The organism is Paraniabella aurantiaca (genome assembly GCF_050309965.1).
Lineage (GTDB): Bacteria > Bacteroidota > Bacteroidia > Chitinophagales > Chitinophagaceae > Niabella.
This window is the reverse complement of the sequence record NZ_JBLOSY010000001.1, coordinates 2,018,102-2,074,950: the sequence shown is the minus strand read 5'-3', so window position 1 is coordinate 2,074,950 and position 56,849 is coordinate 2,018,102. Positions and strand designations below refer to the sequence as shown.

The 56,849-nt window shown below is 41.9% G+C and carries 63 protein-coding genes (1 of these 63 cut by a window edge); 31 read left to right on the top strand and 32 right to left on the bottom strand.

Going from position 1 to position 56,849, the window contains the following annotated elements; translation table 11 throughout:
- The first annotated feature begins 234 nt into the window (after positions 1–234).
- The 5 genes from ffh to ACLOAU_RS09015 all read left to right on the top strand — a co-directional run bounded on the left by ffh (position 235) and on the right by ACLOAU_RS09015 (position 5,214).
- A complete protein-coding gene (ffh, locus tag ACLOAU_RS09035) occupies positions 235–1,578 on the top strand; it encodes a signal recognition particle protein (RefSeq protein WP_427861538.1) in 1,344 nt (447 codons plus the stop codon).
- Between the two features lie 104 nt (positions 1,579–1,682).
- Positions 1,683–3,260, top strand: a complete 1,578-nt coding sequence (locus ACLOAU_RS09030) for an IS1182 family transposase (RefSeq protein ID WP_427861537.1) — start codon at positions 1,683–1,685, stop codon at positions 3,258–3,260.
- Between the two features lie 333 nt (positions 3,261–3,593).
- Positions 3,594–4,070, top strand: coding sequence for a 30S ribosomal protein S16 (rpsP, locus tag ACLOAU_RS09025; RefSeq protein ID WP_317235768.1), 477 nt, complete (start codon positions 3,594–3,596; stop codon positions 4,068–4,070).
- Positions 4,071–4,150: 80 nt separating this feature from the next.
- Positions 4,151–4,684, top strand: coding sequence for a ribosome maturation factor RimM (rimM, locus tag ACLOAU_RS09020; RefSeq protein WP_427861536.1), 534 nt, complete (start codon positions 4,151–4,153; stop codon positions 4,682–4,684).
- Between the two features lie 56 nt (positions 4,685–4,740).
- Positions 4,741–5,214 (top strand): DinB family protein, encoded by a 474-nt coding sequence (locus ACLOAU_RS09015; RefSeq protein ID WP_427861535.1) that lies wholly within the window; start codon positions 4,741–4,743, stop codon positions 5,212–5,214.
- On the opposite strand, the gene ACLOAU_RS09010 is transcribed toward ACLOAU_RS09015, so the two are convergent.
- A complete protein-coding gene (locus tag ACLOAU_RS09010; protein ID WP_427861534.1) occupies positions 5,211–5,534 on the bottom strand; it encodes a hypothetical protein in 324 nt (107 codons plus the stop codon). The two genes, ACLOAU_RS09015 and ACLOAU_RS09010, sit on opposite strands and share 4 nt — an antisense overlap.
- A 73-nt stretch (positions 5,535–5,607) precedes the next feature.
- Between ACLOAU_RS09010 and dinB the strand changes: the two genes are divergently transcribed.
- From dinB to kbl, 4 genes are all read left to right on the top strand, one after another.
- Positions 5,608–6,774 (top strand): DNA polymerase IV, encoded by a 1,167-nt coding sequence (gene dinB, locus ACLOAU_RS09005; RefSeq protein WP_427861533.1) that lies wholly within the window; start codon positions 5,608–5,610, stop codon positions 6,772–6,774.
- Positions 6,775–6,909: 135 nt separating this feature from the next.
- A complete protein-coding gene (locus ACLOAU_RS09000) occupies positions 6,910–7,101 on the top strand; it encodes an AAA family ATPase (RefSeq protein WP_427862684.1) in 192 nt (63 codons plus the stop codon).
- Positions 7,085–7,303 carry a DUF4143 domain-containing protein gene (locus ACLOAU_RS08995; protein WP_427862683.1) on the top strand — a complete coding sequence of 73 codons (219 nt, stop codon included), beginning with the start codon at positions 7,085–7,087 and terminating at the stop codon, positions 7,301–7,303. Before ACLOAU_RS09000 ends, ACLOAU_RS08995 begins: the two co-directional genes overlap by 17 nt.
- 103 nt (positions 7,304–7,406) lie before the next feature.
- Positions 7,407–8,594: a glycine C-acetyltransferase gene (kbl, locus tag ACLOAU_RS08990; protein WP_427861532.1), complete on the top strand. Its 1,188-nt coding sequence runs from the start codon at positions 7,407–7,409 to the stop codon at positions 8,592–8,594.
- A 93-nt stretch (positions 8,595–8,687) separates the two neighbouring features.
- Here the strand turns inward: kbl and ACLOAU_RS08985 are convergent, their stop codons facing one another.
- Positions 8,688–10,004, bottom strand: a complete 1,317-nt coding sequence (locus tag ACLOAU_RS08985; RefSeq protein ID WP_427861531.1) for an ABC1 kinase family protein — start codon at positions 10,002–10,004, stop codon at positions 8,688–8,690.
- A gap of 33 nt (positions 10,005–10,037) precedes the next feature.
- Complete coding sequence (locus tag ACLOAU_RS08980; protein ID WP_427861530.1) at positions 10,038–10,712, bottom strand: hypothetical protein; 675 nt, start codon at positions 10,710–10,712, stop codon at positions 10,038–10,040.
- 266 nt (positions 10,713–10,978) lie between these two features.
- On the opposite strand from ACLOAU_RS08980, the gene ACLOAU_RS08975 reads away from it, so the two are divergent.
- Together ACLOAU_RS08975 and ACLOAU_RS08970 are read left to right on the top strand one after the other, a co-directional pair.
- Positions 10,979–11,890 carry a hypothetical protein gene (locus ACLOAU_RS08975; RefSeq protein WP_427861529.1) on the top strand — a complete coding sequence of 304 codons (912 nt, stop codon included), beginning with the start codon at positions 10,979–10,981 and terminating at the stop codon, positions 11,888–11,890.
- An 84-nt stretch (positions 11,891–11,974) separates the two neighbouring features.
- Positions 11,975–13,513 carry a S10 family peptidase gene (locus tag ACLOAU_RS08970; protein ID WP_427861528.1) on the top strand — a complete coding sequence of 513 codons (1,539 nt, stop codon included), beginning with the start codon at positions 11,975–11,977 and terminating at the stop codon, positions 13,511–13,513.
- Here the strand turns inward: ACLOAU_RS08970 and ACLOAU_RS08965 are convergent.
- Complete coding sequence (locus ACLOAU_RS08965; RefSeq protein ID WP_427861527.1) at positions 13,510–15,237, bottom strand: M14 family metallopeptidase; 1,728 nt, start codon at positions 15,235–15,237, stop codon at positions 13,510–13,512. The genes ACLOAU_RS08970 and ACLOAU_RS08965 overlap by 4 nt on opposite strands.
- A gap of 14 nt (positions 15,238–15,251) precedes the next feature.
- Entirely contained in the window at positions 15,252–16,229 is a 978-nt protein-coding gene (locus tag ACLOAU_RS08960; protein WP_427861526.1) for an SDR family NAD(P)-dependent oxidoreductase, read from the bottom strand.
- Positions 16,230–16,266: 37 nt separating this feature from the next.
- On the opposite strand from ACLOAU_RS08960, the gene uppS reads away from it, so the two are divergent.
- The 13 genes from uppS (at position 16,267) to acpS (ending at position 26,290) form a co-directional block, all read left to right on the top strand.
- Positions 16,267–17,019 carry an undecaprenyl pyrophosphate synthase gene (gene uppS, locus ACLOAU_RS08955; protein ID WP_427861525.1) on the top strand — a complete coding sequence of 251 codons (753 nt, stop codon included), beginning with the start codon at positions 16,267–16,269 and terminating at the stop codon, positions 17,017–17,019.
- Positions 17,020–17,210: 191 nt separating this feature from the next.
- The gene (locus ACLOAU_RS08950) at positions 17,211–19,934 is read left to right on the top strand and encodes a BamA/OMP85 family outer membrane protein (protein ID WP_427861524.1); all 2,724 of its coding nucleotides are present in this window, start codon (positions 17,211–17,213) and stop codon (positions 19,932–19,934) included.
- Between the two features lie 157 nt (positions 19,935–20,091).
- Entirely contained in the window at positions 20,092–20,604 is a 513-nt protein-coding gene (locus tag ACLOAU_RS08945) for an OmpH/Skp family outer membrane protein (RefSeq protein WP_427861523.1), read from the top strand.
- Positions 20,605–20,696: 92 nt separating this feature from the next.
- Entirely contained in the window at positions 20,697–21,263 is a 567-nt protein-coding gene (locus ACLOAU_RS08940; RefSeq protein WP_427861522.1) for an OmpH/Skp family outer membrane protein, read from the top strand.
- Between the two features lie 80 nt (positions 21,264–21,343).
- Positions 21,344–22,168: a glutamate racemase gene (gene murI, locus ACLOAU_RS08935; RefSeq protein ID WP_427861521.1), complete on the top strand. Its 825-nt coding sequence runs from the start codon at positions 21,344–21,346 to the stop codon at positions 22,166–22,168.
- A gap of 29 nt (positions 22,169–22,197) precedes the next feature.
- On the top strand, positions 22,198–22,788 hold the full coding sequence (locus ACLOAU_RS08930; protein ID WP_427861520.1) for a Crp/Fnr family transcriptional regulator: 591 nt from the start codon (positions 22,198–22,200) through the stop codon (positions 22,786–22,788).
- A gap of 60 nt (positions 22,789–22,848) precedes the next feature.
- Complete coding sequence (locus ACLOAU_RS08925) at positions 22,849–23,205, top strand: hypothetical protein (RefSeq protein ID WP_427861519.1); 357 nt, start codon at positions 22,849–22,851, stop codon at positions 23,203–23,205.
- 214 nt (positions 23,206–23,419) lie between these two features.
- Positions 23,420–23,575, top strand: a complete 156-nt coding sequence (gene rpmH, locus ACLOAU_RS08920; RefSeq protein WP_114789870.1) for a 50S ribosomal protein L34 — start codon at positions 23,420–23,422, stop codon at positions 23,573–23,575.
- Positions 23,576–23,656: 81 nt separating this feature from the next.
- Positions 23,657–24,067 carry a helix-turn-helix domain-containing protein gene (locus tag ACLOAU_RS08915; RefSeq protein ID WP_427861518.1) on the top strand — a complete coding sequence of 137 codons (411 nt, stop codon included), beginning with the start codon at positions 23,657–23,659 and terminating at the stop codon, positions 24,065–24,067.
- 80 nt (positions 24,068–24,147) lie between these two features.
- Positions 24,148–24,906, top strand: a complete 759-nt coding sequence (locus tag ACLOAU_RS08910; protein ID WP_427861517.1) for an SDR family NAD(P)-dependent oxidoreductase — start codon at positions 24,148–24,150, stop codon at positions 24,904–24,906.
- Between the two features lie 304 nt (positions 24,907–25,210).
- On the top strand, positions 25,211–25,612 hold the full coding sequence (gene rnpA / locus ACLOAU_RS08905; RefSeq protein ID WP_427861516.1) for a ribonuclease P protein component: 402 nt from the start codon (positions 25,211–25,213) through the stop codon (positions 25,610–25,612).
- Positions 25,587–25,817: a membrane protein insertion efficiency factor YidD gene (yidD, locus tag ACLOAU_RS08900; protein ID WP_427861515.1), complete on the top strand. Its 231-nt coding sequence runs from the start codon at positions 25,587–25,589 to the stop codon at positions 25,815–25,817. The genes rnpA and yidD overlap by 26 nt, the downstream gene beginning before the upstream one ends.
- Positions 25,818–25,915: 98 nt before the next feature.
- Entirely contained in the window at positions 25,916–26,290 is a 375-nt protein-coding gene (gene acpS, locus ACLOAU_RS08895; RefSeq protein ID WP_427861514.1) for a holo-ACP synthase, read from the top strand.
- Between the two features lie 342 nt (positions 26,291–26,632).
- On the opposite strand, the gene ACLOAU_RS08890 is transcribed toward acpS, so the two are convergent.
- The 3 genes from ACLOAU_RS08890 to ACLOAU_RS08880 form a co-directional block, all read right to left on the bottom strand.
- A complete protein-coding gene (locus tag ACLOAU_RS08890) occupies positions 26,633–27,952 on the bottom strand; it encodes a PSP1 domain-containing protein (protein ID WP_427861513.1) in 1,320 nt (439 codons plus the stop codon).
- A 224-nt stretch (positions 27,953–28,176) separates the two neighbouring features.
- On the bottom strand, positions 28,177–29,421 hold the full coding sequence (locus ACLOAU_RS08885; RefSeq protein ID WP_427861512.1) for a DNA polymerase III subunit: 1,245 nt from the start codon (positions 29,419–29,421) through the stop codon (positions 28,177–28,179).
- Between the two features lie 3 nt (positions 29,422–29,424).
- Entirely contained in the window at positions 29,425–29,832 is a 408-nt protein-coding gene (locus ACLOAU_RS08880; protein WP_427861511.1) for a hypothetical protein, read from the bottom strand.
- Positions 29,833–29,994: 162 nt separating this feature from the next.
- Between ACLOAU_RS08880 and ACLOAU_RS08875 the strand changes: the two genes are divergently transcribed.
- Positions 29,995–31,407, top strand: coding sequence for an MBL fold metallo-hydrolase (locus ACLOAU_RS08875; protein ID WP_427861510.1), 1,413 nt, complete (start codon positions 29,995–29,997; stop codon positions 31,405–31,407).
- Here the strand turns inward: ACLOAU_RS08875 and ACLOAU_RS08870 are convergent.
- Genes ACLOAU_RS08870 through rsfS form a run of 4 tightly spaced genes read right to left on the bottom strand, consistent with a single transcriptional unit; the run spans position 31,404 to position 35,016 of the window.
- Complete coding sequence (locus ACLOAU_RS08870) at positions 31,404–31,832, bottom strand: gamma-glutamylcyclotransferase family protein (RefSeq protein WP_427861509.1); 429 nt, start codon at positions 31,830–31,832, stop codon at positions 31,404–31,406. The genes ACLOAU_RS08875 and ACLOAU_RS08870 overlap by 4 nt on opposite strands.
- A 33-nt stretch (positions 31,833–31,865) precedes the next feature.
- Positions 31,866–32,501 carry a LutC/YkgG family protein gene (locus ACLOAU_RS08865; RefSeq protein WP_427861508.1) on the bottom strand — a complete coding sequence of 212 codons (636 nt, stop codon included), beginning with the start codon at positions 32,499–32,501 and terminating at the stop codon, positions 31,866–31,868.
- A gap of 1 nt (position 32,502) precedes the next feature.
- Entirely contained in the window at positions 32,503–34,557 is a 2,055-nt protein-coding gene (ftsH, locus tag ACLOAU_RS08860; RefSeq protein ID WP_427861507.1) for an ATP-dependent zinc metalloprotease FtsH, read from the bottom strand.
- Positions 34,558–34,617: 60 nt separating this feature from the next.
- Positions 34,618–35,016 carry a ribosome silencing factor gene (rsfS, locus tag ACLOAU_RS08855; protein ID WP_427861506.1) on the bottom strand — a complete coding sequence of 133 codons (399 nt, stop codon included), beginning with the start codon at positions 35,014–35,016 and terminating at the stop codon, positions 34,618–34,620.
- Positions 35,017–35,156: 140 nt separating this feature from the next.
- On the opposite strand from rsfS, the gene ACLOAU_RS08850 reads away from it, so the two are divergent.
- Both ACLOAU_RS08850 and ACLOAU_RS08845 read left to right on the top strand, forming a co-directional pair.
- Positions 35,157–35,936 carry a biotin--[acetyl-CoA-carboxylase] ligase gene (locus ACLOAU_RS08850; RefSeq protein ID WP_427861505.1) on the top strand — a complete coding sequence of 260 codons (780 nt, stop codon included), beginning with the start codon at positions 35,157–35,159 and terminating at the stop codon, positions 35,934–35,936.
- Between the two features lie 33 nt (positions 35,937–35,969).
- On the top strand, positions 35,970–36,764 hold the full coding sequence (locus ACLOAU_RS08845; protein WP_427861504.1) for a hypothetical protein: 795 nt from the start codon (positions 35,970–35,972) through the stop codon (positions 36,762–36,764).
- Here ACLOAU_RS08845 and ACLOAU_RS08840 read toward each other — a convergent pair whose 3' ends face one another.
- From ACLOAU_RS08840 to ACLOAU_RS08790, 11 genes are all read right to left on the bottom strand, one after another.
- A complete protein-coding gene (locus tag ACLOAU_RS08840) occupies positions 36,765–37,136 on the bottom strand; it encodes an outer membrane protein assembly factor BamB family protein (protein ID WP_427861503.1) in 372 nt (123 codons plus the stop codon).
- Between the two features lie 35 nt (positions 37,137–37,171).
- A complete protein-coding gene (locus tag ACLOAU_RS08835) occupies positions 37,172–37,960 on the bottom strand; it encodes a glycerophosphodiester phosphodiesterase (RefSeq protein ID WP_427861502.1) in 789 nt (262 codons plus the stop codon).
- 86 nt (positions 37,961–38,046) lie between these two features.
- Positions 38,047–38,391: a DUF4157 domain-containing protein gene (locus ACLOAU_RS08830; RefSeq protein WP_427861501.1), complete on the bottom strand. Its 345-nt coding sequence runs from the start codon at positions 38,389–38,391 to the stop codon at positions 38,047–38,049.
- 104 nt (positions 38,392–38,495) lie between these two features.
- A complete protein-coding gene (locus tag ACLOAU_RS08825) occupies positions 38,496–39,020 on the bottom strand; it encodes a YceI family protein (RefSeq protein WP_427861500.1) in 525 nt (174 codons plus the stop codon).
- Between the two features lie 105 nt (positions 39,021–39,125).
- Positions 39,126–39,791 (bottom strand): DUF2461 domain-containing protein, encoded by a 666-nt coding sequence (locus ACLOAU_RS08820; RefSeq protein WP_427861499.1) that lies wholly within the window; start codon positions 39,789–39,791, stop codon positions 39,126–39,128.
- 55 nt (positions 39,792–39,846) lie between these two features.
- Positions 39,847–40,605, bottom strand: a complete 759-nt coding sequence (locus tag ACLOAU_RS08815) for an ABC transporter permease (protein WP_427861498.1) — start codon at positions 40,603–40,605, stop codon at positions 39,847–39,849.
- A 1-nt stretch (position 40,606) separates the two neighbouring features.
- Positions 40,607–41,512 carry an ABC transporter ATP-binding protein gene (locus ACLOAU_RS08810; protein WP_427861497.1) on the bottom strand — a complete coding sequence of 302 codons (906 nt, stop codon included), beginning with the start codon at positions 41,510–41,512 and terminating at the stop codon, positions 40,607–40,609.
- Positions 41,513–41,574: 62 nt separating this feature from the next.
- On the bottom strand, positions 41,575–42,378 hold the full coding sequence (locus ACLOAU_RS08805) for a hypothetical protein (RefSeq protein WP_427861496.1): 804 nt from the start codon (positions 42,376–42,378) through the stop codon (positions 41,575–41,577).
- A gap of 17 nt (positions 42,379–42,395) precedes the next feature.
- A complete protein-coding gene (locus tag ACLOAU_RS08800) occupies positions 42,396–42,767 on the bottom strand; it encodes a GntR family transcriptional regulator (RefSeq protein WP_427861495.1) in 372 nt (123 codons plus the stop codon).
- Between the two features lie 25 nt (positions 42,768–42,792).
- Complete coding sequence (locus tag ACLOAU_RS08795; protein ID WP_427861494.1) at positions 42,793–43,599, bottom strand: hypothetical protein; 807 nt, start codon at positions 43,597–43,599, stop codon at positions 42,793–42,795.
- A 14-nt stretch (positions 43,600–43,613) separates the two neighbouring features.
- Positions 43,614–44,453, bottom strand: a complete 840-nt coding sequence (locus tag ACLOAU_RS08790) for an ABC transporter ATP-binding protein (RefSeq protein ID WP_427861493.1) — start codon at positions 44,451–44,453, stop codon at positions 43,614–43,616.
- A 145-nt stretch (positions 44,454–44,598) separates the two neighbouring features.
- On the opposite strand from ACLOAU_RS08790, the gene ACLOAU_RS08785 reads away from it, so the two are divergent.
- Entirely contained in the window at positions 44,599–45,432 is an 834-nt protein-coding gene (locus ACLOAU_RS08785) for a serine O-acetyltransferase (protein ID WP_427861492.1), read from the top strand.
- An 80-nt stretch (positions 45,433–45,512) separates the two neighbouring features.
- Positions 45,513–46,424 carry a cysteine synthase A gene (gene cysK / locus ACLOAU_RS08780; protein WP_427861491.1) on the top strand — a complete coding sequence of 304 codons (912 nt, stop codon included), beginning with the start codon at positions 45,513–45,515 and terminating at the stop codon, positions 46,422–46,424.
- 94 nt (positions 46,425–46,518) lie between these two features.
- Here the strand turns inward: cysK and ACLOAU_RS08775 are convergent, their stop codons facing one another.
- The 5 genes from ACLOAU_RS08775 to ACLOAU_RS08755 all read right to left on the bottom strand — a co-directional run bounded on the left by ACLOAU_RS08775 (position 46,519) and on the right by ACLOAU_RS08755 (position 50,298).
- Complete coding sequence (locus ACLOAU_RS08775; protein ID WP_427861490.1) at positions 46,519–47,559, bottom strand: serine hydrolase domain-containing protein; 1,041 nt, start codon at positions 47,557–47,559, stop codon at positions 46,519–46,521.
- A 238-nt stretch (positions 47,560–47,797) separates the two neighbouring features.
- Positions 47,798–48,097, bottom strand: a complete 300-nt coding sequence (locus ACLOAU_RS08770) for a hypothetical protein (RefSeq protein WP_427861489.1) — start codon at positions 48,095–48,097, stop codon at positions 47,798–47,800.
- A gap of 97 nt (positions 48,098–48,194) precedes the next feature.
- Positions 48,195–48,644, bottom strand: a complete 450-nt coding sequence (locus ACLOAU_RS08765) for a GNAT family N-acetyltransferase (RefSeq protein WP_427861488.1) — start codon at positions 48,642–48,644, stop codon at positions 48,195–48,197.
- 108 nt (positions 48,645–48,752) lie between these two features.
- Positions 48,753–49,097: a hypothetical protein gene (locus ACLOAU_RS08760; protein ID WP_427861487.1), complete on the bottom strand. Its 345-nt coding sequence runs from the start codon at positions 49,095–49,097 to the stop codon at positions 48,753–48,755.
- 121 nt (positions 49,098–49,218) lie between these two features.
- On the bottom strand, positions 49,219–50,298 hold the full coding sequence (locus ACLOAU_RS08755) for a peptidoglycan DD-metalloendopeptidase family protein (RefSeq protein WP_427861486.1): 1,080 nt from the start codon (positions 50,296–50,298) through the stop codon (positions 49,219–49,221).
- Between the two features lie 85 nt (positions 50,299–50,383).
- Here ACLOAU_RS08755 and ACLOAU_RS08750 point away from each other — a divergent pair, with 85 nt between their 5' ends.
- On the top strand, positions 50,384–51,382 hold the full coding sequence (locus ACLOAU_RS08750) for a 2-hydroxyacid dehydrogenase (RefSeq protein WP_427861485.1): 999 nt from the start codon (positions 50,384–50,386) through the stop codon (positions 51,380–51,382).
- A 3-nt stretch (positions 51,383–51,385) separates the two neighbouring features.
- Here ACLOAU_RS08750 and ACLOAU_RS08745 read toward each other — a convergent pair whose 3' ends face one another.
- On the bottom strand, positions 51,386–54,202 hold the full coding sequence (locus ACLOAU_RS08745) for an outer membrane beta-barrel protein (protein WP_427861484.1): 2,817 nt from the start codon (positions 54,200–54,202) through the stop codon (positions 51,386–51,388).
- A gap of 113 nt (positions 54,203–54,315) precedes the next feature.
- Here ACLOAU_RS08745 and ACLOAU_RS08740 point away from each other — a divergent pair, with 113 nt between their 5' ends.
- Positions 54,316–54,708: a DUF1801 domain-containing protein gene (locus tag ACLOAU_RS08740; RefSeq protein WP_427861483.1), complete on the top strand. Its 393-nt coding sequence runs from the start codon at positions 54,316–54,318 to the stop codon at positions 54,706–54,708.
- 52 nt (positions 54,709–54,760) lie between these two features.
- Here ACLOAU_RS08740 and argH read toward each other — a convergent pair whose 3' ends face one another.
- The 3 genes in view from argH to ACLOAU_RS08725 are tightly spaced (at most 43 nt apart) and all read right to left on the bottom strand, a layout consistent with a single transcriptional unit that may run on beyond the window.
- Positions 54,761–56,098, bottom strand: a complete 1,338-nt coding sequence (gene argH, locus ACLOAU_RS08735) for an argininosuccinate lyase (RefSeq protein ID WP_427861482.1) — start codon at positions 56,096–56,098, stop codon at positions 54,761–54,763.
- 19 nt (positions 56,099–56,117) lie between these two features.
- Complete coding sequence (locus ACLOAU_RS08730) at positions 56,118–56,513, bottom strand: four helix bundle protein (protein ID WP_427861481.1); 396 nt, start codon at positions 56,511–56,513, stop codon at positions 56,118–56,120.
- A 43-nt stretch (positions 56,514–56,556) separates the two neighbouring features.
- A protein-coding gene (locus tag ACLOAU_RS08725) for a M20 family metallo-hydrolase (protein WP_427861480.1) crosses the window boundary here: on the bottom strand, positions 56,557–56,849 show its end. 772 nt of this gene lie beyond the right edge of the window; only the last 293 of its 1,065 coding nucleotides appear in the window; its start codon lies off the right edge, out of view — the gene reads right to left on this strand; its stop codon occupies positions 56,557–56,559.

Genomic DNA, 56,849 nt, shown 5'->3' with positions numbered 1-56,849 from the left:
TTATTAATCAATAAGTCGCAATTATATAAAATTTATCAAACAAACAAAATTTATTTTTATTTGGCCGTCTGCGGTGCTACTATGGTACACTCTTGCCTGCCCGGTCGGTACAGGCGGGCGCCGCACACTTCTGCAGGGGTGCTACTATCATCAAAAACGTCTAAAAGCAATATATTTGCATCCATTTTTCATTATTATAATCATTCTACAGGGTAGAATTATTTTTATATTCTTATGTTCAACAATCTACAGGATAAATTAGATACCGCCTTTAAAAACCTGAAAGGCCAGGGAAGGATAACCGAACTTAACGTAGCCTCTACCATAAAAGAAATTCGCCGTGCATTGGTAGATGCGGACGTAAACTATAAAATAGCAAAGGATTTTACCGATAAAATCAAGGATACGGCTGTTGGGGAAAAAGTGATCAACGCTGTTAGCCCCGGACAGCTAATGGTGAAAATTGTAAAGGACGAGCTAACCGAACTGATGGGTGGCGAAGAAGCCCCTTTTAATGCTAAAGGCAATCCTGCGGTAATATTGATCGCCGGGTTACAAGGTAGCGGTAAAACTACTTTTAGCGGTAAACTGGCTAATTTCCTGAAAACCAAGAAAGGATTAAACCCTTTACTGGTAGCAGCAGATATTTATCGCCCGGCGGCCATGGAACAGTTGCGTGTTTTGGGAGAACAGATTGGTGTAGAGGTTCACATTGAGTCGGAAAATAAAGATGCGGTAAGTATCGCGCAAACCGCTGTAGCAAGCGCCAAAAGCAAAAATAAGAATGTAGTTATTATAGATACTGCGGGACGTTTAGCCATAGATGAGCAAATGATGACCGAGGTAGCGAATATCAAAAACGCGGTTAATCCACAGGAAATTCTTTTTGTGGTAGATAGCATGACCGGTCAGGATGCGGTGAACACAGCCAAGGCATTTAATGAGCGCCTGGACTTTAGCGGAGTGGTATTGACCAAATTAGATGGCGATACCCGTGGTGGTGCAGCCATTTCCATTAAATACACCGTAAATAAGCCGATTAAATTTGTTAGTAACGGCGAAAAAATGGATGCGCTGGATGTGTTTTACCCGGAAAGGATGGCACAGCGTATATTGGGAATGGGTGATATTACGTCGCTGGTAGAACGCGCCCAGCAACAGTTTGATGAAGAGCAGGCAAAGAAAATTGAGAGTAAGATCCGCAAAAACAAGTTTGACTTCGCTGATTTCAAAGCCCAGCTGGAAATGATCAAAAAAATGGGGAACATGAAGGATCTGTTGGGTATGATTCCCGGTGTAGGAAAACAAATTAAAGATCTTGATATCAGCGATGACAGTTTTAAGGGCATCGAGGCTATTATCGACTCAATGACGCCGGAAGAGCGTAGTAATCCGGACCTGATCAACGGAAGTCGTCGTAAACGTATTGCCCTGGGCTGTGGTAAAGACATTGCAGAGGTAAATGCATTTATGAAACAGTTTGAGCAGATGCGCGATATGATGAAAAATATGAATAAAATGGGGGCATTCGGCAAAATGATGCCCGGAGGACTTGGAGGAATGAAAAGACCATTCTAATACTTTTAAACCCATTTTCACGATGGGGCTGACCAAAAAGGTCAGCCCTTTTCTTTGTGAGAAAGGGGCTGAGTTGTAATTTTAGTTACCACACAAAAATTACAATGGCTAAAGTAAAAACTTCTGTAGTATTTAAGCAATATAGTCCTCAACAAAATTTATTGTTACCACCTTCACTGGAAGAGTTAATAGGCAAGGATCACCTTGTAAGGGTGGTTAATGAGATAGTTGAGTTGATGGATATCAGCGACCTGATCAACTTATACAAAGGTGGCGGCACCAGTAGCTATCACCCCCGGATGTTACTAAAAGTGTTATTATATGCCTATTGTGTAAAGATCTATACTGGCCGCAAGATAGCCAAGGCACTGAGCCAGGACATTCATTTTATGTGGCTTTCAGCTATGAACCGTCCTGATTTTCGTACGATTAATAACTTCCGCAGCAGCAAAGCCAAACAGGTAATAGAAGCATTGTTTAAAGAGCTGTTGGAGTTTTTGGTAGCTCATCAGTATATCAAGCTGGAAAATTATTTTTGCGATGGAACAACATTGCGTGCAGATGCCAATCAGCATAAAATGGTATGGAAGAAAAATGCAGAGCGGTATGGTCTGAAGGCTGTAGAAAAATGCCAGGAGTTGTTTAAGCAAATAGATGAGCTGAACCGGCAGGAAGATAAAGCCTATGGGCAAGCTGATCTGGAAGAACATGGACAAGCTGCTACCGTGAGCCGGGAAGCAATAGCCCAAAAGGCAGCTACACTCAACGATGTCATACGCAATACTGTTGTAAAGAGCAAACGACGCAAGGCCACCACACTGAAAAAGAAGTTAAAAGATGCTGAAGGCAAGATAGAAAAGTATAACAATCAGATTCAAAAAGCCGGCAACCGTAGTGGTTACAATAAAACTGATACCGATGCCACAGCTATGATGATGAAAAATAAGGTAGAAGTACTGCCAGCCTACAATGTACTGGCAGGTAGCGAGGATCAGTTTATTACCGGGGTGAGCGTTCATCAATCGACCAACGATGGAGCCTGCTTTAATGATCACCTGCACGCCATAGCCAGCCAACAACCTTGCCAGCCCGACAGGATTATTGCTGACAGCATCTTTGGTACAGAGCAGAATTATGAACTGCTACAACAAAATGAAATAGCCAGTTATATGAAGTTCCCGCTATATCACAAAGAACAAACCAAAGCTTATCAGCAAAATTCTTTTCTAAAGGACAACTTTATCTATGATATACTCACAAATACTTATAGCTGCCCTAATAAGCAACTACTTATTTTTAAAGGCAAACACCAACAAACGCATAAACGTACCGGTTACAAATCAGAGGTAAAAGTTTATGAATGTAATAATTGCTCCGGCTGTCCTTTTTATCAACAGTGTTGTAAATCGACTAAAGGGGAGAACCGAAAGATAGAGATCAACGAAAAACTGGAAGCCTTTAAGCAGCAGGCAAGGCAAAACCTTCACACAGAACTGGGACAGTCCTTGAAAAAACAAAGAGGCACAGAGATCGAAAGCTGTTTTGGAGATATAAAACACAATATGGACTTCCGTCGCTTCCACCTGCGAGGTCTTCAAAAAGTAAAAACAGAGTTTATATTGGTAGCTATGGCACACAACCTGAGAAAAGTATCAATAAAAAAACTCAATAAAGCAGCCTGATAAACAAAAAAAGTACGTTTATCACTCATAATATCCCCTATTACTGCAGATATTATTGTGAAACCGAAAACTTAAATAAATAAAGTACAGCCCATATAAGTGAACTGTACTTTTTCAAATATTGAGACGTTTGACCTTTTTAGTCAGCCCCGCATATCCGGGCCATGTAAATCTTAACAAATCGTAAAAACTTAAAATTATTTTATTTTTTAAAAGGGTTTGTGTTCGGTTTACATAAAAGTTTATATACCTTTGATCCCCCAAATCAACTGATAAACCCATTTGGTTTGGGACTTAATAATTATTTTTTAACGCCTTAAATTTCTATTTAAAATGGCAGCTAAAATTAGATTGCAAAGACACGGCTCTAAAAAAAGGCCCTTTTACTTCATCGTTGTTGCTGACGCCAGAAGCCCTCGTGATGGTAAATTTATTCAAAAATTAGGTACTTACAACCCTTTGACTATCCCTGCTACAATTGAGCTGGATCGTCAAAAAGCATTGGAGTGGCTGAACAAAGGTGCAACACCTACAGATACTGTTCGCCGTATCCTGAGCTTTAAAGGAGTATTATACCTGAAGCACTTATTACGTGGTGTAAAATTGGGTCTGTTTGATGAAACTGCAGCAATGCAGAAGTTCACAACATGGAGTGCAGAGCATGAAGAGCACATTAAAAGGCGCCAGCAGAAAGCTATCGACGAAAGAAGAGCTAAACGCAGGGTAGCCAGTGCCGTTCCTCGTAAAGTAGCTGAACCTAAAGCAGAATCTCCTGCACCTGAGGCAAATGCTGAAGGCGGAGAAGCTTAATAAGCTTATGGAACAAAAAATTAAAAGCGATTGGGCGATAAACCCGATCGCTTTTTTATTTTCCCTTATTTTGCAGCATTATGGCACAATCGCCAAACAACAACTATATCAGCATTGGTAAAATTGCCGGCACACATGGCCTTAAAGGCGATGTGGTACTGAAACACGCGCTTGGTCAACGAACAGCGCTTAAGGATCTTAAGACCCTGTTCATCAAGGATAAAACAGGCAGCTACCTGCCATGGTTCCTGGAAAGCGCGAAAATTAAAAGTGAAACAGAAACCTTTGTAAAGCTCGAAGGTCTTGATAGTGTGGAAGCCGCCCGCCCCATTGTGCAAAAAGAGGTTTGGCTGGCTACCGCCGATTTTGATAAGCATGCTGCTAAAAATTCGGTGATCAGCTTTATCGGATACACCATTATTGACAATGGCAAAGAAATAGGACGCATTGAAGAAATTATTGAGCAACCGCACCAGGTTCTGTGCCGGCTTTTGGTTGATGGAAAAGAAGTATTGATTCCCCTGCATGAAGAAACGCTGCAGAAAGTAGATGCCAAAGCCAAGATAGTTTATGTATCCCTTCCCGATGGCCTGCTGGATATTTACTTATCTTAACTTAAAAATAAAATACCGGCAGGGTATATCAACAGAGCTCCCGTACATTTGTCAGTATGAACATCAAACAGCATATTGCTCACCACCTGGTAGAAGTACACAGAGGGGGCAACTGGACGGACGTTAGCATTACCGATACACTAAAAGATGTGAGCCGGCAGCAGGCATTGACCATTACCCCCTTCTCTCCCAATAGCATTGCCATGCTATTGCACCATATTACTTACTGGAACCGTATTGTAGCACTTCGCGGACAGAACATAGAACCGGAAATTAATGAACAGAATGGAATGAATGCTCCGGCATTAAACAGTGGCGAAGATTGGGAAGAGTTGAAACAAGACAATATCCATTCGGCAGAAGAACTGGCTACAATTATTGAAGGTTATGACATCGGCAGCCTGTACAATCCCATACTACCCGGCCATTCCAGCGCTTATAAAAATTTCCAGGGACAGGTGGAACATGTCCATTATCACTTGGGACAGATCGTAATGATCAAAAAATATATACTCGATACCCCATCTTAGAGATCGCGGCAGGTGGCTATAACCCTGGTATCTTTCACATCATTCCAGTTATTGATCTTTATCGAATCACCTGCGCAATTGACTCCATATTGGGGAGGTGTCACATCACAGGCTACACAACTGATACTGGTATAGTAAATAATTTTTGACTGGTACATGCCTTTACCCAGGTAATGTTTAAATTCAGGACTACAACTGGATACCATTTCCCATTGCTTCTTCATTTTATTGATCCACAGCGCATCACAGTCGGGGTTACTTTTTTTTGAGCAGGCTGCGAGCAATGCTATAGTCAACAAAAGTGGCAAGTACAGTTTCATCTGGTTGGTTTTAAAACTAAAAACGGGTAAATGTTTCTCTGCGCAACAAAACTATAAATTTTAATTTTGGCTATTGAACAATCCAAAACCCTATATCGCCCATTTCGACCTGGATTCTTTTTTCGTTTCGGTGGAGCTATTGCTTCAGCCCGAACTGAAAGGCAAGCCGGTGATTGTTGGCGGATCGGCTAACAGGGGGGTTGTATCCACCTGCAGTTACGAGGCCCGGAAATTTGGTGTGCATTCTGCAATGCCAATGGCTACTGCGATGAAATTATGTCCACAGGCCATTGTATTGAAAGGTACTTACCAGCAATATAGTTACTATTCCAAAATGGTAACAGATATTATCGCTTCCAAAGTGCCCCTATTTCAGAAAGCTTCTATCGATGAGTTTTACTGCGATCTTACAGGAATGGATCGTTTCTTTAACGTAAGCCAATACACCCAGCAACTCCGCACATTTATTATAAAAGAAACAGGATTACCCATTAGTTGCGGACTTTCTTCTGCCAAATTCATCAGTAAAATGGCCACGAATGAAGCGAAGCCCAATGGTTTCCTCGAAATTCCACACTGGAAAGAAAAAGAATTTCTATGGCCCATGGGCATTGAAAAAATTAATGGGGTGGGTAAGCAAACGGAGCAACGACTGAGAAATATCGGTCTGCATACCATCAAAGATATCGCGCAAACACCTGTTGCCATACTAGAGAAAAAGCTGGGCAAATGGGGCCAGGAGTTATGGCAAAAAGCACACGGACTGGGCAGCGCCGAGTTAACCACCGAATGGAACCAGAAAAGCATGAGTCATGAAACCACTTTTCATGAGAACCAAACCAATATAGCGTTTATCCATAGCCAACTGGTTAGACTTACTGAAAAAAATGCCTATGATCTCCGGCAGGATGAAAAACTAACAGGCTGCCTCACGGTTAAAATAAGGTATGACGACTTTGAAACAACTAATAAGCAGGAAAGCATTCCCTACACTTCTCTAGATGATGAACTGATAGAAAAAGCAAAAGATATTTTTGACAGGTTTTACCAGCGAGGTCGCGCTGTCAGGCTAATTGGTGTCAGGTTTAGCCAATTGGTCGATACCGGCATGCAAATGAACCTGTTTAACGATCAGCACAATAAATTAAACCTGTACAAAGCCGTGGATGATATTAAAAACCGATTCGGCGATAAGCTGGTTTCAAAAGCCGTGGTAAACAGGAAAAAGCCGGAACAATAATACCTATTCCCCGAATATTAGTATTTTCAGGGATCGTATTCCCCAAATATTAGTGTTTTTGGGGAATAACCCTGCTTTTATGTATATCAGAAGCATTCAGAAAGAGATCGAATCTAAGTTCGGAAAGAAAAAACTATTATAATTTTTGGTCCAAGACAGGTTGGTAAAACAACACTCATTGAGTATATACTAAAAAATGAGTCTTACCTATTTTTAAACTGTGACAACCCCACTACCAGCAGCCTTTTAACGAATATTAATACAGAACAGTTAAGAGCTCTTATAGGGAATTACAAAATTGTTTTCATTGATGAAGTTCAAATATGAACGACTGAATGCACATCCCTATTTCTGGAGAACGGTACAACAACAGGAAATCGATTATGTAGAAAACGGGAATGGCATCATTGCAGGATACGAGATAAAATGGAATCCCAACGCCAGATTAAAGGCTTTCTCATCTTTTAAAGAAACATACAATGCCGATGTTCGTTTGATCCATCACCAGAACTTCAGAGATTTCCTTTAGTTCCTGCGCAACCGTTTGTCTTTATACTGTAGCCAAAAAGCTTTTTATTTGCATTTCAAAAGCTTTGCAAATCCAATAAAATATTCATTTTTAACCAGGAAATATGAACGAAAAATTTACCCAGCGTATCGCTGGTGAAGTGGAAGAAATAAAAACCTCCGGATTATATAAAAACGAACGTGTGATTAATAGTCCGCAGGGCGCCGAAATTGAAGTAAATGGCAAAACGGTGCTTAACTTTTGCGCTAATAACTACCTAGGCCTCTCCTCCCATCCCGATGTGATTAAAGCGGCACATGAAGCCATCGACTCTCACGGATATGGTATGAGCAGTGTGCGTTTTATTTGCGGAACACAGGACATCCATAAAGAGCTGGAAAAAAAGATCTCTGAATTCTTAGGCACAGAGGATACGATTTTATACGCGGCAGCTTTTGATGCCAACGGGGGCGTATTTGAACCCCTGTTTAACGACCAGGATGCTATTATTTCTGATGCTTTGAATCACGCCAGTATTATTGACGGTGTACGCCTTTGTAAAGCCCAACGCTTCAGGTATGAGCATAATAATATGGAAGACCTGGAAGCTAAATTACAGGAAGCAGCCGGCTGCCGTAGCCGCATCATCGTAACTGATGGCTCATTTAGCATGGATGGCACTATTGCCCAGTTAGACAAAATTGTGGCACTGGCCGAAAAATATGATGCGGTAATTATGATAGATGAATGTCATTCATCGGGTTTCCTGGGTAAAACCGGTCGTGGTACCCACGAGTATCGTGGTGTAATGGGCAAAATAGACATCATCACGGGCACTTTAGGTAAAGCATTGGGCGGCGCATCAGGAGGTTTTACTTCGGGCCGTAAAGAGATCATTGATATGTTGCGCCAGAAATCGCGTCCTTACCTGTTTAGCAATACGGTAGCACCCTCTATTGTTGGTGCGTCTATTGCAGTACTCGATATGCTTTCAGCCTCAACCCACCTGCGCGACAAACTGGAGTTTAACACCAAATATTTCCGGGAAAAAATGACGGCGGCTGGCTTCGAAATCAAACCAGGCGACCACCCCATTGTGCCGATCATGCTGTACGACGCAGTACTGGCAGCCAATTTTGCAGCAAAGCTATTAGAAGAAGGGGTTTATGTTATTGGCTTCTTCTTCCCTGTTGTTCCCAAAGGCCAGGCTAGAATACGGGTACAATTGAGCGCCGGTCACGAACAGGAGCACCTGGATAAAGCCATCGCGGCTTTTACCAAAGTGGGTAAAGAACTGGGTGTATTGAAATAACTAAAAAGACGTAGTATTATATAAAGTCATGGACAAGCGTTCATGACTTTTTTTGTTAAAGACATTACCCTAACTGGAAACAACAGATTTCATCTACTTCTTGAATTTTTCGAAGTTGTTTATAGTGATATGGGTTGCCTTTAGTTCATGCATCATATTATACAAACCAAAAAAGGTTCGGTTCATATAAATAAAATGCCGGGACCCCCTGTTGGTATTAAAGTTTCGCATCTCACTGAGTTTGGCATATTGCTGCCCTAACGCAGCTATTTCTCCAAAAAATTGTTCGTCCGAAAAATCGAAACGCTCCACGTTAAATGGCCGGGTAAATAATTCTAACAGATCGTAAAACAACTGTTTAAAATATGCTTTTTCTTCGGGTGAGTCCTCAGCTGTCAGTATCTCCAGTTCGTATAATTTTTCTTCGAACAAGGAAGAATTTTTCAGATTTTTCTGGTCGGCTAACTCAAAATAGGGTTTGTAAAAGTCAGCGGGAATTTCTTTAATACAACCAAAATCAATCACCAACAATTCGTTGTTGGGGGATATTAGAAAGTTACCCGGATGCGGATCGGCATGCAATTTTCTGAGTACATGCAGTTGATACATGTAGAAATCCCAGAAGGTTTGTCCCAGCAAATTCCTATCTGCCTCTGTCTGCTCTTTTCGAACGTATTCTGAAAAGTGAATCCCATCCATCCAATCCATCGTGAGAATCTTCTCGCAGGAATACTCCGGATAATAATCTGGGAATTTTATATTTGGTAAATGAGCGCAATCTTTTGCAAACTGCCGGCTTCGCTTCAATTCCAGCACATAATCGGTTTCTTCAAAAAGTTTTTGCTCCACTTCCTCAAAGTATTTTTCAGAACCCTCTTTCCGGATGTTGAACATCTTCATCGCAATGGGTTTTACCATTTTAAGGTCAGACGAAATACTTTCCTTTACGCCGGGGTACTGAATTTTGACAGCAAGCTTTTTACCGCTTTTTGTAGCCTGGTGCACCTGCCCGATACTGGCCGCATTGATCGACTCCGGCGAGAAACTATCAAAAATATCTTCAGGATTTTTACCAAAATACTGCCTGAAGGTTTTACGCACCAAAGCAGCTGAAAGCGGCGGAACCGAAAATTGTGAAAGTGAAAATTTATCTACATAGGCCGCCGGCAATAAATTCTTTTCCATACTCAGCATTTGCGCAACCTTTAATGCAGACCCTTTCAGCTCTTTCAAACTATCGTAGATATCCGTAGCATTTTGCTCATGCAGGTTGGCGCGGGCTTCAGCTTCATCTTTGGTCAGCTTCTCCCCATAATATTTAATATAATTAATCCCCACTTTAGCGCCTGCCTTCAACAAATTACCCGCACGTCCTATTTTGCTGGTGGGTATTGAATTTAATGTTTTCATTCGCTCACATCATTTATTAAGAAAAGCCTCTGCTTATCCCATTTGAAATTTTTCTTTCCACAGAAATTTGCCTAAATCCAGCATCTTGGTCAGTACCGGGTTATTCACCACATCAAAACCTGTATCAATCGTTTTCTCAATGTAGAGATCTGTTTTCTCAAACCCAGGTGATTCGTCTTTTTTCCAGAACTCCAAAATACTTAGAAAGTGTAACCACAAAATACCCTCCTTCGATTTCCCGTTAAACTGTTTCACCAACTCAGGCGCCTTTTCAAAAATATTTTCATTATCAAATGAGAGCGTTTGTACGAATTGCCGATGGCCGGATTTCAAAGCATGAAGCAGTTGTTGCTGCTGCATCAGGTTTCCTTTTAGTAACAACAATACCAGTGACCGGTTGAGTTTGAAGTTCTCGAAAAGGATAAAGTATACATTGAGTAATTTTTCTTTTGCCGGCATCGTTTCAAAATGCTCTATCTGGCCGGCCAGCTCTAACGATTTGTCGAAGAAGTGAACCAGGTAGGCCTGTTCCAGGGTGTCGAACCCGGAGAAAAAATCATAGAAGCTTGCCTCTGTTAACTGGTGATTTTTCGCAAACAGGTATACGCTTTCAGGCCGCTTCCCATGCGTCAAAAGGTATTCGCTATACCACTCCATTAAAGTGGTTTTGTCGATGGGTTTTGCTTTTGCTTTATTTACATTTTTCATAATGGGTTGGATTGCTTTTGATATTGGGAACAACAGGCTTGTCAAAAGTACGCTGTATTGCTATAACTATTTTGCTTTTAAATACTCACAACTGCTATCCGGCACCTTTAAAACAGGCCTTACCAGCCACTTTATAAACAAAAGAAAAACAAATAAGGTTGAAACAACAGTCATGATTTAATTTCTTTAACGGAATGCTGTAAATTTAACTTCACCTTTAAACGTGTTCTCTCACGTTTGGTATTACAAAGATCCGGGACTTCTCAATGTTTATAAAGCAGCTTATATTTTTCTTTTTATTGATTGCCCTACAGCGGGTAACAGCTCAAACCAATACACAACTCGCGCAGTACCCCTCCCCTATGAAAGAAACAGTACGCAGGCACGAACGGGTTGCGTTTGAGATGGAGTTTTCAAAGACGATAGTACTTAACAACCTGTTACCTAAACCGGTAACTATATATCTTCCGGCCAATACCCATAAATTAAAACAGGCCGATTTGCTGATTCACTTTCATGGTTTAGCACCAGTGGTTGCTTATGCCGCTCATCAATATAAGCGGCCTATAATCGCCGTTTCTGTCAACCTGGGATCGGGTTCGTCGGCGTATGCGCAACCTTTCAACAATGATTCAACCTTTGAAAAACTTAGGAAAGCTGTTTTAGATACCGTGATAAAACATCTTGGATACCCGTTGACAGCTGGAAAGATTATTTTAAGCGGATTTAGCGCCGGCTATGGCGCTATCAGGAGCATTCTTTCCCAACCTGTTTATTTTACAGGTATTGATGCTGTTATTCTGCTAGACGGCCTACACACCAGTTATATCCCTGAAAGAAAAGTACTGGCAGAAGGAGGCCTGATCGACTCTGTATCTCTTGAGCCTATTATTCAATTTGCCAGGAAAGCCACTAATAAATTGTCGGGTAAGAAGTTCATGTTTACCCATTCAGAAATTTTCCCGGGTACATTTTCCAGTACCACAGAAACAGCCAATTACCTGCTGAACAAACTAGGCATCAAAATAAAGCCCGTTTTAAAATGGGGGCCTTTAGGTATGCAGCAGATCAGTGAAGCATCGAAGGGGAATTTTTATGTACTGGGGTTTGCCGGCAATACCGCCCCGGATCATATCGATCATTTTCATGGTCTGTTTCATTTTTTACATAAGCTATAAGCGTCCAGGCAAATCCATTAAATTACTGAATACGATCTGCAACGGTCATAGTCATTTCTTTACTGGAATACTGTAAATTGCCTTATGTTAAAAAATACCGTTCTACTCATCTGCATCATCGCGGCCTCAACAATGGGCTATTCTCAGGATACCAAATCCAAAACAGCAGAATCGGAAAAACCGCAAATAACCAAAAACAGCAGTCCTGATCTGAAATTTGATCCCGACGCTACAGTGGTTACTTATCACACGGTTAATATTAACGGTAAAGCCATTCCCTATAAAGCTACTACGGGGACATTACCGGTTTGGGATGCCGATGGGAAGGCTATTGCAGGTGTTTTCTTCGTATATTATGAAAGAACAGATATTAATGACAAAACTACGCGGCCTTTAACTATCTCTTTTAACGGCGGGCCGGGCTCAGCATCAGTATGGATGCATATTGGTTATACGGGGCCCATATTCTTAAATATTGATGAAGAAGGGTACCCGGTGCAACCTTATGGCTACACACACAACCAGTATTCTATTTTAGATGCCACCGACATTGTTTATGTAGACCCTGTTAATACCGGATTTTCGAAGATGGTGGGCAAAGACGTTGCCCGTGAAAAATTCTTTGGTGTTAACGCCGACATTAAATACCTGGGCGACTGGGTGAACAGTTTTGTAAACCGGTACGACCGCTGGGCATCGCCGAAATTTCTCATTGGAGAAAGCTATGGGACTACCCGCGTATCCGGTCTGGCGTTAGAGCTACAACAATCACATTGGATGTACCTGAACGGCGTGGTGCTGGTCTCTCCTACCGACCTGGGTATAGAACGCGGCACTGCTACCGACGCAGCTTTACTGCTTCCCTACTACGCAGCTACTGCCTGGTACCATAAAAAGCAACCTGCAGACCTTTTACAAAAAGACCTGACGGCTATGCTGCCGGAGGTGGAGAATTTCACGATGAATGAATTAATACCGGCGTTGAATAAGGGAAGCCTTTTAGAAGATGCCGCTAAGCAAGCACTGGCAGCCAAAATGGCCCGCTATTCAGGTATTCCCGAAAAAGTAATCCTTCAAAATAATTTATCAGTTAGCACCAACCTATTCTGGAAAGAGCTGTTGCGTAATGAAGGATTTACTATAGGCCGTTTAGATTCGAGATACAGGGGCATTGATAAACAGGATGCCGGTAACAGCCCCGATTTTAATGCTGAGTTAACTGCCTGGCTACATGCTTTTACACCGCCTATTAATATGTACCTGAAGAAAGATCTGGGTTATAAAACCGACTATCCCTATAATATGTTTGGGCCGGTTCATCCCTGGGACACTAAGGGCAATCAAACCGGTGAAAACCTGCGCCAGGCCATGGCTACCAATCCTTATTTACATGTACTCGTACAATCGGGGTACTACGATGGCGCCTGCGATTATTTCAATGCCAAATACAATATGTGGCAAATGGATCCATCGGGCAAGCTCAAAAACAGAATGAGCTGGGAAGGCTATCGAAGCGGCCATATGATGTACCTGCGAAAAGAAGATCTGAAAACCAGTACACAGCACCTGCGTGAGTTTATAAAGAAAGCTATTCCCGCTCCAGGTACACCAGCTAAATATTAAGGAACGCGATAAACGGGATACGTTAAATATGCTGGCTCTACCCAGGGAGAGTTTTGATAAATAAAGTTCAACTGGGCACCTGCACTTTGCGCAAAGGTGGTATCCTGCCTGCGCCTGGCTTCCAGTTTCTGCTGCAGCTCACTGTTTGATTTTAAATAGCCGGCGGCTACATCCTCAAAATGATAATCGGAGTAGCCTTCTTTTTGCTGAAGAATAGCATCGAAAAAATTCCATTTAAAATAGGAGTCTTCTGCAATAGGTTCTAATGTCTCTATTAAGAAACGGTTAGCTACCTGGTTCATGGGAACATACCAGTCTCCCTTGCGAAATGGGATGGGCTGGGAAAAAATACCCAGCCTAACTTCCGAATTAGGATGATGTCCTTCATACGGTCGCTGACTGGTTTTATAATCTTCAATGCGATATACCCGCACATTAATAATTGTATCATTATTAATTGGCTGCATGGCTACGTTATTAGCTCTCAATCGTTCAACCACCTTCCACCAACCCTGCGGAATGATATATGCTTTGGGTTTGTTAACAACAGTAACTGACTGGTACTGGTTGTAAAAAGGTACCTGCAGTGTATAGGGCTTTGTTCTGTCGTAGTACAATCTCGGCAACCCGGATATTTCGCTGGGCTTATAACCACTTTCATACCCTTTAAAGGTAATCATTGTTGAACTCGCTTTATCGAGCTGCCAGCCAATTGTAAAACTGTCTTTTTTGATCACTTCTTCTTTGGCACGGGCTCTCAGTTCCAGTATCTGGCGTTGCTCGGCACCGGCAAACTCAATAAAAGATCTCATTAACTCGTATGTAGATTGCACGCGTTGCGGATAGGGTTTCAACATATGTGTTTCGGGCACAAAAGCAAATGTGTTCCATAACGTCGCATAGCCACTACTGTAACGCGGCGCATCCCAGAAAGCATCCCACCCTTTTTCTACCTTATCCCTGTGATCAAAATTTACATAAGGAACCAGGTCATACCCCTTCTTTTTCATCGAGCTATATAAAGCAGGCTCCATCACTTCATTGAGGTATTTTCCCATAGCGCCGCCGAGCTTATCATGCTGCGATGTCAGCAAAGTCATCACATGCTGGTAATCGGCGCCGTTACTTACGTGGTTATCGATTAATATATCCGGATCAGTCAAATGAAAAATCTGAGCGAATGATAAAGCTTCTTTAGAATCGGCCTTAATAAAATCCCTGTTCAAATCAAGATTCTGCGCATTACCCCTGAAACCAAAGGCTTCGGGGCCATTCTGATCTACCCGATAATTGTTACTCCGGTTTAAACAGCCACCAATATTATAAACCGGGATAATTGCCAGTACTACCTGCTGAGGCAACTTCAGCTTTCCTTTCGCAATATCTGCGACCAGCAACATACTCGCATCGATTCCATCCGGTTCACCGGGATGTATACCATTGTTGACAAGAATGATCAGCCTTTTATCTTTTTTTATTTGCCTGTAATCGCTCACGCCATCGTTACTAACCGTCACCAAATGCAAGGGCAAGCCGGCATCCGTTGGCCCCATGGTTCTTATTGATATTTTACCAGATGCTTTATCTGCTTTTCTCCACCAATCAATAATCTCATCATAAACAGCAGTCTTTTTACCCTGAGATTGTTCAAATACGGTTACAGGCAGCTGTGCAAAAACAACACAGGAAACCAGCAGGCAATTTAATAAAATCAGTTTTTTCATTTCTGAGATTTGAATCAGTTTTCTTTTCCTAATGCATTATAAATGCTGGCAGCCCATCTCCGGGGCAGGGCGCGTATAATATTTGACGTAAACCTTGCGGGTTTACCCGGAACAATGATCATTTTACCTTTCAAGGTTTTTTTAATGGCAAACTCGCCCACCCTGGCTGGAGGTACTTCCATAAAATCGCCAAACCAACCCAGCTTCTCTTTAGTGTCCTTAACTATCTCCGGCTTGGTATACACAGGCCCCGGCGTCAGGCAACTTACGCTCACCCCTTTCTTTTTTAACTGGTACCTTAACGAATAACTGAAAAAGGTAAGTGCCGACTTAGATGCAGAATAAATATTTTTTACAGGGATAGGACTAAAACCCGCCATACTACTCACATTTAAAATATAAGAGGGCTTATTCTTTTCAAGCAATGGTAAAAAATATTGCACCATTATCACCGGTGATTCCAGGTTAAGTTGAATCATATACCTGACACTATCTGCCGGGAGCTTTAAAAAATCGTTAGTACCGCCCATTCCGGCTACATTGCACAACATTTTCAACGGCAGGTTATTTTGTTCGCTCCAGCGGGCCAGCCGGGGCGCCACACTATCATCCGTTAAGTCTGCAGATAAAATCTCTACCTGCACTGCATATTTTTCCTCAAGCAATTTTTTTGCATTCCTGAGCGGTTGCCCGGTGCGGGCTATCAGCACCAGATTGTACTTTCTTTTGGCTAATGCTTCAGCAATGGCATAGCCGATACCCTTACTGCCCCCGGCTACAATGGCAAAAGGCTGCTTATTTTTATAAACCAATGGGGAAGACAACTCCTGGGCATTTACTGTAAAAGCCCAAAAGCTTAAAACCTTAACCAGCAACAGGATCATTACCTTTTTGAATATAAAGGCGAACGATCGCACAGGCGCACCCGGTGATTGATTTAACGGGATCATAGAAAGGGGCTTTCTACAAATATTGCTTTTTATTTCAAACATTGGCGATATTAATTACTTTTGTCGCCGCTTTCATGGTATGGATACCTTAATTAATCAAATCGACAGAGAAAATCTCCCCCAACATATTGCCATAATAATGGATGGCAATGGACGTTGGGCGCAGGAACAGGGAGAAGACCGGCTTTTCGGCCATTATCATGGCGTTGAAAGCGTTAGGGATATCGTGGAAGGCTGCGCCGAAATAGGCGTCCGGTTTCTAACCCTCTACGCTTTTAGTACCGAAAACTGGGACCGCCCGGAATACGAAGTGGTAGGTTTGATGGAACTTTTAGTGTCTACCATCCGCAAAGAAGTAGAAACCCTGCACAAAAATAACATCCGCCTGCATGTAATAGGCGACATGAGCATGTTACCGGCCTATGCACAGCAGGAATTGAACGAAGCGCTGGAAATTACCGCAGGCAACAGCGGCCTTAATTTAATAATGGCATTAAGCTACAGTGGCCGATGGGAATTATTAAATGCTGTAAAAAGCATCGCTAATGAAGTCAAAAACAATCGTTTACAGGTAGAAGCCATCGACCAGGATGTACTGCAGAAATACCTTTGTACCAGCGAGTTTCCCGACCCCGAATTGATGATCAGAACAAGTGGCGAATACCGCATCAGTAACTTTTTATTGTACCAGCTGGCCTATGCAGAGCTTTATTTCACTAATGTACGATGGCCCGAATTCAGAAAAAACAACTTGTACGAGGCAATACTGGATTACCAGGGAAGAGAGCGCAGATTTGGTAAAACTTCCAAGCAAATTGAAGAATCTAAGTAATATGTGAAAGTTTTACCTAAATAACCTCAGCTTAGGCTGCCGCCGTTGTATCAGCCTTTTTTAACATGAGTTTTCCAATTTTTACCTTTAATTTGCCGCCGCAATGGGAATGATGTGTAACAGTGTGGTGATAAAATAATAACTTCCTGCTTTTGCAAAAACAAAATTGATTACCGATATTTAAATCCTTTATGCGTTTTTTTCTTTACAGGTTCTGCGTTACAATTATATCATTAACAACGGTAAACTATGTTTTTGCGCAAACAGACACCATTCCTGATGGAAATCTTTCTCTGGAAATGCAGGAATGGCAAAATCCAAGACAGCCCAAAGAGTATACTATTGCCGACCTCAAAGTAACGGGAGCCAATTACCTGGACTCTACCATTATACTTTCGGTAGCAGGCTTACAAAAAGGTCAAAAGTTTACCTACCCGGGTTCTGATATTTTTTCCCGCGCTATACAAAACCTATGGAGGCAAAAGCTGGTAGCCGACATTAAGATTTATGTAACGAATATTATTGGAGAAAATGTAAGCCTTGAAGTTGCTGTTAAGGAGATGCCTCGATTGGGAGACTATAAATTTGAAGGCGTTAAAAAAACAGAACAGGAAGAATTAGTGAAAAAAACGGCTATCGCTAAACAAACAACTATCCTTTCTGAAAATACCCGCCGAAACATTATTGATGTTACCAAAACCTTTTATGAAGAAAAAGGATTCTCCGGCGTGGAGGTAGAACTGGCAGAAAAACCAGATCCTGTATTTAAAAACTCTAACTCCCTAACCATCAAAGTAAATAAAGGCAAAAAGGTAAAAATAGACGGTATTAACTTTTTTGGCAATGAAAACGTAAGAAGCGTTAAGCTGAAAAAGCAAATGAAGGGCACCAAGGAAATGACCAAAATGACCTTATTCCCCTCGCCATATGTAAGCACTTACGGACCTATTAAAAGATATAGCTTTGGAGAATACATGAACGACTGGGGCTTTTTAACCGGCACCAAATCATTAGAAGTTTTAGACCCTTATTTTAGATTCAAGTTCGCTTCATCCAAGTTCAACCAGAAGAAATATATTGAAGACAAGGAAAAAGTACTAAACTATTTTAACGAGAAAGGCTACCGCGATGCCCAGATACTGGCAGATACCCAGGTGATACAGAACAATAAAATGTATGTAGACATTAAAGTGAGCGAAGGACGGAAATACTATTTTGGTAATACTGTTTGGAAAGGAAACTCGGTTTACAGCGATACTATTTTAAATGCTATCTTAAATATTAATAAAGGAGATACTTACGACGGGAGTATCCTGAATAAAGCTTTAGGTATTGAACCCAGCCAGGACGCACAGGATATTCAGACAGCCTACCGTGACAAGGGGTATCTCTTTATTCAGGTAGTTCCGGTAGAGACCCGGATATACAATGATACCATCGACCATGAGATAAGAGTGGCAGAAGGCCCGCAGGCCCGTATTAAAAATGTAAACATCCGTGGTAACGAACGTACCAAAGAGCACGTTATACGTCGTGAAATGCGTACCTATCCTGGTGCTCTTTACAGCCAAAGTGGACTGATGCGTACTATTCGTGAGCTGAATGCCTTAAACTATTTTGAGCAGGAATCGATTAACCCGCAACCGGTACCTAATCAGAACGACGGTACGGTGGATATTAACTGGAACCTGAAAGAAAAATCTTCAGATCAACTGGAGCTTTCTGCAGGTTGGGGCGGTGGAATTGGTTTGACCGGTACCCTCGGCGTTACCTTTAATAATTTCTCCATTAAAAACATCTGGAAAAAAGAAGCCTGGGATCCATTGCCAGTGGGTGATGGCCAGAAACTGAGCCTTCGCGTACAATCTAATGGTCGTGCCTTCCGCTCGTACAACGTTTCATTTACAGAGCCCTGGTTAGGTGGTAAAAAAAGGAATTCATTAATCCTGTCTTATAATAACAGCAAATATTATAACCTGGCAGGCTTTACATCTCGTGGAACCTACGAATACGATAAAAATAAATCACTTACCGTAAACGGGTTTTCAATTGGTTTAGGAAAGCAGCTCAACTGGCCTGATGACTATTTCTACATGACCACAACTGTAGGTTTAACCCGTTACAATGTAAAGGAAATGGGATATATTTATCAGCTTCCTTTCAATACAGGAGAGTCTAATAACCTTAGTTTAAAATTTGCGCTGCAGCGTAACTCGGTATCAGATCCTATTTTCCCCCGCAGTGGTAGTGACCTGATGTTTAGCGTACAAGCGACTCCTCCTTACTCTTTGTTTGGCTCCACTGACGACCAATTCAAATTTGTGGAATATCACAAATGGCGTTTTAATTCTACCTGGTATGTGCCTTTGGGCAGAGGTAAGGGTGAGAATAAAGACAGGCAGTTTGTACTGAAACTGGCTGCCAAATATGGTTTCATGGGCAGGTATAATAAAAACATCGCCTTCTCTCCGTTCGAACGTTTTCAATTGGGTGATGCCGGCTTAAATAATACTTTTTCCCTTACTGGTTTCGACATTATTGCACACAGAGGTTATCCTATTTACAATAATTCAGACCCTACTGTTAATCCTGATAATACCAGCCAGGGTAACTTCAATAACTTCTTTACCATCTTTAATAAGTACCAGGCAGAGCTTCGTTACCCACTGGTAACCAATCCAAGCAGTACCATTTTCGGTTTGGCATTTTTCGAAGCTGCCAATGGTTGGAAAGACTATAAAGAGTATAATCCATTCAAATTACGTCGAAGCGTAGGTTTAGGTATGCGTTTTTACCTGCCTATGTTTGGTTTACTTGGGTTTGATTATGGTATAGGTCTTGACAGGCTGACTCCTGGTGGCGGATTGAAAGGAGCTGGTAAATTTACCTTCATGTTAGGCTTTGAGCCAGAATAAGATAGCCTGGCCATGCTCTTGTAAAGATTTAACCTTTTTTGCACTTTCTTTGAAGCAACTATACATTTGTCCGGTACGTCACACTTCAGATACTAAATCTTACTATTAAAAACACGTCCTGCCGGGTTATTGCCGGGGACAATAAAAAAATAACAAGATGAAAAAAGTTTTTGTTTTGGGTATTGCGCTTTTATTCGCCTGTGCAGGCGCATTTGCACAGAAATATGCTGTTATTGATACCCGCTATATTTTTGAAAAAATGCCTGACTACAAACGGGTACAGCAACAGGTAGACGCGCAGGCTGCTGCGTGGCAAAAAGAAATTGACACGAAGCAGGCCGAGCTGGATAAATTATACAATGATTACGATGCTGAACAGGGCATGATGAGTGAAGATTTGAAAAAGAAAAAGGAAGACGAATTATTTAACAAAGAAAAAACACTTCGGGACCTGCAAAAGAAACGCTTTGGTTTTGAAGGAGAACTGTTCAAAAAAAGACAGGAATTAATGGAACCATTGCAAAAGAGGGTGGCTGAAGCGGTAAACAGGCTGGCTAAAGCAAATGGTTACGATTTGGTTTTCGACAAAAGTGAGGGCAAATCCATTATCTTTGCCGACCCTAAGTTGGATAGAAGTGACGACATCTTAAGGGAACTTAGATTGAAATAATTTAAAACTTAAAACAAACTCAACTGTGAACGGGCAGGCTTTGCTTACACAAACGCATTTGAGTTACCAAAAAAGAAAAGAAAAAACAAAAAATGAAACAAGTAAAATTTCTTGCGGTTGCGTTAGGTTTGGTATTAGTGAGCGTATTGTCGGCCAATGCACAAAAAATCGGCTATGTTAGCGTAGACGCTTTGGTAGCTAATTTACCTGAAGCACAACAAAAGCAACAAGAACTTGAAAAATGGCAGCAGGATTCTATCGGCGGTACTTATACCCGGTTATACCAGGAGTTTCAGGAAAAAGATAGCGTACTGAAAAAAACAACTACGGCTTCCGTTAAACAGGTTTTAGAAAAAGATTTAGCACAATTAAGTGAAACATTAGGCAACTGGCAGCAAATTGCGGGTCAGGCTTCTCAGGCTAAGCAGGCTCAGTTGTTCAATCCTTTATATAAAAAAGTATATGATGCTATTAATGCGTATGCGAAAGAAAAAGGATACACTTATGTATTAACCCAGGATGCTTTTGTAGTGGCTCCGGATAGTGATAACCTAAGTCTTCCCATTGCTACTAAATTGGGAATTAAGGTAAATCAGCAAGGCGGTACAACTCCTGCTGGTGGTGGCGCAGCTCCTGCATCTACTACGCCAAAGAAATAAGAATAAGCAATTACAAATAATATTTCTCAAACCGTCCGGATCCGGACGGTTTTTTTATTTTTGATCTATAACTACAAGTCATGCCACAAGAAGCCCCTATTGGCGTATTTGATTCAGGGTACGGAGGGTTAACAGTTTTAAAAGAACTGGTAAAACGACTACCCCAATACGACTATTTATATCTTGGCGATAATGCCCGTGCGCCTTACGGTACGCGGTCTTTTGATACCGTATATCATTACACGCTGGATGCTGTAAAATGGTTTTTTGACCAGGGTTGTCAGCTGGTAATACTGGCATGTAATACGGCTTCGGCAAAAGCATTGCGTACCATACAGCAAAACGACCTTCCTGTTATTGCTCCCGACAAAAGAGTTTTAGGCGTGATAAGACCTACTACTGAAATAATCGGCAAATACTCTGAAACCAGGGAAGTAGGCATACTGGCAACCAAAGGAACCGTTGCATCTGAATCTTACCCGATCGAAATTGCTAAATTTTACCCCGATATTCAAACCTACCAGGAGGCTTGCCCCATGTGGGTACCAATTATCGAAAACAATGAAATGGAGAATGCGGGAACCCATCACTTTATTAAAAAGAACCTGCACCATTTATTTCAAAAAGGCGATAATATTGATGTAATTCTGCTGGCGTGCACCCATTATCCGCTCATGCTGAAACAAATAAGAGAGTATGTACCTATACAGGTAAAGCTGCTCACCCAGGGAGAAATTGTGGCCGAAAGCCTGGAAGATTATTTGAAAAGACACCCGGAAATAGATGAGCAATGCAGTAAAAACGGGTTGGTGCAATTTTTCACAACTGATGCTGTCGAAGATTTTGATGAAAAAGGATCTGCATTCTTTGGTGCACCGGTTAAAAGTAGACATATAAGTATGTAAAATAGTGAGTCTATAAACCACGTTCGATAATGAACCACGATCTTTTACTTGCCAATATTGCCAAACATATTCAGCTGAACGATGAGGAAACAGCTCAGTTCACCTCTTTGCTCAGCCACAAGAAACTTTCTAAGAAGGATTTCTTTTTGGAGGAAGGTCAACCCTGCCATCATTTGGCATTCGTTCACTCAGGAGCATTAAGGGCCTATCATTTGGATCCGGCAGGTAAAGAATCTACTATTATGTTTGCGTTGGCAGACTGGTGGATAACCGATATGTATTGCTTTTTGAATCAAAAGCCGGCTATGGTATTTATAGAGGCCCTGGAAGACAGTGAAATATTCCTGCTAAGTAAAGAAAATCTCGACAAACTGTTTGATACAATGCCCAAATTTGAACGATTCTTTAGAATTCTGATGCAAAACGCCTACACCCGGGAGCAGCTAAGAATTATAGAGAACCTATCCTTGCCTGCCGCTAAAAGGTACGACAACTTCCTGGCTAAATATCCGCAGATCATCAGCCAGGTTACACAAAAGCAAATTGCCTCTTACCTGGGTATCACTCCGGAATTTTTAAGCACTATCCGGAAAAATAAAGCCCGGGGAATTATTTCTTAAAGTATATTAAGAGCGGTTGCCATTACAATCAGTTTCTTTGAGCCATCAAAAAATAATACAATGCTCATACTTATTGCAGGACCCTACCGAAGCGGCACCAACGACGATCCCCAGCTCATGCAGCAAAACTTAAATAACCTTGAAGCGGTAAGCCTCTCCCTGTTCAGAAAGGGTTATACTCCCATTATTGGCGAGTGGGTAGCACTGCCACTCATCAGGTTAGCCGGCTCAACAAAACCCGGAGATGATGCCTGGAATGAAATACAATATCCGGTTGCTCACCGGTTACTGGAAAAATGTGACGCCGTTTTTCGCATTGCCGGTGCATCGAAAGGTGCAGATGAAGATGTGAGAATTGCAACAGAAAGAGGCTTAAAAGTCTTTTACCAGTTGGACGACGTGCCTGTACTTCCATAAGTACCCCACAGTTCCGTTGGGTAAACTCATGCGAGCACCTTAGGCCCGGAGGGTGGTTGCTGTAAACTTTATACTTTTTAAACCTCGAACTTTAAAATTTTCCTTACCTTTGCCGTCCTTTCACAAACAGAAGATGTGGTGATCTTCTGTTCCGAAAATTAAACCGGCATGTTCTCCCATGCTATTAATTCAAAAGTGAAAAAATTAAAATAAAATGAAACGTACTTTCCAACCGCACCGTCGTCGTCGTAAAACTGTTCACGGTTTTCGTAAACGTATGCAAACTGCTAATGGCCGTAAGGTTTTAGCAAGCCGCCGTGCCAAAGGCCGTAAAAAGCTTACTGTGTCTGACGAAAGAAGACTGAAGTAATCTTTGATAAGCTTTCAAATTATTCGTAGCTCCGTTTTTCGGGGCTATTTTTGTTTTTTGAAGTAACTTCAACTATCTATTATGGAGCATAAAAAAGCCGGCAGCCGTGGCGCCGAAATAGTAGAGCAATATTTTGCTTTTCTCGACCATCACCTGGCAGATTTATTGGAAGACCGGGTGGATGACATGCTCACTATTACGCAGATTGCCCAATATTTATTCATTGCGCCGGGGCATTTAACCAATACCCTTACCAAAGAAACCGGCCGCCATCCCTGTTATTATTACGACCTGAAGATCATTGAGGTCGCTAATAAATTATTGCTTACAACGTCCTTATCTGGCTCCGAAATAGCCAGGCGCCTCACTTTCGACCCGTCTAATTTCGTCAAATTCTATAAAAGCATTACGGGCATCACACCTGCTATCTTCCGAGAGAAAAAAGCTTTGCCATCTGTATTGCCTATTGAGCAGAAAAAATATACCCGATAGCTCAGATTCTGTGACTGTCACCATACCTGTTTGCAAACCGTAAATGAATTTTGTGTCATCTTTTAACCCAAATACAAAAAATGGCAAACAGAATTGCATTAATAACGGGAGGCAGCAGGGGGCTCGGCAAAAACGCAGCCCTGGCATTAGCTCAAAAAAATATAGATGTTGTACTAACCTACAATAGTCAGCAGGCAGAGGCAGACCAGGTTGTAAAGGAAATTGAAGCATCGGGGGCCCGGGCGGTTGCTCTTCAACTGAATGTTGCAGACAGCGGTAGCTTCGATAGTTTCATAGAAAACCTGAAAAATAGCTTAGCATCAAAATGGCAAAGAGAAAACCTGGATATTTTAATCAACAATGCAGGTATCGGCATTCATAAACCCTTTGCTGAAACCACAGAGGAAGATTTTGACATTTTAGTAAATATCCAGTTTAAAGGGCCTTTTTTTCTAACCCAAAAAATGCTCCCACTGTTAAAAGATGGAGGAAGCATTATTAATATATCCAGCGGCCTGGCCAGGTTTGCTACTCCCGGCTATTCGGCCTACGCCGCAATGAAAGGCGCCATGGAAACGTTGACCCGCTACCAGGCGAAAGAACTGGGCGCCCGTGGCATCCGTGTAAACATAGTAGCGCCCGGTGCTATAGAAACAGATTTCGGAGGAGGCGTTGTAAGAGACAACCAGCAACTTAACTCTTTTATTGCTTCTCAAACGGCTTTAGGCAGGGTGGGCTTGCCCGATGATATTGGCGGCCTTATTGCATCACTTTGTATGCCAGAAATGAGCTGGGTAACTGCACAAAGAATTGAAGCATCCGGCGGTATGTTTTTATAGAACTGCGCGCCTGTGGTTTACTATATTTTGCAAGGCTCATTTACAAGCATCCATACCTATACTATTGGTAATAACGCGTGAGGACACGCGCTATTACTTAATATCCGGCGACGGTATATTTTATAGAACTATCCGGTTGAGTTTTATGTGTTTTTGTAAGGCCCATGGCAATCGGATGTATATAGACTTTATTTAGACAGTGGCGCGTGTCCCCACGCGCTGCCAGCTATATTTCCAATTCCATCCTTAGGAATGTTGCAGGTTTTATATCTTTACAGCCGCAATAAATGCTCGTACTCCAACAATGCCTACTCATATTTTTCCAAAATCGCAGCGACTCAAAAGCCGGAAAAGGCTGCAACAGGTTTTTGCTGAAGGAAAAAGTGTACGCACCAAAGATCTTCGATTGGTGTACCTGGCAGAAAAAAATGAGACAGCTGATGTTAAATGTGGCGTAGGTTTAACAACAAGAAATTTTAAGCACGCTGTTGATCGTAACCGCATCAAAAGATTACTGAGGGAAGCCTACCGGTTGCAACAGCACGATTTGAAGAACTATGTACAGGATCATCCCTTTGATCTATCATTGTTTTTGCTTTACACCGGAAGAGAATTACCCCTATACAAGGATATTTATGAAAATGTTGGGGTAGTTTTACAAAAATTACAGAAAGCCTTACATGCGGCAGTTCCTGAAAATACTTAGCTGGCCTTTTATCGGCCTTATCAAAATATACCAGTGGGTAATTTCGCCCTGGCTGGGACCCAAATGCAGGTACACACCTACTTGTTCGCATTATTCTTTACAGGCATTTAAAAAATATGGCCTTTTTAAAGGGTTCTGGCTGTCTGTAAAAAGAATTTCCCGCTGTCATCCCTGGGGAGGAAGTGGCTACGACCCAGTTCCTTAAATGTTCAAACTTTAGAAATTGAGGATTCAAAATAGTTGCGATCCTAAACTTTAAACTCTAAATCTCGAATTTTAAACATTGAACCTTAAACTTTAAAAATGATTACCGGTATTGGATTAGATGTGATTGAAGTGGAGCGTGTTCAACAAAAAATAGAAAAAGAACAGGGTTTTAGAGAACTGGTTTTTGGACAGGAAGAGATTGAATATTGTGAACCTAAAACGCATAAATATGAACACTATGCGGCGCGCTTTGCTGCTAAAGAAGCTTTATTTAAAGCACTAGGAACAGGCTGGACAAATGGTACTGCTTACAATGAAATTTTGATACTCGGCGACGAGGCAGGCAAGCCCGAAGTTCATCTAAGAGGCGAAACCGCCCGGACACTCGAACAAATCGATCTTTCCAAAGTTAAAATATCCATCAGCCATCTTAAAAACATAGCGGCTGCTGTGGTTATTATTGAATCTTAAGGACTTCGGCAAAAGTGAACATAGTACAATGATTATATGTCGATTATGAGCTGAATAACCGGAAGTGCTTTAAGTTTCGGGTAAATAAAATGCCAAGAACTCCAGCTTTCCTGACAGGATTGACCGCTGGTATAACTCAATACTACTTAACCCCGCCTGCTGCAGTCGGGCAGGCGCGAGGACGGGAAGACGCCAAGAATTTTAAAAGGATTAATGAATTGTTGTGCAGAATGTTTCAAATCTTTTCCTCGCGCCTTTGCCCTGGCGGTTTAAATAATATCCGGTTGTCGCAGTAAATAAGTCCCAGGATCAATGGAATACTTGTCAACTAAACAGCATGCCCTAGTTAGTCTGCTTATTACCGTTATTATTATTTTCCCTTCTTCTTTGAGGATTTTGTTGCTGGGGCTTATTGCCGGCATTACGTTGCGGCTGCTGGTTTTGGGGTCTGTTATTACCCCTGTTTTGACCTTGTTTTTGTTGTTGTCCAACTGCCTGGTTGGCCGCTACGGCCTGGTTACCTTGCGATGGACCAGTTCTGCGTTGCTGCTTACGTTTTTTATCCGCTCTTTCCAGGCTACGTAATGAAATTTGTCCAACCACATCTACGAATGCAGGTTCCACTTCTTTGGGTTTGGTGGATACTACTTCAACAGCCTCCAGCTCTTCAGGTACAATGTTCTGGCGGTTTAAAGATTTGATCTTTCTAACCCTTTCTATAGTTAACGGATATTGCTTATTGCTGTCGGGTAACGAATACCACATCAGGTTTTTAAAAATATCCTTTTTGATCAGGTAAGCTCTTCCTTTTGCTACTTCCAACTGGTCGCAGTCATTCGGAAAGCCTTGTAAAGCATCAAGGTAAGTATCCAGCTCATAGTTCAGGCAGCATTTTAAACGCCCGCACTGGCCGCTTAATTTTGTTTGATTAATGGAAAGATTCTGATAACGCGCTATTGATGTATTCACCGATTTGAATTCTGTAAGCCATGTTGCACAACACAATTCACGACCACAGCTTCCGATACCTCCTACCTTTCCTGCTTCCTGCCGGGCACCTATCTGCCGCATTTCTACTTTTACCTTAAACTCAGTAGCATACACTTTAATCAGTTCTCTAAAGTCTACACGCCCGTCTGCTATATAATAAAAGGTAGCTTTTCTGCCATCCGCCTGCATTTCTACCTGGCTTATTTTCATATCCAGTTTTAGCTGGCGCGCTATCGCCCGGCTCCTGATCACCGCTTCAGGCTCCCTCTGTTTATTAATACCTCTCTGTTCAAGGTCTCTCTCCGTAGCTGTTCTCAACACTTTTTTCATGTCGGGATTGCCTTCCTTCACCCCATATTTCTTCATTTGCAGGCGAACAATTTCACCCGTCAACGATATCTCACCTACATCTACTCCACTCACTCCTTCCACTGTAACCAGGTCGCCTTTTTCAAAAAAATGAACCGTCGTATTCCTGAAAAAATCCTTTCTGGTTCCTTTATTAAAACTCACCTCCACCACGTTGCAATGACTGTCCATATCTGCAATTGGCAGATTACGCAACCAGTCGTACGTATTCATACGATTGCAGCCACCTGTACTACAGCCCCCGTTGCTCTTGCAACCACCCGGCTTGCTGCCATTAGCAGTACCACAACTTGTACAACCCATTGTTTGTAAAATTATAATAAACGGAAAAGTGCAGGCAGAAATATGGCGTACAACAAAATACATCCAGGAAACAAGCCCTGTGTATTTAAAAATAAAAAACTGTAAATCAGTTTATTATAAAAATCTTACCTAAAAGTAAGATAAAATGCACCCACGTTTCTTCTCCCTCTACACCATTCGCTTTCCTCTAAAAAAAATTATTTAACTCCTCAAACCCTACTACCTCAATCATTCAAAAGTACAACATTGTCCTGAATGATATGATATATTTTAATGGTGAGCGCCATGAACAGCATCTTACCATTAGCATTTCTTTCAATATAATAAGCGGCATGATCCAGCTCCTCTATGATGGCCTGCTGCTGCTCGATACTCGTGATCCTGTTCAGCCGCAGTGCAAAATCGCGCTCTTTGTCCGGATACTGCTGAGCCAGGTCCGGCATCACCTGCAACCTTAAAGCCAGCTGCAACAGGTGATTAAAATACCGTAAAAATTGTTTCTGTCCTTCGCGGCCTACCTGCCCGATTTCATCTACCCATTTCGACTGTGCTACCGGTCCGGTTTTCATAATACTGTTGAGCCAGTCACGCAATAAATTCTGCCAATCTTCATCAGAGTGCTGCATAATTTGCAGGGCCTCCCTGTAATTGCCTTCACTGATCGCAGCTACACGTGCCGCTGTAATTTCATCTGCCTTATTACGACTCACCAGGGCTTCTTTTATTTCTGCATCTCCGGGCAAGGGTACTTTTATAAGCTGGCAACGACTTAGGATCGTTTGTAAAATCTGTCCTTCGTTTTCAGCTATCAGTAAAAACACAGTCTTTTCAGGAGGCTCTTCAATCAGTTTCAGCAGTTTATTACCCTCATTACCCAGGTACTCGGGTAGCCACATGACCAATACCTTGTAACCGCCCTCGAAACTTTTTAGGTTCAGCTTCCTGATAATATCATTGCACTCGTTGGCGGTGATATTTCCCTGCTTATTTTCGGCACCTATAAATTGCAGCCAGTCATATACATTTCCATAGGGATAGGTTTTAACGAACTCGCGCCATTCGGTAATATAGTCGGCACTTATGGGTGGGGTTCCGGCTTTTTTGGTCACAACCGGGTAGCTGAAATGAATATCAGGGTGTGCCAATTCCGAGGCCCTCTGGCAGGACGGACAAACACCGCAGGCATCAGTCAGTGCTTCCGGCTGAGCAGCAGGCAGGTCATCACCAAACAGCGACGGCCCCGGGTCTTTAGGCACGCCGTTAGCCTTTTCGCAAACAATATATTGTGCAAACGCCAGCGCCAAAGGCAAACCTCCCGCTCCTTCTTTTCCTAACAGCAGCATCGCATGAGCCAGGCGATTTTCCCTCATCAATTCGGGCAACTCATTCTTCAGGTGCTCCTGTCCGATAACATCTTTAAACTGCATGAGTGCAAATGTAAAGAATGAAAAGCCAGGTCTCTCTTTCAATTTTTATAGTGCCACAACAAAAGAGCCCCATTTATCTATTGGAGCGTCATGACCGAGCACCTTCATCTCCCCGGCCAATGGCCCACAATCTCCTTTAATAACCTCGGCCGAAAAATTAATCTCCTTCGTCCCTGCTTTCAGTTTGTAACCATTCGCTCCCAGATCAAAGCCTAATACACTAATCGTCCGCATAGTATCACCATTACTTACATAAACATAGAGTGATTTACCTGCACTATTTACTGCGCTTATTTCCGAAGCCAACAAAATGCCGGTAGCCAGCATGTCCTTATTGGTTTGGGCATCCATTAATCTGAACTTCATAGACGGTGGAGGCGGCGCACATAAGGGTTGGTTGGTTTTATTGCAGGACACAAGAATTAAAACGAGGAATAGGAGGGTATTTCGCATACTTATTAGTTTACATTATTGGACGCCTACTTGCTGAAATTCGCAACACCAAAACAGAAGCTACCCCTATCCGGCGGACAGGCCTCACAAATTTGTTAGGGCCTGTTCTGATGCCGGTAAACAAAAAAAGAGGTTATTTGTAATAAGAAAGCAAGTAGCATTATGAAGATCGAACAAATTTATACCGGCTGTTTGGCGCAGGGCGCTTATTATATTGTTTCCGGAAATGAGGCAGCTATTATTGACCCTTTACGGGAAGTAGCACCTTATATCAGTCGCGCTAAAAAGGATGGCGTAACCATCAAGTACATTTTTGAAACGCATTTTCATGCTGATTTTGTGAGCGGGCATGTAGACCTGGCCGCTAAAACCGGAGCTCAAATCGTTTTTGGTCCTACTGATGCTGCTATTGGCTATGATGCGTTGATTGCTGAAGACGGACAAATATTTGAGATTGGTACTATTAAAATAAAGCTGATACATACACCAGGACACACACTGGAAAGCAGCTGCTATTTATTACTGGATGAAAATGGTACAGAAAAAGCCCTTTTTACCGGCGATACCTTGTTTATTGGAGATGTAGGCAGGCCAGACCTTGCACAAAAAGTATCAGCTGATTTGACCAAGGAAAAGCTGGCGGGGATGCTTTTCGAATCGCTTCGCAATAAAATAGCACCTTTGCCAGACGATGTGATTGTTTATCCCGCCCACGGAGCCGGCAGTGCCTGCGGTAAAAATATGAGTAAAGAAACCAGCGATACCCTGGGACGCCAAAAGAAAACGAACTACGCCCTGAATATGGCCTTAAGCCAAAAAGATTTTGTGGAACAGGTTACCGATGGCCTGACACCCCCGCCTCAATATTTCCCGCAAAATGTGCAAATGAATATTGAGGGGTACGATAATATTACTGAAGTGATCGAGCGGGGCACCCAGGCGCTTGCTCCAGACGCTTTTGAAGAAGCAGCGAACCATACAGGTGCCGTGGTTTTAGACACCCGGAAAGCTGATGATTTTTCGAAAGCATTTGTACCCAATTCTATCAATATAGGCATTGACGGCAGTTTTGCGGTTTGGGTAGGCACATTAATACCCGATGTAAAGCAGGAATTGTTGATCGTTGCCGATGAAGGACGTGAGGAAGAGGTAGTAACCCGCCTGGCCCGTGTAGGCTATGACTACAGTATCGGTTATTTAAAGGGAGGGATTGAAGCATGGAAAGCAGCAGGTAAACAGCTGGACCATATAGAAAATATTTCAGCCGCAGCACTCTCGGCTATGAAGGACGCTAATATTATTGATGTAAGAAAAGAAACCGAATTTGAGCAGGAGCATATTCAAAACGCTCAGAACGTACCATTAGATTATATTAATGATCATCTTTCGGCAATCAACCGGGATAAAACCCAGTACATTCACTGTGCAGCAGGCTACCGCTCAATGGCTTTTGCCTCTATTTTAAAGGCGCGTGGCTTTGATAACGTGGTAAATGTAACCGGCGGCTTTAACTCAATAAAAGAAAGTGCTCAGTTTGACATAGTGAAAGGTGATATTAGTGAACCGGCGCATTAAGACTGCTTGCGCTCCAGGTAGTCCATCATGTGTTCCAACTCAATGATGGGCTTCCCGTCTACATCTTTATTATACCAGTAGATCCATGCAATCACTTCATCTCCGGCTTCGGTAGTAACAGCTACCAGTTCCCTTTTGTAGTAAATATCCTCACCATCATCCGGGTAGAGACCCTCATAGTCATCCAGTTGTGCCAGTATGAAAGACAACTCCTTAGGATTACGGATTTCGTATAACTCTCCTCTGATAATATGCCCCGTATCATTCGAGGTGCCTACCGGGAAAGTTCCCATGTCATAGATGGTTCCTTTTACAGAAGCGTTTCCCCTTAACTTAAAGTATTTAGAAATGTATTCGTATGCCGGACTTTTAAATCCGCTGAGGAGCGAGCCGTAAACAAAAAGAAAATGACTATGTGTTTGCATAAAGTTTCGTTTGAAATGAACTGCTGTACCGGATCAATTTTTATCATCTATCAAAAAAACATATACTTCTTTCGGCCCATGTACTCCAACAACCAGGGTTTTTTCAATATCAGCAGTACGACTCGGGCCCGTTGCAAAAGTAATCAGCGAGGGTAGTGATGCGCCGTACTTTTCCTTAACCCCTTCGAGGGCTTCTTTTACATCATACACCAATTGGCTCGTATAAGCAATACAAATATGTACCGGGGCATACACGCTGGTATTGCGGCCACTTTGTTCAGCAGCGCTCATTACAATACTGCCGGTTCTTGCTACCAGGTATTCGCAACCGGTAACAGCTACATCACAACCTGCCAGGCTGCTAAAATCATTTAAAAAGTTGAGTCCGCCCCTTAAAATACCAGTGATATTATTGTCAATACAATAAATAGCTTTCCATCCTTTTTCTGTAGCAAGCTGGTTAAATTGCTGCACCAGTTCTTTTTCGTCGAAACAGAAAGCAAATTTGCCTTGTAACGCTGTAAAGCGTTCTGCAAATTCCACTTCAATATCCTGCTCTAGTGGCGTAAATACAGACGACTGTCCTTCACTTTTTGGAAATGGGATAGGCGTTGGTTGTGCCAACGCCTCTCTTATTTTTTTTAAAATATTTCCCCTGGCAGACTGCACTTTATTCCTGGTTGGGTGAAGCCGTGTTTGTGTTATTGTAAGGAGGTAATGCGCTCACATCTGCGTCTCCACTGGTAGTGGGTAATACTACGTCTGCCAGTGCTTTTTTCTCTTCAAAAGGACGCTTTCCGATCAATCGCTCCAGGTCATCTTTAAATAACACTTCTTTTTCCAGCAATGCTTCTGCAATAATGCGCACTTCTTCTTTCTTTTCTTCAATCAGGGCTTTAGACCTTGCATAAGCAGTATCAGACAACTTTTTCACTTCCTGGTCGATCAGCTTACCCGTTTCCTCACTATATGGTTTCTGGAAACTGCCCTCGCTCTGAGGATCGTAGAACGAAATATTACCAATTTGCTCATTCATACCATAAATACTAACCATTGCATAGGCTGTACGCGTTACCTGCTGTAAATCGCTTAATGCTCCTGTTGAAATTTTCCCAAAGAACACCTGCTCAGCTGCACGGCCTCCTAAAGTCATACACATGTCGTCTTCCAGCTCTTCTGTAAGCGTCAGGTATTTCTCTTTAGGCAGGTATTGTGCGAAACCTAAAGCAGCAGTACCGCGCGGTACAATGGTTACTTTTAAAAGCGGATGTGCATGTTCTAAAAACCAGCCGGTTACCGCATGGCCAGCTTCGTGATAAGCAATTACCCGCTTTTCGTCTGGTAAAATAATTTTATTTTTCTTTTCCAAACCTCCAATGATACGATCGATGGCATCATTAAAGTCCTGCATCTCTACTTCAGTCTTCCCGTTTCTGGCGGCAATTAAGGCCGCTTCGTTACAAACATTCGCAATATCGGCACCCGCAAAGCCGGGTGTTTGAGCTGCTAATTTATGTATATCCAGATTTTGTGAAGTTTTGATCTCTTTCAAATGCACTTTAAATATCGCTTCACGTCCTGCCAAATCCGGCTTATCAATAGATATCTGCCTGTCGAACCTGCCCGGCCTTAATAAAGCGGAGTCCAGTACGTCTGGCCTGTTGGTAGCTGCTAACACAATAATACCCGAATCGGTGCCAAAGCCATCCATTTCTACCAGCATCTGGTTCAGGGTACTCTCGCGCTCATCGTTGCTCATCATGGCATTTTTGCCACGGGCACGACCGATAGCATCAATCTCATCTATAAAAATTACACAAGGCGCTTTTTCACGGGCCTGCTTAAACAGATCGCGTACACGGCTGGCACCCACACCCACAAACATCTCCACGAAATCGGAGCCACTGAGGCTGAAGAAAGGAACCTGCGCTTCACCCGCCATAGCCTTGGCCAGCAAGGTTTTACCGGTACCCGGAGGACCTACCAGTAAGGCACCCTTAGGAATTTTACCTCCAAGACTGGTGTATTTTTTGGGATTGCGGAGGAAATCCACAATTTCCATTACCTCTACTTTCGCCTCATCTAATCCTGCCACATCTGCAAACGTTATATTTACCTTGGTTCCTTTATCAAATAAAGTGGCTTTTGATTTACCAATGCTAAATATGCCACCCGGACCGCCAGCGCCGCCTGCACCGCCACTCATTTTGCGCATCAGCAATATCCAAACGCCCAGTAACAATACAAATGGTAGCAGATACCCTATTGCTTTACCTAAAAAGTCGTTGTCACTTTTAGTTTCTGATATAGGTTTTGCTACTCCCGGATGAGCTTTGAAGAAATCATCCATCTGGTCGATAAATTTATCACCGCTGGTAACCTCAAAATAAAACTGGGGATTTTCATCACCGGCCTTCACCATTGTTTTTTCGGCATTGGGATAAGTAGCCAAAGAATCTGGCTTGATCCATACGCGCACAATGTCTTTATTATTTACGATCGAATATCTGGCAACATGTCCTTTCAACACCATATTTTCGAATTGGGTGATGTTGATCTCCTGCCTCGATGATCCCAGGGGATTCAGGAACTGGAAGGCCAGCATAATCGCCAGTATAATGATGAAAGCCCAATAGCTACCGAATTTCGGTCCCTTTTTCGGCTCTCCCGGTGTGTTATTGTTATTATTATTTGAAAACGGGTTTCTCTTTTCCTGCTTCGCCATTTTTTCTGTTTGATGTATAAGGTAAAAACCTTGTAAATTGTTTATTAAGACTTTAAATAATTATTGATGCTCTTCCACCACAGCATCGCTCCACATTTCTTCGAGATTATAAAATTTACGGGTTTCGGGCTGCATAATATGTATCACCACATCCACGAAATCTACCAGTACCCATTGCATACTTTGAAACCCTTCTTTATGGAAGACGTTCTCGCCGCAATTTTCCTTTACGCGCTCCTCTATATTATCAGCAATAGCTTTTACCTGCGGTTGGCTGGTAGCCTCGCATACGATAAAAAAATCAGCTACAGCTTCCGGAATTTTCCTTAAATCCAGTGAAACGATATTCTCTCCCTTCTTTTCCTGTATGGCGGCAATGATGGATTTGAATAATTTAGAATTTTTTGTAAGCTTTCCAGATAAATTTCTGCGTTTTGTTAGCGAAGCCAATGGTTCCAATAGAAGATGCGATTTTAATTATAAGAAGACATTTAGTACCGAAAAGTGAAACATTAGATGTGACGGCTATTTCCGGCTCATCACTTTATTTTATCCGTGTTTCAGGATTCCTTATTTAATTTGCTCAAAAATAGCGAATATTGGCACAACAATCAGCAGATAATTGCCCTTTTCCGCCTGTAATCGAACTTTTATCCATCGATAGCACCAATAATTATGCCCTAAGCCTGTTAAAGCAGGCTGACCTGACGGAGCGTCAGGAAACCCTGCAGCATGGATCGGCGGTTTTTGCGCATGAGCAGTATGCAGGTAAAGGTCAGCGGGGCAAAACCTGGCAGTCGCACAAAGGCGAAAACGTTCATTTGAGCGTGGTACTAAATCCTGAAAAAATAGGTTTACATCAGCAATTTTCACTGGTTGCATGTGTGGCATTAGCCGTAAGAACTGTTTTTGAACGATATGCAAAAAGCGATATAGCTATTAAATGGCCCAATGATATTTATTTCAGTAACCGCAAAGCATGTGGTATTTTAATTGAAAATATAATCAGCGGCAGAGACTGGAAATGGGCAGTGGCAGGTATTGGAATGAATATTAACCAGGTTGATTTCTCTGAGGTGACAGATCGACAACCTGTATCGCTGAGGCAGATCACCGGAAAAAGCTTTGATTGCCTCCCGATAGCCTGCGAGTTGAGGGACGAAGTATTGCAGCGATACGATCAGGCAGATATGACCCAACTGATGACTGAATACAACCGTTTCCTGTATAAAAAAGACGAAACAGTATTTTTTGAAAAGGAAGGCAACAGATTTGCGGGTGTAGTAAAAGGAGTGTTACCTGATGGCAAGCTCCAGGTTCAGGTTGATACTGTGATGCTATCGTTTGACTTTGGAGAAGTACAGTGGCTGATACATTAAATACATTTAAATTTACATTCCAAACATGAGCTTATGAAAAGGCCGGCCATCGCTGCTTTATTACTTACTTCGGGTCTCACTTTAAACGCACAAAAATATAAAGTCAATATACAAGCGGGCGTTAACACAACGTTTATCTCCAAATTTGACAATACCAATGTGTACGCAGAGAACTTTTCAATACCAGGGTATTATCAACTTAATACAGCCGGCCAAATAAGAAGTATGTCTGCGCGCGAGACCCGTATTCAAAAACGGCCGGGATTTTTTGCAGATATTGCGGTAGAAAAAATGCTTCAAAACAATTGGAGCCTCAGCCTGTCGCTTGGGGTAAATCAGGTTTATTACACTTACAACGGATTTATTGGCATTCCTGAATATTCAGGCGCACCAGGTGCAGGAGACCAGGTTAGGCTTATTGATTTAAAAAGTATTGAACCTGATTATGGTGATACAAAAATGTTATATCTCACATCCCGCGCATTTAACGTTTCAAAAAAGTGGAGCAGGTTTACCGTAACAGCAGGCCCACAGCTTAATTATCTATTGAGTAAAAAATACACGAATACTATACTGCTCGATACAGACCCATCGAAAGAGGGATATGAAGATGGCATTTTTGAGGCCAGGGGTGACGCGAACAAATTACTGATCGGTGCAACGCTTTCAGCAAAATATCATATAACGCACCGCCTGTACCTAGTGGCAGGTGGACAAAAATGGTTCAGTTCACTTTACGAAAAACAAAACACATCAGACGATGTTCATCGGAAAAGCCGGCCGATCCAGGCAGAGCTGGGTATTGGCTATAATATCACCGGGTTTTAGTTAAGAAGACGCTGTAGTAGCAGCGGTTGTTGCTGCAATAGCCGCCGCCGACGCCGCTATAGCTGCAGCATTTGCCTGGTCCTGCGCTGCGGCACCGGTATTGGCATTTGCAATGCTGATAAAGCTATATCCCCAACCTTTCAATTCATTTTTCCAGCGGAAAGAGCCATCCTTTGCGCTCAGGCAAAGCAATATGCCTGATACACCGATATAAAGCTTATCGTCTTCTAGAAAGATTTGCCCAACTGCATAGCTCATTGAGGTTTTAATGTGCTCCTTCAACTTCACCTCCCATGCTATTTCACCTGTTTTCTTATCAATAGCAGCTACCCTGCCATTGCTCAAAATAAACAACTTGTTATCTGTTCTCATATTTTCTAAAGTTATGCAATTGGCAATTAAAGGCCTTATTTAGAGAGCTTTTTCAGTAGCAGCTCTGGTTCGTTTGTGGTAATAAAATCGATACCCTGTGCCAGGAAATCATCCATTATCTTTTCATCATTTACTGTCCATGCGTTTGTTTTTACCCCCAAAGTTTTGGCATTTTTGATCCAGTTTTTATCTTTCTGAAAAACGCTATAGTGATAGTCCGCATCAAGCTTATCTGCTTTCAACTTTTCGGCAGATGCATCCCCATTTAAATATTGAACGGGCGCGCGGGGCTCCAGCTCCCGTACTTTCTTACATACGTCGTAATCAAACGCAATGTAAACCGTTTGTGCCTGTCCTTTGAACCTCCGAACCAGTTCCACTACTTTGGTTGCCAGGCGTAGCGATCGATCCTTGCTAACTTTCGATGTTTTTATTTCAGCCACCATTATGGTTTTCTTTTGTCCGTACCCCTCCTTTAAATAAGCTTCAAGCGTAGGAATTTTTTCTCCGTTCGGTAAGGTTTTGGACAATAACTGCTGGTAGGTATTGGTTTCTATTTCCATGCCCAGAAACTTATCATCATGATTTACCACCAACACTTCGTCGCTGGTCATGTGTATATCGAACTCGGTACCACCACAACCCATAGCTATGGCCGCTTTCAGCGAGGCAATAGAATTCTCGGGAGCACCGGTATTCTTGAAAGCACCGCGGTGCGCAATAACTTTATTCATAAAGGGAATTGATGTGGTTACTGCGGCCTTCTGTGTAGAACAACCGCTAACAAAAACCGCCACCAGGAGGGACAGGAGTATATGCTTCATACAGCGAAATTATATTTTGAAAAGATCGAACCAGTCAGCAAGATAATTCTTTATAATTTGATAATGCACTTTTTGGTACTGATTGGCTAGTCATGGATACTGTTACTTGAAATGATGAATCGACCTTCAATAGTTTCATCATTTTCTGCGGCCCTTGCCTCGCATTCAAGCCCGCACTTATAGTACCCTACTTTCAAGGTTTGCCAGAGATAGACAGCAATAAAGCGAAGAAAGCCCAGACGCTTGTATTGTTCGATATGCTTTAATTCATGACGCAGCCATCTTTGGTTATTAAGGAAGGTCCCTTTTGTAACGCCATATAAATGAATACGGCTTCCCAAAACGATCGCCACGTTTTTGCTGCGCAACTTTCGGGCAGCCAGCTTTGCTATAAATGAGTTTTCTTTTATGGTGAATGATTGCACTGGCATAAAACTAAGAAAAATTTACGTCTGTATGGTCAGACCGGGACGGTAAGACATACAAAAACGGCCTCCGAATGGAGGCCGCTTCTTCTAATTTCCCTTCTTATCTATTAAGCTTCTTTTACTATTTCGATATTCGCGATCAGTTTAACATCTTCGCTTACTGCGATACCGCCTGCTTCTGTAACAGCGTTCCAGGTAAGACCAAACTCTTTACGATTGATTTTACCGGTAACTTCAAAACCACCTACGGTTTGTCCATACATACTCAGGCCAACGCCACCGTGCTCTACATTAAAAGTAACCGATTTGGTAACTCCTTTTAAAGTCAGATCACCCGTAAGCTTGTAATCATCGCCATCTTTTTCGATTGCTGTAGAAACGAATGTCAGTTTAGGGTAGGTTTCTGCTTCAAAAAAATCAGCACCTTTTAAGTGTGCATCTCTTTGTTCAACACCGGTATCAATACTGTCCACATCTGCGCTAAACGTAATTTTAGCATCAGAAAAATCATCTTTCTCTGCTACCACTGTTCCCTCAAAATTTTTGAATTTCCCCGAAACCGTTGAAATTACCAGGTGTTTTACTTTGAAACCTACTTCTGAGTGCATTGCATCTATTGTCCAAGTTGCCATAAAATTTATTTTTTGTGATTTAGAACACAAAGCTACATTTCATTGTTGCAACAGCAATTAATGTAGGTTAAGAAAATCCCGCAATCTGATAAAACAACGTTAAAGCTAGCCCAGGGCATTGTTTAAATAATTATTGAGTGGCAGCAGGATCTCAAAAGCTCCGGTAACTTTTGTCAGCAGGGCTTTGCTGGTCAGGTCCGCATCAGCAATATTTGTAAGTGCCACAAAACTTTTATGTTTCAGGTATTCGGCAGCGGGATTATCGGTCTCGTATCCTTTGGGTACACGCGATAGCACCTGCCCCTCTTCTACCGACAGGCTGCCATAGGTTGTTTTAAATTTCTTGGATAGAATGATCTTTTCAAAATCGGCAAGGTTATAATCTATTTCCTGTCTTACTTTGGCCAGCATATCCGCCGGTGGTTGCCACATACCGCCTCCGGTGAAACTGGCTCCTGGCTCCAGGTGAAAATAATAACCGGGAGTCATCGATTTTTTTCCTTCGCTGTTAATAAAGGCCCCGAAGTTGGTTTTATACGGCGTTTTATCTTTCGAAAAACGGATGTCCCTGTTAATGCGAAACATACAGTCTTTCGCGGCCAGGTGTGAAATTGATGGATCTGTTTTCGAAAACTTTTGAATTACCGTATCAATAAACGCAGCAAAGTCCTGGCGAGCCTTTTCATAATTTTTGCGGTTGTCATCGAACCAGGATTTATTATTATTAAGCTTTAAGTCTTTTAAAAACTGCAGGGTAGATGATTGTAACATAGTCGAATTGTTTCGGCTAAATTAATCAGAATAGCAGAAAACAGCTACCTCACTCCTACCCTTTTATTTTTTGAAACACATAGATACCGTATCCGGCTATGGTAAATAACAGGAAATAAAGGGTTGAATAAATGATAAGAGTATCTGTTGCAAGATCTCCATCCCTTGAATAAAGCATACTGTAGCTATAGGGACTGAAATAAATGTATCGCCATTTTAAAGCCGTAAGCGTCATTACAATGCCGGCCAGCCCTAGCCCCAGGGGTGCAATAAAGTTTTTTATGCGAAAGCTGATTATGTATTGAAGCGTGATAATAGGAATACAGGACAGTAAGTAATATCCGTTTACCTTTAAAAAATGGGACCATGGTATGGCCTGATCGGGGAATCGATGATCGTAAACCAGGCAGGGTATTACTGCAGAAAGAATGATACCTATATTGAAATACAGGAAGAACTTAAATGTCATCAGCAGCAGCACAGATAACTTAGCCGCGTAAATAGTACTATACTTTTGGGGTGTCACGTTGAGCTGCTTCCAGGTATTATTTCTAAACTCCACCTGTGCTATCAGGCTGGCGGCAAGCATTACACCCATCGGGAGCAGGAAGAAAGACATACTCATCCAAAGCTGTTTAAAGTACACCTGCCATATATCCGGATTCGTTTCTCCATTAATACTTTTGCCCGTTCTGAAAAAATTAATGCAATAAATCAGCGGGATCAGGAAACCGCCAATAATACATAACCAGGATGCGGCACTGTTTTTTGTTTTTAGCCACTCGCTTTGTATTGCATTTAAAAATGTTGCCATTTTAACCGGTTATAGTTTGCATAAATATGGTTTCCAAATCATCCGCCTCAATAGCAACTTCGTACACATCAATATTTTCCAAAACAAGATCGCGTGTTAGTTGTGCCGTTATTTCTTTTTGCTGAAAAGGAATTTTAACCGACTCCTTATTTTTTTCAAATGGGATACCTTTCCCGGAAAAGATACCGGCTACTTTTTCTGTATTATTAGTCCTGTAAATAACGGAAGAAGTCCTGGTCTTTTTTGCCCTGAGCTCGTTCATCGTTCCTTCAAACAGCATTGCACCCTGGTGTATCAGCCCTATATGAGTAGCCATTTTATCTATCTCAGAAAGTAAATGACTAGATACTAAAATAGTTGTTCCCTGATCCCGGTTCAATTGCTGCAACATTTCACGTACTTCAATAATACCGTTCGGGTCAAGACCATTAGTGGGTTCATCGAGTATGAGCAACGATGGATTATTAAGCAATGCTATAGCAATAGCCAGCCGTTGCTTCATCCCCAGTGAAAACTGTCCCGCCTTTTTATTACGGGTATCCCCAAGACCGGTAATATTCAACACTTCTGAAATTCTCGACCGGGAAACCTTGTATACATTTTGAAAGACCTTTAAGTTATCTGTTGCTGAAAGATGCGTATAAACAGAGGGAGACTCAATTAAACTACCTACTTTACGAAGAATACCAATCCGGTTTTGACTAAAATCCTCTCCCAGTATTTTTACGGTTCCTTGTTGCTTACGGATCAAACCAAGTATAAGTTTTAGCGTGGTAGTTTTTCCGGCACCATTAGGACCTAAAAAACCATAAATGGATCCTTCAGGCACTTGTAAAGTCACGTTATTGAGCACGGCTTGCCCGTTCCCGAACCGGTATACCAGGTTAGAAGCTTCGATAGAAAACATAGATTGTGATTACCTGGTTTTAGCAGATTAAGGATAGGTCATTAATTGTGTCGATCCCTTCTTTATTTTAAAAATTTACTGAACCTGTAGGGCGCATTAAAAAATGATGCTTCAGATATATGCCCGCTTAACGTATCAATAGCAACCGCTTCCGAAAAATTAACAGTAGACTTTCCGTTTAAGTTAAGCTTTAGGTTTTTTATATTTACCTGGTCTGCTATCTTGATAGATGCATTATTGGCGTTAATGGTTATATCTGAGAAAAGCGTCTGCAGTTTTATGAATTTCTTTAGCGACTGGTCGTCCATTCTTCCCCATTGATCTGCACTAAGCCTCTCCACATTTAATATTGCTCCGTTAGATAGTTGAAAGCTCATAGCACCCAGCGCTACGGCACTAGTATCGATGTTCACAATAACAGTAGCACCATTTGCTATAACAGGAACCGCATGGGGAATAGTTATATCTATTTCAACGCCATTAAAATAGTTTGAAGAATTAATTTTGTCGAATGCTTTAAGATCATAATTGACTACAATTGTATCGCCCGCCCAACTGATCCTGCAGCTATCAATCCTACCCTCTTCAGGATGATTCTCATTATAGTTATTGATTGAATACCCAAACTTTTCCCCATATATAATATTGGTTCTTAAACCAATATCATTGCTTGCAGGAACATTCCCGTTAAGCTTAATAGCAGTAAAGGCTTTCACCTCTTTAGGTTCAGATACTTCATAACCTGTATTGCTTCTCACAACATAGTGGTTGTTCTTTACAGCAGCTTTAAAACCCATCATTAGTATTAATGGGAGTGAAAAAAGCAGTAATACAAGGCCTATTAATAATTTATTACTCGTCTTCATCGTAATCATTTAATGTACTATGAGTACTGTTTTTTAAATTTTTCGTATTTCTGTTTCAGATCATCGGGATCAATCCCCAACAGGTACATATTCCTGAAGAGCGACGGCAATTCTTTTTCCAGAAATTCCTGCTTGCGATACGCTGCAGCTGTTTTAGCTCCCTCAGCCGTAATAAAGTATCCTATACCTCTTTTGTCCTGGATAATCTCTTGCTGTTTCAGGAAATCATAAGAACGCGCAACCGTATTGGGATTCACTTCCAGCTGCATTGCCAACTCCCTCACACTCGGGATCTTGGCATCCGGAGGCCATTCTTTCAACAGTATTTTTTCGCACACATAATCTGCTATTTGCAGGTAAATAGCCTGTGCATTATTATCAAATTGCATAAATATTTATTTCAATAGGGATGAATTAGATTTGTTTTTCTTTCAGCTTAACCCAGGTAATCAACCACATAAACGGTGCTATCAAAAATTGAAGGAAGAACTGGATACTTTCTTTGATAACCGGCGATAGGGTATATTCTTTATACGTCTCTTCACCCCGGACGTAAGGATCTCTTAATGAAAAAAGATTCCAGTTATAATTTGCTAACGCGCTGTTGGCGATCTTTGAAACATAGTAAATAAATAAAAACAGGAAAGTCGCAATAATCACAATGGTAATAATAAATGAGAATCGCTTAAAAGCAACAGAGCCTAATAAGAATGCTGCCTGCACTGCAAAAAAGGCGCTGATAAAGTAGGGCAAAACCGCGTTAATTCCATTCTTATTATTCCAGTTCAAACGCTTATAAGTATACTTCACATGATCCTTGTCAATCAATGCCTGGATATAGGACTCAACACCTGTTTTTAATAGTAAAAAACAAACCAGGTATACAACGGAGAATACCAAAAAATTAAAAAACCAGGTAGCCAGGAATTTTTCAAGGTGACTGGCTGGGAAACTGATCCAGTAGATGCCTTTATCCTTACTTCCTAACATGTTAAAAGCAGTACTCGCGAAAATTGCCCCCGTTATGAAAAGGCCAAATAGACCTATAATATATGCCGACTCTTCATTATAATTAGAGCCACCGTTCACAGCCCAAAAACCAAATACAATACCCAACAATCCCATCAAAGCCAACACAGACATAAGGTACATACGACGGTTTTCGCCCCACTGCTTTCCAATCAATTGAATGATTCTTTTAAAACTGAAATTTGCACTCATACAGATATTAAGGTTTAAGGTTGGTTTTTGAATACGGTATTAACATTTTTGCCGTTTGTAACAACTGCTTTGTACAGTAATTCAAGATCTATTTTGGAGTCTTCACGATAGGTATTAGCGGCTACAATTACATTGCCTTTTAAAGATTCTTCTTTATAAAAAGCATTCCGGGTATCTTCATCGTCAAATGAAATTCTAAACGAAAGTTTAGAGCTGATCTCATCCATAGTCTGATCAAATAAAATATTCCCCTCATCAATAATGGTGATCCGGTCTATCAGGTTTTCGAGGTCTTTTACCTGGTGCGTACTAATGATCACACATTTATTATCATCGATCGCACCGGCTATTACCTTTCTAAACTGGCTTTTACTCATAATATCCAGTCCGTTCGAAGGTTCATCCATTAACAGGATGGAAGTATTGCAGGCCAGTGCAAAGCTAATCAGTACCTTCTTTTTCTGGCCATAGCTCATTTGCTGTAAGCTGTTCTCCAGCGGAATATCGAACTCCTGCAAATACGTATTGAACTGCTGCCTGGAAAATTTTGGATAAAATGGCGCATTGCATGAAACAAACTTTTCTATAGCAACATCAGGTAAATAAAATTCTTCCGGAACAATAAAAGCGTCCTGTAAAAAAGCAGGCTGTCTTTTACCTGGCTCATAGCCCAATGCATTAATTTTTCCCTGTCTGGGAAATAAAGAGCCTATTATATTTTTCAACAAAGTAGATTTACCGGTACCGTTTTTACCAAGCAAACCATAAATATGCCCCGGCGAAAATGACAAAGAAAGACCATTAAAGATTTTCTTTTTTTTGTAAGAAAAGTGGAGGTTATTGATCGTTATCATAACTAGTGATTTGGTGTACTATTTATGTAGTACAGTACAAATATAGCGCTAGTTTTTAGCTTTCCAAATTTTCTTTTTAAAAAACCTTCATTTTCCAATTCCCTTTTTATCAGCTATTTTTGTCTACTGTGTTAATAGGATAAAAATGAGTGAAGATTTTATCAAGTTTCTATTCAATAGAAATTCCAGGTGCTTTTCCGGTTTCCCTGATAAAGGGGCAGTGGAGAGCTTTATAGATGAGTTGTATACCGTACTGTTTCTCCCGAATGATATTGATCATAAATGCGAGGCGCAGCTAAGAGACCAATTCACCTCTCTGAAGGATAAGTTTACCCATTTGTTGCAGGATGTAATTGAGGTTCCTGAGGTAATACAGGATATAAGAGATAGCTATTTTGAATCACTGCCGTCTCTCTTTAGCTTGCTGTTAAAAGATGCCGAAGCCCTTTTACAGTCTGACCCCGCGGCAAAATCGCTCGAAGAAGTAATGGCCGCCTATCCCGGGTTTTACGCTACAGCGGTTTATCGGCTATCGCACCAGTTACACGAGCTCGAAGTGCCTGTATTACCACGTCTTTTCAGCGAGTATGCCCATGGTAAAACAGGCATTGATATACATCCCGGCGCAACAATAGGTCATTCCTTTAGCATTGACCATGGCACCGGTGTTGTAATTGGAGAGACATCCCTTATAGGCAACCACGTAAAAGTTTACCAGGGCGTAACCCTTGGTGCATTGAGTGTGGCTAAAACCCTGGCTACCACCAAGCGCCATCCTACCATTGAAGACAATGTGGTCATTTACTCTGGTGCAACCATATTGGGTGGCGATACTACAATAGGAAAAGATAGTATCATTGGAGGTAACGTTTGGTTAACGAATAGTGTACCACGCAACTCGGTGGTGTACCATAAAAGCGAAATAAGCGTTAAAGATCTTTTACCACCTGATGATTCGGTATTAAATTTTGTAATATAAACAGAGAATCGTTGACAGGCAACTGCCGCGATAGCTACTCCTTCAGTCAACTAGAATCTGTAATCAGTCAACTTAAAAAAATGAAAGCGCAAAACATCCTGCAAACGATCGGCAACACGCCGCATGTTCAAATCAATCGCCTTTTTGGCAATACTCATAAGGTATGGATAAAACTGGAAAAAGCTAACCCCGGCGGCAGCATTAAAGACCGTATTGCCCTGGCAATGATAGAAGATGCTGAGCAAAAAGGCTTATTACATAAAGACTCTGTTATTATTGAACCTACCAGTGGGAATACAGGTATCGGATTAGCCCTGGTTGCTGCAGTAAAGGGATATAAATTAATACTGGTGATGCCTGAAAGCATGAGCGTGGAACGCAGGAAGCTGATGAGCGTGTATGGAGCCGAATTTGTATTAACGCCACGCGAGAGAGGTATGACAGGAGCTATTGAAAAAGCCAATGAGCTGGCAGCCACTACCCCCAACGCATGGGTTCCGCAGCAGTTCAATAACGAAGCTAATACAGCTATACACCGCAAAACAACAGCAGCTGAAATACTGCAGGATTTTCCGGAAGGGATAGACTACCTGATCACGGGCGTGGGTACCGGCGGTCATATAACCGGCGTTGCAGAGATATTAAAAGAGCAATTTCCCAATCTTAAAGTATTTGCTGTAGAACCCGAACTATCACCCGTTATCAGCGGCGGCGCACCGGGTCCGCACCCCTTGCAAGGTCTGGGAGCAGGTTTTATTCCGGGCATATTAAAAACCGAAGTTCTGGACGGCGCTATTACTGTAGGTAAGGATGAGTCTTTCGAATACGCTAAAAGATTGGCCAAAGAAGAAGGAATTTTTGTAGGTATATCTACGGGCGCGGCATTAGCTGCGGTTGCGAAAAAGCTTCCTGAAATTCCGGAAGGAGCTACAGTACTCACTTTTAACTATGATACGGGAGAAAGATATTTGAGCATTGAAGGACTTTATTAATTACTCTTGCTGGCACCGATTTTATATGTAGCATAAATGTTTTTTTTATATGATGCTGTTAATTCGGCTTACCCTAAAGTGACATATAAAATATTTACTTTCTGAAATAATAGTCAGCGAGCTTATTGGCTATAGTACGGGGATTGGCTTCATCGGTATTCGTGAGAATAATAATCGAAAGTCCATCGTTTGCGAAATAAGTAAATACCGATCTGAAACCTATATTAGCACCTCCATGCTGAATTAAATGATATCCTTTATATTCTTCCACAAACCAACCCAAACCATAGTATTCTTTTGACTCCGCTTTATCGGAGGCTTTGATATAAGGTTGCCATAATTTTTCCCAGTTGGCTTTTTTGAGAATGGTTTTTTTCTCCCGCATAGCTTTTTCCCATTTAATCATATCAGATGATGTGGAAAGAAAACCGCCGCTAGGCCGTATGGCATACATGGCTGTTGCATTAACGAGTGTGTCTTTACGGTGCATATACCCATTAGCCCGCCGGGGAATGATTTGATAAAAATCAGTAACGTAACTATTGTGCATTCCTGCGGGTATAAATAACGCTTGATGAATATAGTCCTGCCAGGGCATTCCACTCACCCTTGTTATAATTTCTGCCAGCATAAAGTAACCCAGGTTACAGTACTGGAACTTTTCACCAGCTTTAAATACAAGTGGAAGATCGTAGGCTGATCTTATAATATCAATATCCGGCTGAATTTTGTTATTGTCATAAGCAGGCCCTTCTCTTTGCAGACCAGATGTGTGGGACATTAGGTGTTTTACAGTGATGGGCCGCCAGCTTTCCGGGGCGTCAGGAAAAAACCGGTGTACAGAATCATCAATACTCAATTCTCCCTCTTCCATTAATTTTAGAATAGCGGTGGTGAAAAACTGTTTGCTTACAGAGCCCAGCCGGATTACCGTTTCTGAATTTACAGGCACCTCTAATTCTGCATTAGCCCAACCGTACCCTTTGTTAACAACAGCTTTACCGTTTTTGATAACCGCCAGCGAAAGCCCTACAATTTTTTGCTGCTCCATCATTTGCTTAACAATGATATCGGTACTGTCAACCTGTGCAAAAGACAAGGCGGGTAGTAGCAGACAAAGCAGTAATTTGTTCATTTTAGTATATGTTTAATGAAGGGGAATAGATTCCCGGCAAAAAACTAATTGATAACCTTAGTTGCAATTGGGCGATCTTGTTGCGCCAGCCCCCTTTGCTAATGTAATCATTTTTCCAGTATGGATTGTTTTGCATTAGCGGCAATCAGCGTTGCGTACCTATAGCACGCGCATCGTAGCGTTAAAATTCAGATACCAATAGGTAGTCCCTGATGGGACTTAGATCTACAGAGAGATGTCAGATGAGTTTTCTTCTGAGAATGTCTTCTACTTTAGCTTGTAGCATTTCAATTAATTCTGGTTGCATATAATCATAATCGTCTGGAATGTATAAGCAGACAATCTTTTTGTTTTGGTAAACATCCGGAAAGTGTTTTCTTATATGATTTCTGTGATGCCTTTCCATAACTATAATACTATCTGCCCAGCCTAATATTTCTTGTGACAGAACTGTATTGGCCGTTTTATCGGTTCCTGCTGATCTTACTTCGAATCTCTTATCTTCTCTAAAGATAGTATCAGCTGTAGCACTTCTCATTCTATTTATTGTACACACGAAGAGTAGTTTAAGTTTGGGCGACCGCGCTCCGGTTGAGTTATCAATAGTATCGGTAGTGATCATCAAATCTTTGTACTCATAAAACTTTTTCAAAACAAATACTGCTTGCCACATTTTCGTACGAACCATAATTGGGGATGGTTTGATAACCGGTTTTTTGATAAAGCCTGATGGCTTCGGTCATTTGCTTACCGGTTTCTAATACGCACTTTTTATACCCCAGATCTTTGGCCCACGCTTCCAGCTCTTGCAGCACGGCCATAGCAATGCCTTTGCCCCTCATGTCGGGCTGTACAAATATTCTCTTTATTTCCATGGCATAGTGGTCATAGGGCTTCATAGCACCACAGCCTGCAGGTGTATTGTCGCTGATAGCTACAACAACATTTTTAATCAGGTCTGTTTTATTGAACTGTGCAAAGAAATCGTTCGTATCACCGTTTCGTTTGGCCAGGTCCTTGTCCAGCTCGAATACTAAATTCAGGAAATCTTTATTTTCCGAGTTCGTTCTGCAAATCGTAATCATGTATTCTTTATTCTTATCTGAGTATTGCCAGGGTAAATTTATGTGTTTCGCTTTTTAATACCGTTATAGTAATCCTTTTAAGTAAGGGCGCGTCACGGTCCAGCCGGCTTATTCATAATACCAGTAGATAAATACACTGTCGGCGTTTCTACAGATGTCTTCTACCGGTTCGTTTTTAATGTTTTCATAGGCTTCAAATTCGTTTAATATTTTTCCGATTTCGGTTGCATATTTTTTATCCTTTGTAGCTGTATATTTTTCACATAAACATGTAGCAATGTCCATTTTTGCATTGTGATAATTATAGCCTTCGTGATCACGCCCGAATACCGACTTTTTATATTTGCTGTCACAGTCCTGAACTTTAATGTTTGTGGCTATATCCGGGTTTACAAATCTAAAAACCAGGAATAGACATAAGATAACTGCGGCTATTTTAAATCTTTTCTTCATTTTCATAAGCATACAATTGATGACATACGGTCTATAACGTGCCAACGGCTGGTATCATTCGTTCCAGGTCCAACTGTTTAATACCAGTTCATTAACACTTAGCACAAAACTATCATTCCCGCTATTTCGGCACAAACCCCGCAATACTATCTCTTACTGTTACATGCAGCCAGTTGCCCGATATTGCCTGCAATTTAAGTGGTTCATTTTTATTGAGCTGTATGATTATGGGATATTTAGTGCCGGGGCCTTTGCGAAGCGGCCCGCTGCGGGCTGGTTTAGCATGTGGATCGATGGTAAATACCTGATCGCCAGGAATAGGCAACTCCTTTACAAAAGCCAAAGGATCAACCGCACCGCCATCGCCATATATGCCGAAATGCAGATGTGGGGCACCTCCCGCAGCATTACCCGTACTACCTACGAAACCCAGTGTGTCGCCAAGTTTTACCGCATCACCACTGTTTACTATAAAGCTGTCGAGGTGGGCATAATATACATTAAAGCCGGCAAGGTTTTCACGCAACCATACCTGTTTGCCTCCCAGCCCTTTTTCACCCGCAAAACCAATGCGGCCATCGGCCACCGACACTATAGGTGTACCTCTTGGTGCAAAAATATCAATGCCCTCATGTGAGCGTACTCCTCCATCACGATTGGCTCCCCAAAAACTTTGAATAGCATTGTTGCTTTTACCGGCTACAGGAAATTGGTAGGCTGGTTGTTTATAGAACTTGATGTGATAAATACCTGAGTCATTTATACCCGGTTGCAAACTGATGCGTACACTGTCATCATAGCGAGCAATCCAACGCGTACTGCCGGCCTTTTCCGGCAATTCGGTCAGGAGCCTTTCACCTGCAGCAGCATTGCCGTTGAAAAACTCCAGTATAAAATAGCTGGTATCAGCCGGCTTTCTGATTTCAGCTATCAGCTGTTCTCCCTTTTTTACCGCCGCAGTATAAACCAGGGCTGAAGCGTCAACATGTTTTATTTGTATGCTTGCAATGTAGGGTAGCTCTACCTGCAGCGGGTTTGCCATGACACGCTTGTGTGATGCTTTCCATAATTTAAACAGAATGTCCTTTTTGCTAAAGCCGCTTTCATATTTCCCACGAACCGTAATATGCAGCAACGGGCGTATTTGCTTGCAGGCAGGGATGAGGAAGATCAGCAATAAATAAAAGGGCCAGCGTTTCATACGCTTTAAAAATACAAAACTGTGCCGGAGATGTAGATAGAAAGCAGATGACTAAATTTGCCTTTTTAACATATAACCTTCAACATTGAAAATTACATTCTTCTCTGCAAAACCTTACGATACAGAAAGCTTCCAGCATGCCAATGAAGTATACGGATTCGAACTTGAATTTTTTGATACAGAGTTAAGTGCACCTACGGTGGAAATGGTGCAGGATAGTGCAGTGATTTGCACTTTTGTAAACGACAAACTGAACAGGCAGGTATTGGAAGCCCTGGCTGCAAAAGGGGTAAAAATGATAGCGCTGAGATGTGCCGGTTTTAATAACCTGGATATAGAAGCTGCGCATGAACTCGGCATCAGGGTGTGTCGTGTACCGGCTTACTCACCTGAGGCAGTAGCTGAACATGCATTGGCGATGGTGATGACGCTAAACCGTAAAACGCATAAAGCGTATAACCGGGTACGCGAGCAGAACTTTTCCTTGCAGGGACTATTAGGTTTTAACCTTTATCAGAAAACCGTTGGAGTAGTCGGCACCGGTAATATAGGGAAAGCTTTTTGCCGGATGATGTTGGGGATGGGGTGTAAGGTGCTCGCTTTTGATTTGATTGCCGATAAAAACCTGGAAGCCGAAGGCGTAGTTTTTCTGCCGTTAATAGAACTATTACAGCAGAGCGATATCATCTCCCTGCACTGCCCGCTTACAGAGCAGACCAGCCACCTGATTGATAAGCAAACGATTCCGTATATGAAAAAAGGAGTAATGATCATTAATACGGGTCGCGGTAAATTGATCGACACCAAAGATGTGATAGATGCTTTAAAAACCGGGCATATTGGTTACCTGGGCATTGACGTATACGAGCAGGAAGAACAACTGTTTTTTAAAGACCTTTCTACCCATATTATCCAGGATGATATGATACAACGCCTGATGAGCTTTCCCAATGTGTTGGTAACTGCCCACCAGGCTTTTTTTACCAGAGAAGCCTTAGCGCAGATAGCGACGGTAACGCTGAGTAGTATAGCAACTCTTGATAAAGGTGAGCAGCCTGCTACAAAAGGAGCCCTTGTTGTGTAGGCCTTAAAATAACGACCACCCGCCGCCTACCTTTCCTTTAGCGCCCGAAGGACGCAGGTTATAAGTAAAGGTGGCCATAAAGTACTGACCTATAATATTGCTATAAATGGTACGCACGGTATTTTGATTGGGGATGATATCTGTATTACGGGCCTGATTGAGAATGTCGTTGGCAAATATTCTTAATACGGCCCTTTCATCTTTAAAGAAAGTAAAGTTGACGCCGGCATTCCACATAAACATACGGCGATACTCTGGGTTGGCAAATGCATTATTATTGAGATACCGTAACTCGCTATCGAATATCACATGCTTGATATAGCGCATGATGGTTTCAATACCTATAGTTTGATCAAAGCTGCTTTGCGTTGTAAATAATGGATTAGTGTTCTTCACCTGCATATAAGAAAAAGAGTAGGCCGGAATAACTTCCAGTTTATCATCCCAGTTAAATCCTATGTTGCTCCATATATTGCTCAGCAATCTTCTCTGCTTACTTTCCTGGTTATTATAGTAAAACGGGTTTTCCCTGTATTCTGTCCAGGTGCCTACATTCCAGGAGAAAGTAAAACTGTTTTTGTATTTGATATCCTGGTTCAGACCAAAATTGGCGGCGATGCGCTTGCTGCCATCAGCGTTGATCGGTTGGATAGTTTGTAACCCACTCGCATCCATAATAATACTCTGCACTACATCGTTGTTCGCTACCCAGGCCTCACCCCAGCTCCATACATTCAGATTGTTTTTGGGGTTAAAGGTGTTAAGATTCACATTAATCCTGTCCATTACGGCAGGCAACAGATCGGTATTGCCCAGGTTTACCAGGTAAGGATTGGTATTGTTTCTTACGGGTATCATGTAGGTATAATCTGGCAACACAATATCTCTGTTGTAATTTACCGTAAGCTTACGATAGGTGATCTCTAATTGGGGCAGCACATTATTTAATCTTTGTACTACCGGGTTTGCAACAAAAGAAAGTTTGTTATCAAACTGCTGATATTGATACCTTACGCCTGGTGTAATAGCCAGGTCTTTCAATTTTAATTCCAAACCGGTACTTAAGAAATAACGATTACTGTTCCTTGAGAAATCACTGCTCAGGTCATTATTGCGTGTATTGTAAACGGTGCCCTGTTTATCCAGGGTAGTAATATCATTCTTTAGGTTTTCATATTCATAACGGGCTCCGGCACGCAGGAAAAGCTTTTTGGCAAGCGGTTCCCGGTAGTTAACACCGGCATAGGCAAACCAGGCGGGTACCCGCTCCTGTCTTAACTGGTTAATAAGACTATCATATTGCCTGGGCTGGCGATAATTAATTTCAGCATCGGTGTAATTATCCACAGACCGGCTATTCCAGGTAAGGCCCTGGACTAATGAAATACGTCGCCCGGCTTTCTTCTTGGATAATCGGGTAATGGAAAAGCTCTGTCTTAATATATTGTTGCCTGTTTTGCCATTAATACCTACAGCGCCTTCATTCAACAAACCCAACAGGTTATTCTCACCGCTTTGGTTATTAATGCTGTTGGTTCTTTCGGTGGCCAGTATATAATTGGCAGTAGCATTAATGGTGGTAACGGTATCCGGCTTAAGGTTGATACCCGCGCCGAATGTATGGGTTAGTCCCTTCACTTTCGCATCGTACAAAGACTTGTTGGTTATGATCGTGTCTCCATTGGAAATTCTGGTGGTGGTGTTGCTTTCCACATCTGTTTTAACTCCTCCCAAATAATATTGCGCGAAAAAGGCTTTTTTATTATTAGGAGAATGATTGAGATTAAAACCCAGGCCATTACTGGTAGTTACGCCTCCCATGCGGGACATACCGCCGAAGTTAATGCCGTTAATGGAAATAGTAGATCCAAAATTAGAATTATTGGTATTGTTGTTACCGCCGCCGCTTACATCACGATTGCGTTGCAAGCCGCCGGTCTGCATCAGGTCAGCCCAGCCAAATCCCGGGCGGTTCAGGTTATTGGTATATCCCAAAAGACTTACCTGCAGGGTATCCCTGAATATATTAGCAATAGCGCCGCCCTCATAACGGCCGCCGTTAATACCTGATCCGCCACCGCCATAGGCCTTACCAAACATACCTTTTTTTACTCCTTTTTTAAAGGTGAGGTTGATCACTTTTCCTACGTTATTCAGGTTATCATCACCCCGCTCCAGTAATTCATCTTTATCATCGGTAACCTGTATTTTATCGATCACATTGGAAGGAAGATTGCGCGAAGCCATTTTGGGATCGCTGCCAAAGAAGTTCTTGCCATCCACTAATATCCGGTTCACACGTTTGCCATTTACCATAATATTACCCTGCTTATCTACCTGTACACCTGGCAATTTTTTAAGCAGGTCTTCCACCATTGCATTGGGTAAAGTTTTAAAGGCATTGGCGTTAAACTCTACCGTGTCTCTCCTGATCACCATGGGCGGCCTTTCAGCAATTACCAGTACTTCATCTAATTGGGTGGCAGCAGGCTGCATGGTTATGGCGCCCAGGTCTATATCTAACGAATCTGCCTTTAACTGAAATTGCTGGCGATGTACTGCATAACCGCTAAAAGAGACAATAATACGATAGGGTAAGTTTGCCGCAAGCCCCGGTAGTTTGAAACTTCCATCTTCACCACTCAGCCTGTAAGTAACCATCGAAGTGTCAGCAGCTTTAAAAACGGTAACGGTAGCCATATATAATGGTTTTTGGTTGGTACCATCTACCAGTTTGCCCTTAACAGAGCCCTGGGCAAAAGAAGCGCCGGAAAAGAAAAGGCACGCAACCGCAGTTAGCAAATACAAAAAATGTCTCATTAGTGGTTTGGATACGATAAACATAATTACTAGTAATCGTAAAGAGTTCCAGAATGTTACAGTTATTGCTCCAACTTTTTATAAATGGTGTAATTTTCCGTACAAAAGGTAGTATGCATAAAGATATTGAATCATATAACGCTGCACAGGCTGCCGACGATGCAGCGATCTGTGCTGAATTGGCGCAACAAATAGATAAAGGGTTGCCAGACGCAGAAAGTAAGATATGGCACGCGCACCCAGTTTGGTTTTTGGAGGGTAACCCGGTGGCAGGTTATAGCAAATTAAAAGCAGGACTTCGGTTAATGTTTTGGAGCGGGGCAGATTTTGAGGAACCGCTTTTGACGCCCGGAACAGGAAAGTTTAAGGATGCGTCTATTACTTATACGTCTAAAGACCAGATTAATATAAAAGATTTGAAACGTTGGTTGAAAAAAGCCAGGGAAATACAATGGGATTATAAAAACCTGGTGAAGAGAAAGGGAAAACTAGAGCGACTGAAATGATTGGGAGTATAATTAGAGCCAGGCAAACATCCCGGCTCTTTTTGTAAATGATTTACTGTAACAGGCTTTTTATAGCCTCATGCACCTTTTCAAAATTGAAATCGCTCACCGCCTTATCCATCAAACTCTTTATTTCTTTTGTACAAAGGTTTTGAATAGACCCTTCATGTGGATTGCTGACGGGAGTTTGTTCAGGTACTGTATAAGTACCATCTTCTACCGATCTGCCTACTTGTATATAGGCGTCGCGGAACGTAACGCCCTGTAACACCAGTTGATTTACCAGGTCTACCGTAAACAGGTATTTATACTTTTCATCTGCCAGTATATCTTTTTTGATATCGATATTGGAGAGCATCAGGCCCGCCATCTCAATGCAGTCTTTTAATGTTTTGAATGCGGGGAATAAATGTTCTTTCAGCAACTGCAGATCCCTGTGATAGCCCGATGGCAGGTTAGTGGTCATCATTGCTATTTCATTTGGCAATGCTTTAACGCGATTGCAATGAGAGCGGATGAGTTCAAATACATCAGGGTTTTTTTTATGCGGCATAATGCTGCTGCCCGTAGTTAACTCAGCAGGAAAGCTTACAAAAGCAAAATTCTGGTTCAGGTACAAGGTCATGTCCATGCTCAGTCTTGACAATGTGTCTGCAATATTGGCCAGCGCCTGCGCCACAATACGCTCCGCCTTACCTCTGCCCATCTGAGCATACACCACATTATAATTAAGACTGGAAAATCCCAGCAGGTTGGTAGTCATTTGCCGGTTGATAGGGAAAGAAGAGCCGTATCCCGCAGCCGAACCGAGGGGGTTTTTATTTACCACTTCAAAAGCTGCTTTCAGCGTCAGCATATCATCTACCAGTCCTTCCGCATAGGCGCCAAACCAAAGACCAAATGATGAAGGCATAGCTAATTGTAAATGCGTATAGCCCGGGTATAAATGTTCTTTAAATTTTTCACTCTGTGTTTGCAACAGGTCAAAAAGAGGGAGAATCGCATTAACAATCGTTTCAATTTCACTACGTAAAAACAACTTGATATCTACCAAAACCTGGTCATTACGGCTTCTGGCGCTATGTATTTTTTTACCGGCATCGCCCAGTTTTTGGGTAAGCATCAATTCTACCTGTGAGTGAATATCCTCTACGTTATCCTGTAAGGTAAATTCCCCTTTTTCTATTTGCTGATAAATTTCTTTGAGGGCTGCCTGCAGATCGGTGAGGTCTTTTTGATCTAACAAGCCTACAGATTCCAGCATACGGGTATGGGCCAATGATCCCAGCACATCAAACGGTGCCAGGTATAAATCCATTTCCCTATCCTTACCTACAGTAAAAGTTTCTACTTCTTTAAGCGCTGCTTTATCTTTTTGCCAGAGTTTCATTTGAGTTACAAGTTTCAGGTTATTGGTTTATCTCATCGGAAGGAAAATTATTCCAGTTTTTATTTACCCATTCGATGAACTTATTAATTTGTTTGCTTAAGCCAATATATTTTTCTTTCAATTTATCATAAAGATCTTTATCAGTAAAGGACCTTGTTTCATACAACAAATCCAGGTGCTCCATCGTTTCATCACATTCCGATTGAGAGAAGGTGAGATAACGTATAAATTTCCCTTTATGTTTTCTTCTTCCATACCCCTCTACAATAGCTTTGGAAACTGCTTTTGATGAGTGTCTTATCTGACTTCCCTCTTCGTATAATTCAAATTTAGGTAAAAGCAAACTTAGGCGATGTACTTCGTTTGCCAGCCCATGTGCTTCTTTATAAATGTTTAAGCCTTTACAGCTTTTCATAAGGCATGTTTAAAGTCTGTAACCTGCAACCAACAACCTGTAATTAGAATATTAACCTCATTATTTCAATATAATCTTTTATTCCTTTTTCTATTTCCTCAAGATAAATGAATTCATCGGCAGAATGACTGCGGGCGCTGTCGCCGGGACCCATTTTTAAGGCAGGAAAGGGCATCAGGGCCTTGTCTGAAGTAGTGGGAGAGCCATACATTGTTTTACCCATGGACAGGCCTGCTTTAATGATAGGGTGGTCTGTAGCAATAGAAGTAGATTTTAAACGTGTAGACCTGGGTTTGATCTCGCTTTGTACATGCTGCCCAATTACTGCAATTACTG

Bases quoted from the DNA above. Each gene is read 5' to 3' on its own strand.
- kbl (WP_427861532.1), top strand. From the start codon at position 7,407: ATGAACGAAAAATTTACCCAGCGTATCGCTGGTGAAGTGGAAGAAATA.
- ACLOAU_RS08965 (WP_427861527.1), bottom strand. From the start codon at position 15,237: ATGAAAAAACTGATTTTATTAAATTGCCTGCTGGTTTCCTGTGTTGTT.
- ACLOAU_RS08970 (WP_427861528.1), top strand. From the start codon at position 11,975: ATGTTAAAAAATACCGTTCTACTCATCTGCATCATCGCGGCCTCAACA.
- ACLOAU_RS08825 (WP_427861500.1), bottom strand. From the start codon at position 39,020: ATGGCAACTTGGACAATAGATGCAATGCACTCAGAAGTAGGTTTCAAA.
- ACLOAU_RS08975 (WP_427861529.1), top strand. From the start codon at position 10,979: ATGTTTATAAAGCAGCTTATATTTTTCTTTTTATTGATTGCCCTACAG.
- ACLOAU_RS08915 (WP_427861518.1), top strand. From the start codon at position 23,657: ATGGAGCATAAAAAAGCCGGCAGCCGTGGCGCCGAAATAGTAGAGCAA.
- ACLOAU_RS08960 (WP_427861526.1), bottom strand. From the start codon at position 16,229: ATGTTTGAAATAAAAAGCAATATTTGTAGAAAGCCCCTTTCTATGATC.
- ACLOAU_RS08760 (WP_427861487.1), bottom strand. From the start codon at position 49,097: ATGAAGAAAAGATTTAAAATAGCCGCAGTTATCTTATGTCTATTCCTG.
- ftsH (WP_427861507.1), bottom strand. From the start codon at position 34,557: ATGGCGAAGCAGGAAAAGAGAAACCCGTTTTCAAATAATAATAACAAT.
- ACLOAU_RS08840 (WP_427861503.1), bottom strand. From the start codon at position 37,136: ATGAGAACAGATAACAAGTTGTTTATTTTGAGCAATGGCAGGGTAGCT.
- uppS (WP_427861525.1), top strand. From the start codon at position 16,267: ATGGATACCTTAATTAATCAAATCGACAGAGAAAATCTCCCCCAACAT.
- ACLOAU_RS08765 (WP_427861488.1), bottom strand. From the start codon at position 48,644: ATGATTACGATTTGCAGAACGAACTCGGAAAATAAAGATTTCCTGAAT.
- ACLOAU_RS08940 (WP_427861522.1), top strand. From the start codon at position 20,697: ATGAAACAAGTAAAATTTCTTGCGGTTGCGTTAGGTTTGGTATTAGTG.
- ACLOAU_RS08880 (WP_427861511.1), bottom strand. From the start codon at position 29,832: ATGCGAAATACCCTCCTATTCCTCGTTTTAATTCTTGTGTCCTGCAAT.
- murI (WP_427861521.1), top strand. From the start codon at position 21,344: ATGCCACAAGAAGCCCCTATTGGCGTATTTGATTCAGGGTACGGAGGG.
- ACLOAU_RS08745 (WP_427861484.1), bottom strand. From the start codon at position 54,202: ATGAGACATTTTTTGTATTTGCTAACTGCGGTTGCGTGCCTTTTCTTT.
- argH (WP_427861482.1), bottom strand. From the start codon at position 56,098: ATGAAACTCTGGCAAAAAGATAAAGCAGCGCTTAAAGAAGTAGAAACT.
- ACLOAU_RS08815 (WP_427861498.1), bottom strand. From the start codon at position 40,605: ATGGCAACATTTTTAAATGCAATACAAAGCGAGTGGCTAAAAACAAAA.
- ACLOAU_RS08835 (WP_427861502.1), bottom strand. From the start codon at position 37,960: ATGAAGCATATACTCCTGTCCCTCCTGGTGGCGGTTTTTGTTAGCGGT.
- rnpA (WP_427861516.1), top strand. From the start codon at position 25,211: ATGCCTACTCATATTTTTCCAAAATCGCAGCGACTCAAAAGCCGGAAA.
- ACLOAU_RS08890 (WP_427861513.1), bottom strand. From the start codon at position 27,952: ATGGGTTGTACAAGTTGTGGTACTGCTAATGGCAGCAAGCCGGGTGGT.
- rimM (WP_427861536.1), top strand. From the start codon at position 4,151: ATGGCACAATCGCCAAACAACAACTATATCAGCATTGGTAAAATTGCC.
- ACLOAU_RS08830 (WP_427861501.1), bottom strand. From the start codon at position 38,391: ATGCCAGTGCAATCATTCACCATAAAAGAAAACTCATTTATAGCAAAG.
- ACLOAU_RS08995 (WP_427862683.1), top strand. From the start codon at position 7,085: ATGAAGTTCAAATATGAACGACTGAATGCACATCCCTATTTCTGGAGA.
- cysK (WP_427861491.1), top strand. From the start codon at position 45,513: ATGAAAGCGCAAAACATCCTGCAAACGATCGGCAACACGCCGCATGTT.
- ACLOAU_RS08795 (WP_427861494.1), bottom strand. From the start codon at position 43,599: ATGAGTGCAAATTTCAGTTTTAAAAGAATCATTCAATTGATTGGAAAG.
- ACLOAU_RS08925 (WP_427861519.1), top strand. From the start codon at position 22,849: ATGCTCATACTTATTGCAGGACCCTACCGAAGCGGCACCAACGACGAT.
- ACLOAU_RS08810 (WP_427861497.1), bottom strand. From the start codon at position 41,512: ATGTTTTCTATCGAAGCTTCTAACCTGGTATACCGGTTCGGGAACGGG.
- ACLOAU_RS08755 (WP_427861486.1), bottom strand. From the start codon at position 50,298: ATGAAACGCTGGCCCTTTTATTTATTGCTGATCTTCCTCATCCCTGCC.
- ACLOAU_RS08985 (WP_427861531.1), bottom strand. From the start codon at position 10,004: ATGAAAACATTAAATTCAATACCCACCAGCAAAATAGGACGTGCGGGT.
- ACLOAU_RS08820 (WP_427861499.1), bottom strand. From the start codon at position 39,791: ATGTTACAATCATCTACCCTGCAGTTTTTAAAAGACTTAAAGCTTAAT.
- ACLOAU_RS08870 (WP_427861509.1), bottom strand. From the start codon at position 31,832: ATGCAAACACATAGTCATTTTCTTTTTGTTTACGGCTCGCTCCTCAGC.
- ACLOAU_RS08775 (WP_427861490.1), bottom strand. From the start codon at position 47,559: ATGAACAAATTACTGCTTTGTCTGCTACTACCCGCCTTGTCTTTTGCA.
- ACLOAU_RS08930 (WP_427861520.1), top strand. From the start codon at position 22,198: ATGAACCACGATCTTTTACTTGCCAATATTGCCAAACATATTCAGCTG.
- ffh (WP_427861538.1), top strand. From the start codon at position 235: ATGTTCAACAATCTACAGGATAAATTAGATACCGCCTTTAAAAACCTG.
- ACLOAU_RS08875 (WP_427861510.1), top strand. From the start codon at position 29,995: ATGAAGATCGAACAAATTTATACCGGCTGTTTGGCGCAGGGCGCTTAT.
- ACLOAU_RS08740 (WP_427861483.1), top strand. From the start codon at position 54,316: ATGCATAAAGATATTGAATCATATAACGCTGCACAGGCTGCCGACGAT.
- ACLOAU_RS08805 (WP_427861496.1), bottom strand. From the start codon at position 42,378: ATGAAGACGAGTAATAAATTATTAATAGGCCTTGTATTACTGCTTTTT.
- ACLOAU_RS08785 (WP_427861492.1), top strand. From the start codon at position 44,599: ATGAGTGAAGATTTTATCAAGTTTCTATTCAATAGAAATTCCAGGTGC.
- ACLOAU_RS08845 (WP_427861504.1), top strand. From the start codon at position 35,970: ATGAAAAGGCCGGCCATCGCTGCTTTATTACTTACTTCGGGTCTCACT.
- ACLOAU_RS08945 (WP_427861523.1), top strand. From the start codon at position 20,092: ATGAAAAAAGTTTTTGTTTTGGGTATTGCGCTTTTATTCGCCTGTGCA.
- rpmH (WP_114789870.1), top strand. From the start codon at position 23,420: ATGAAACGTACTTTCCAACCGCACCGTCGTCGTCGTAAAACTGTTCAC.
- yidD (WP_427861515.1), top strand. From the start codon at position 25,587: ATGCGGCAGTTCCTGAAAATACTTAGCTGGCCTTTTATCGGCCTTATC.
- ACLOAU_RS08910 (WP_427861517.1), top strand. From the start codon at position 24,148: ATGGCAAACAGAATTGCATTAATAACGGGAGGCAGCAGGGGGCTCGGC.
- acpS (WP_427861514.1), top strand. From the start codon at position 25,916: ATGATTACCGGTATTGGATTAGATGTGATTGAAGTGGAGCGTGTTCAA.
- ACLOAU_RS09010 (WP_427861534.1), bottom strand. From the start codon at position 5,534: ATGAAACTGTACTTGCCACTTTTGTTGACTATAGCATTGCTCGCAGCC.
- ACLOAU_RS09015 (WP_427861535.1), top strand. From the start codon at position 4,741: ATGAACATCAAACAGCATATTGCTCACCACCTGGTAGAAGTACACAGA.
- ACLOAU_RS08790 (WP_427861493.1), bottom strand. From the start codon at position 44,453: ATGATAACGATCAATAACCTCCACTTTTCTTACAAAAAAAAGAAAATC.
- ACLOAU_RS08800 (WP_427861495.1), bottom strand. From the start codon at position 42,767: ATGCAATTTGATAATAATGCACAGGCTATTTACCTGCAAATAGCAGAT.
- ACLOAU_RS09030 (WP_427861537.1), top strand. From the start codon at position 1,683: ATGGCTAAAGTAAAAACTTCTGTAGTATTTAAGCAATATAGTCCTCAA.
- ACLOAU_RS08730 (WP_427861481.1), bottom strand. From the start codon at position 56,513: ATGAAAAGCTGTAAAGGCTTAAACATTTATAAAGAAGCACATGGGCTG.
- ACLOAU_RS08980 (WP_427861530.1), bottom strand. From the start codon at position 10,712: ATGAAAAATGTAAATAAAGCAAAAGCAAAACCCATCGACAAAACCACT.
- ACLOAU_RS08950 (WP_427861524.1), top strand. From the start codon at position 17,211: ATGCGTTTTTTTCTTTACAGGTTCTGCGTTACAATTATATCATTAACA.
- rpsP (WP_317235768.1), top strand. From the start codon at position 3,594: ATGGCAGCTAAAATTAGATTGCAAAGACACGGCTCTAAAAAAAGGCCC.
- ACLOAU_RS08770 (WP_427861489.1), bottom strand. From the start codon at position 48,097: ATGAGAAGTGCTACAGCTGATACTATCTTTAGAGAAGATAAGAGATTC.